The 55,846-nt window shown below is 43.5% G+C and carries 38 protein-coding genes and 1 pseudogene; 7 read left to right on the forward strand and 32 right to left on the reverse strand.

The genetic code is table 11. The features are described from left to right. From EJP82_RS24165 to EJP82_RS24200, 8 genes are all read right to left on the reverse strand, one after another. A partial coding sequence (locus tag EJP82_RS24165; RefSeq protein WP_148125756.1) for a condensation domain-containing protein occupies nucleotides 1-3,817 on the reverse strand: 3,817 nt, incomplete at its 3' end. Then, entirely contained in the window at nucleotides 3,814-4,524 is a 711-nt protein-coding gene (locus EJP82_RS24170; RefSeq protein ID WP_127194634.1) for a thioesterase II family protein, read from the reverse strand. The genes EJP82_RS24170 and EJP82_RS24165, both read right to left, overlap by 4 nt. An 18-nt stretch (nucleotides 4,525-4,542) precedes the next feature. Further along, the gene (locus tag EJP82_RS24175; protein WP_127194635.1) at nucleotides 4,543-5,811 is read right to left on the reverse strand and encodes an MFS transporter; all 1,269 of its coding nucleotides are present in this window, start codon (nucleotides 5,809-5,811) and stop codon (nucleotides 4,543-4,545) included. Continuing rightward, a complete protein-coding gene (locus EJP82_RS24180) occupies nucleotides 5,808-6,071 on the reverse strand; it encodes a hypothetical protein (protein WP_127194636.1) in 264 nt (87 codons plus the stop codon). Before EJP82_RS24180 ends, EJP82_RS24175 begins: the two co-directional genes overlap by 4 nt. Before the next feature lie 510 nt (nucleotides 6,072-6,581). Continuing rightward, nucleotides 6,582-7,538, reverse strand: a complete 957-nt coding sequence (locus EJP82_RS24185; protein ID WP_127194637.1) for a 3'-5' exoribonuclease YhaM family protein — start codon at nucleotides 7,536-7,538, stop codon at nucleotides 6,582-6,584. A gap of 165 nt (nucleotides 7,539-7,703) precedes the next feature. Next, nucleotides 7,704-8,642, reverse strand: coding sequence for a carbohydrate kinase family protein (locus EJP82_RS24190; protein WP_127194638.1), 939 nt, complete (start codon nucleotides 8,640-8,642; stop codon nucleotides 7,704-7,706). 28 nt (nucleotides 8,643-8,670) lie between these two features. Beyond that, complete coding sequence (gene ybaK / locus EJP82_RS24195) at nucleotides 8,671-9,153, reverse strand: Cys-tRNA(Pro) deacylase (protein WP_127194639.1); 483 nt, start codon at nucleotides 9,151-9,153, stop codon at nucleotides 8,671-8,673. Nucleotides 9,154-9,248: 95 nt separating this feature from the next. Continuing rightward, entirely contained in the window at nucleotides 9,249-10,922 is a 1,674-nt protein-coding gene (locus EJP82_RS24200) for a hypothetical protein (protein ID WP_127194640.1), read from the reverse strand. Nucleotides 10,923-11,165: 243 nt separating this feature from the next. On the opposite strand from EJP82_RS24200, the gene kduI reads away from it, so the two are divergent. The 4 genes from kduI to EJP82_RS24220 all read left to right on the forward strand — a co-directional run bounded on the left by kduI (nucleotide 11,166) and on the right by EJP82_RS24220 (nucleotide 16,631). Further along, nucleotides 11,166-11,999 (forward strand): 5-dehydro-4-deoxy-D-glucuronate isomerase, encoded by an 834-nt coding sequence (kduI, locus tag EJP82_RS24205; RefSeq protein WP_127194641.1) that lies wholly within the window; start codon nucleotides 11,166-11,168, stop codon nucleotides 11,997-11,999. Between the two features lie 33 nt (nucleotides 12,000-12,032). Then, a complete protein-coding gene (locus tag EJP82_RS24210) occupies nucleotides 12,033-12,785 on the forward strand; it encodes a DeoR/GlpR family DNA-binding transcription regulator (protein ID WP_127194642.1) in 753 nt (250 codons plus the stop codon). 45 nt (nucleotides 12,786-12,830) lie between these two features. After that, nucleotides 12,831-13,586, forward strand: a complete 756-nt coding sequence (gene kduD / locus EJP82_RS24215; RefSeq protein WP_127194643.1) for a 2-dehydro-3-deoxy-D-gluconate 5-dehydrogenase KduD — start codon at nucleotides 12,831-12,833, stop codon at nucleotides 13,584-13,586. Between the two features lie 129 nt (nucleotides 13,587-13,715). Beyond that, a complete protein-coding gene (locus EJP82_RS24220; RefSeq protein ID WP_127194644.1) occupies nucleotides 13,716-16,631 on the forward strand; it encodes a DEAD/DEAH box helicase in 2,916 nt (971 codons plus the stop codon). Nucleotides 16,632-17,238: 607 nt separating this feature from the next. Here EJP82_RS24220 and hemH read toward each other — a convergent pair. The 7 genes from hemH to EJP82_RS24265 all read right to left on the reverse strand — a co-directional run bounded on the left by hemH (nucleotide 17,239) and on the right by EJP82_RS24265 (nucleotide 29,218). Next, nucleotides 17,239-18,252: a ferrochelatase gene (hemH, locus tag EJP82_RS24230; RefSeq protein WP_127194645.1), complete on the reverse strand. Its 1,014-nt coding sequence runs from the start codon at nucleotides 18,250-18,252 to the stop codon at nucleotides 17,239-17,241. An 88-nt stretch (nucleotides 18,253-18,340) separates the two neighbouring features. Further along, entirely contained in the window at nucleotides 18,341-20,557 is a 2,217-nt protein-coding gene (locus EJP82_RS24235; protein WP_127194646.1) for an FMN-binding protein, read from the reverse strand. 351 nt (nucleotides 20,558-20,908) lie between these two features. After that, nucleotides 20,909-21,406: a GNAT family N-acetyltransferase gene (locus EJP82_RS24240; RefSeq protein WP_127194647.1), complete on the reverse strand. Its 498-nt coding sequence runs from the start codon at nucleotides 21,404-21,406 to the stop codon at nucleotides 20,909-20,911. Nucleotides 21,407-21,566: 160 nt separating this feature from the next. After that, nucleotides 21,567-23,327, reverse strand: a complete 1,761-nt coding sequence (locus EJP82_RS24245; RefSeq protein ID WP_127194648.1) for a WIAG-tail domain — start codon at nucleotides 23,325-23,327, stop codon at nucleotides 21,567-21,569. Between the two features lie 3,872 nt (nucleotides 23,328-27,199). Next, nucleotides 27,200-27,637 (reverse strand): disulfide oxidoreductase, encoded by a 438-nt coding sequence (locus EJP82_RS24255; RefSeq protein WP_127194650.1) that lies wholly within the window; start codon nucleotides 27,635-27,637, stop codon nucleotides 27,200-27,202. Nucleotides 27,638-27,655: 18 nt separating this feature from the next. Then, entirely contained in the window at nucleotides 27,656-28,396 is a 741-nt protein-coding gene (locus EJP82_RS24260; protein ID WP_127194651.1) for a DsbA family protein, read from the reverse strand. A 198-nt stretch (nucleotides 28,397-28,594) separates the two neighbouring features. Then, the gene (locus tag EJP82_RS24265; RefSeq protein WP_127194652.1) at nucleotides 28,595-29,218 is read right to left on the reverse strand and encodes a 50S ribosomal protein L25; all 624 of its coding nucleotides are present in this window, start codon (nucleotides 29,216-29,218) and stop codon (nucleotides 28,595-28,597) included. Between the two features lie 221 nt (nucleotides 29,219-29,439). Here EJP82_RS24265 and ppk1 point away from each other — a divergent pair, with 221 nt between their 5' ends. Further along, complete coding sequence (gene ppk1, locus EJP82_RS24270) at nucleotides 29,440-31,530, forward strand: polyphosphate kinase 1 (protein WP_127194653.1); 2,091 nt, start codon at nucleotides 29,440-29,442, stop codon at nucleotides 31,528-31,530. Here ppk1 and EJP82_RS24275 read toward each other — a convergent pair. From EJP82_RS24275 to EJP82_RS24325, 11 genes are all read right to left on the reverse strand, one after another. Next, nucleotides 31,493-33,031, reverse strand: coding sequence for a Ppx/GppA phosphatase family protein (locus EJP82_RS24275; protein WP_127194654.1), 1,539 nt, complete (start codon nucleotides 33,029-33,031; stop codon nucleotides 31,493-31,495). The genes ppk1 and EJP82_RS24275 overlap by 38 nt on opposite strands. Nucleotides 33,032-33,227: 196 nt before the next feature. Then, the gene (ptsP, locus tag EJP82_RS24280) at nucleotides 33,228-34,940 is read right to left on the reverse strand and encodes a phosphoenolpyruvate--protein phosphotransferase (RefSeq protein WP_127194655.1); all 1,713 of its coding nucleotides are present in this window, start codon (nucleotides 34,938-34,940) and stop codon (nucleotides 33,228-33,230) included. Next, the gene (locus tag EJP82_RS24285) at nucleotides 34,933-35,208 is read right to left on the reverse strand and encodes an HPr family phosphocarrier protein (RefSeq protein WP_127194656.1); all 276 of its coding nucleotides are present in this window, start codon (nucleotides 35,206-35,208) and stop codon (nucleotides 34,933-34,935) included. The genes ptsP and EJP82_RS24285 overlap by 8 nt, the downstream gene beginning before the upstream one ends. A gap of 126 nt (nucleotides 35,209-35,334) precedes the next feature. Further along, nucleotides 35,335-37,395, reverse strand: a complete 2,061-nt coding sequence (gene ptsG / locus EJP82_RS24290) for a glucose-specific PTS transporter subunit IIBC (protein WP_127194657.1) — start codon at nucleotides 37,393-37,395, stop codon at nucleotides 35,335-35,337. Nucleotides 37,396-37,626: 231 nt separating this feature from the next. Continuing rightward, nucleotides 37,627-38,472 (reverse strand): glucose PTS transporter transcription antiterminator GlcT, encoded by an 846-nt coding sequence (gene glcT / locus EJP82_RS24295; RefSeq protein WP_127194658.1) that lies wholly within the window; start codon nucleotides 38,470-38,472, stop codon nucleotides 37,627-37,629. A gap of 208 nt (nucleotides 38,473-38,680) precedes the next feature. After that, entirely contained in the window at nucleotides 38,681-40,162 is a 1,482-nt protein-coding gene (locus EJP82_RS24300) for a flotillin lipid rafts scaffold protein FloT (RefSeq protein ID WP_246054413.1), read from the reverse strand. Between the two features lie 66 nt (nucleotides 40,163-40,228). Then, nucleotides 40,229-40,771 carry an NfeD family membrane protein gene (locus EJP82_RS24305; RefSeq protein WP_127194659.1) on the reverse strand — a complete coding sequence of 181 codons (543 nt, stop codon included), beginning with the start codon at nucleotides 40,769-40,771 and terminating at the stop codon, nucleotides 40,229-40,231. A gap of 210 nt (nucleotides 40,772-40,981) precedes the next feature. Then, nucleotides 40,982-42,145, reverse strand: a complete 1,164-nt coding sequence (locus tag EJP82_RS24310; RefSeq protein ID WP_127194660.1) for an iron-containing alcohol dehydrogenase — start codon at nucleotides 42,143-42,145, stop codon at nucleotides 40,982-40,984. Nucleotides 42,146-42,427: 282 nt separating this feature from the next. Next, nucleotides 42,428-43,999 carry a UDP-glucose--hexose-1-phosphate uridylyltransferase gene (locus tag EJP82_RS24315; protein ID WP_127194661.1) on the reverse strand — a complete coding sequence of 524 codons (1,572 nt, stop codon included), beginning with the start codon at nucleotides 43,997-43,999 and terminating at the stop codon, nucleotides 42,428-42,430. Nucleotides 44,000-44,013: 14 nt separating this feature from the next. Beyond that, on the reverse strand, nucleotides 44,014-45,003 hold the full coding sequence (gene galE / locus EJP82_RS24320; protein ID WP_127194662.1) for a UDP-glucose 4-epimerase GalE: 990 nt from the start codon (nucleotides 45,001-45,003) through the stop codon (nucleotides 44,014-44,016). 2 nt (nucleotides 45,004-45,005) lie between these two features. Further along, nucleotides 45,006-46,184 (reverse strand): galactokinase, encoded by a 1,179-nt coding sequence (locus EJP82_RS24325; protein ID WP_127194663.1) that lies wholly within the window; start codon nucleotides 46,182-46,184, stop codon nucleotides 45,006-45,008. Nucleotides 46,185-46,352: 168 nt separating this feature from the next. On the opposite strand from EJP82_RS24325, the gene EJP82_RS24330 reads away from it, so the two are divergent. Further along, on the forward strand, nucleotides 46,353-47,243 hold the full coding sequence (locus EJP82_RS24330; RefSeq protein ID WP_127194664.1) for an AraC family transcriptional regulator: 891 nt from the start codon (nucleotides 46,353-46,355) through the stop codon (nucleotides 47,241-47,243). A gap of 47 nt (nucleotides 47,244-47,290) precedes the next feature. Here EJP82_RS24330 and mgrA read toward each other — a convergent pair whose 3' ends face one another. From mgrA to EJP82_RS24345, 3 genes are all read right to left on the reverse strand, one after another. Next, nucleotides 47,291-48,295 (reverse strand): L-glyceraldehyde 3-phosphate reductase, encoded by a 1,005-nt coding sequence (gene mgrA, locus EJP82_RS24335; RefSeq protein WP_127194665.1) that lies wholly within the window; start codon nucleotides 48,293-48,295, stop codon nucleotides 47,291-47,293. Nucleotides 48,296-48,383: 88 nt separating this feature from the next. Next, nucleotides 48,384-49,133, reverse strand: coding sequence for an NAD-dependent protein deacylase (locus EJP82_RS24340; RefSeq protein ID WP_127194669.1), 750 nt, complete (start codon nucleotides 49,131-49,133; stop codon nucleotides 48,384-48,386). 60 nt (nucleotides 49,134-49,193) lie between these two features. Further along, the gene (locus EJP82_RS24345) at nucleotides 49,194-49,961 is read right to left on the reverse strand and encodes an HAD family hydrolase (protein WP_127194666.1); all 768 of its coding nucleotides are present in this window, start codon (nucleotides 49,959-49,961) and stop codon (nucleotides 49,194-49,196) included. A 233-nt stretch (nucleotides 49,962-50,194) separates the two neighbouring features. On the opposite strand from EJP82_RS24345, the gene ilvD reads away from it, so the two are divergent. Next, nucleotides 50,195-51,880: a dihydroxy-acid dehydratase gene (gene ilvD, locus EJP82_RS24350; protein WP_211350278.1), complete on the forward strand. Its 1,686-nt coding sequence runs from the start codon at nucleotides 50,195-50,197 to the stop codon at nucleotides 51,878-51,880. 106 nt (nucleotides 51,881-51,986) lie between these two features. Here the strand turns inward: ilvD and EJP82_RS24355 are convergent, their stop codons facing one another. The 3 genes and pseudogenes from EJP82_RS24355 to EJP82_RS24365 all read right to left on the reverse strand — a co-directional run. Further along, the gene (locus tag EJP82_RS24355; protein WP_127194667.1) at nucleotides 51,987-53,441 is read right to left on the reverse strand and encodes a polysaccharide deacetylase family protein; all 1,455 of its coding nucleotides are present in this window, start codon (nucleotides 53,439-53,441) and stop codon (nucleotides 51,987-51,989) included. 176 nt (nucleotides 53,442-53,617) lie between these two features. Beyond that, nucleotides 53,618-55,405, reverse strand: a complete 1,788-nt coding sequence (locus EJP82_RS24360; RefSeq protein ID WP_211350280.1) for a peptidoglycan D,D-transpeptidase FtsI family protein — start codon at nucleotides 55,403-55,405, stop codon at nucleotides 53,618-53,620. A 174-nt stretch (nucleotides 55,406-55,579) separates the two neighbouring features. Next, nucleotides 55,580-55,846, reverse strand: a pseudogene (locus tag EJP82_RS24365) (methyl-accepting chemotaxis protein); the annotation flags it as partial.

A 55,846-nucleotide genomic window follows, 5' to 3' on the forward strand; every position in this document is an offset into this window, starting at 1 on the left:
CAGTTGATCCGGATGTATAAATCACATAAGCTAGCTGACGCGAATCGCCGAGCGGCTCCAGATTGTCCACTTGCTCCGCTCCGTACCCGCTCTTCTCCGATACATTCATCCACTCGCCATGCCATGAACCAAGTTTCTCCCGTAGCTCACTGAGTGACTTATCTTGTGTCAGCACGATCGTTGCTCCGCTATCTTGCAGCATGTATCCCATACGCTCCGCCGGGAAGTCTGGCGCGATTGGTAGGTAAGCGCCGCCTGCTTTGAGCACAGCAAGTAGCGAGACCATCATCTCCGCCGAGCGCTCCATTACAATCGCTACGATCACATCCGCCCTAACACCTTTTTGTCGAAGTCGCCGCGCTAGCTGATTTGCTCTCTCGTTCAGTTCTTTGAAGGTCAACGTGCTGGAATCCATCCGCCAAGCGACCTTCTCAGGTTGCTGGTATGTCTGTTCTTCGAACAGTCCATGCAACGTTGCCTCGCGGCGATATTCCGCAGCTGTGTCGTTGAATCCGCGAAGCAATTGCTCCTTCTCCTCCAAACTCATCATCTCCAGCTTCTCCATCGTCCGTTCTGGGTGCGTCGCTACTTCTTCCACAAGCTGGACAAACCGCTCGGCGAACCGCTCCATTGTCTCTCTTCGAAACAAGTTGGTGTTATATTCCAGCACACAATCCAATTGTCCGGCGGTACCCGGAAATACATCCCATTTCATATCGAGCTTAGAGGTTGTGCAGGGTATGTCCAATTGACTGAATCGAACTCCCCCCCCTTCAAAATCCACTTTCCTATCCATTTGATTATGAAAAATAAGCATGGTATCGAACAAAGGATTACGAGAACGGTCTTGCACGAGTCTACAATTCGCAACAATTTCTTCAAACGGCATTTTCTGATGATCGTACGCGTCCAGAAGCGTATCGTTCGTCTTGTGCAATAAATCGATGAATGGCTGTTCCGTATGCACTTCTTGACGAATCGGCAAGAAATTGTTGAACATGCCGACGGTCTTGCTCGTTTCTGTGTGAAGCCTTCCAGCCATTAACGCTCCGATGATGATATCCGTTTGCGATGTATATTTGTGCAGCAGCAATGTATAAATGGATAATAATACCGCGTATTCTGTGACCCCGTAGACACTTGATAGCTTATTAAGCCGACGAACGGTTCGGACCGGGATCGACAATCTTATCTGATCTCCCTCGAAGGTCCGTTCTGTTGGACGAATGTGATCAAGGATCATCTCCAGAACTGGGATCGGTCTTTCGAGACGCTTCTTCCAGTAACTATGATGCCGTTCCATCCTTTCCATGCTTTGTTCACGGATAGACCACAATGCATAATCTTTATACTGTATCGGGACTGCTCCTAACGTTTCCCCTTTGTAAAGTATTATGAATTCCTCAATCAGTACATTCAGCGAGATACCATCGCATACCATGTGGTGTGTGTCCAGAAGCAGGACATGACGGTCCTCCACCACCCGGATGGCTTGGGCGCGGAATATTGGCGCCTTCGACAGTTCGAAAGGTCGAACGAATCGTTCTACTAATTCGGGGAGCTCTTGTTCATTCCCATTTACCACATCAAGTGCAAACGATACTTGATCTTCAATTTTTTGCACCACTTCGCCATTTAAGTTGTGAAACGAAGTGTGTAGCGACTCATGCCTGCTGACCAGCGTTCGAAGCGCTTGTCCCACGCGATCTAGATCGATAGATCCCGATACGCTCAGTGCAACTGGAATATTGTATGTGGTGACGATACCCCCCAACTGCTCTTGCATATAAACCCGGCTCTGTGAGCTCGTTATTGGATAATAAGGGAGATACTCGGCCTTGCCGATTACGCTCTTACTCTCTGTCTCAGATGTCCGCACTAGGTTGGCCAGTTCGCGTATCGTAGGAGCAGAATAGATCTGTCTGATTGAAAATTGAATACCGAATCTCTCCGTTACTGCGGATACAAGCATCATCGCTTTCAAAGAATTGATGCCAATGTCCAGTAAAGAATCGTCCACATTCAAGGGTCCTGTATTCAATACATCCGAGCAAATACATTGCAGGACTTGCTCGGTCTCATCCTCCGACCACTCAGCCTCGCACTGCTGCACTGCATCATGCTTGATTTGACGAAGCGCTTCCTTTTCCTGCTCAAATTGCCCACTCTGGTACTGCTCTGCAAGAATATATCGCTGCAATTTACCGCTAGTGGTCTTCGGCAGTTGTTTAACAGGCAGCACCCAACCAACCTCGTGGCCCGCACGTTCGCGAATGCACCTCTCCACTGTTTCCGCCAGAGGTGCGAATGACTGTATGCTGCCGCGATAAATGGCAAATACGATGATTTCATCAGTTTGTAATTGTTCGTTAAAAGCACCACATACTGCGACTCTTCGTAATTTCCCTCCCTCCATCTCTTCGATGAGTTGCTCCAAATCATGCGGATACACATTTTGTCCATTTACGAACAGAATGTCCTTCTTTCTGCCTGTTACGACTAGACGTCCATTCCGCATAAATCCGAGATCACCTGTCTTTAGCCAACCATCCACTGTAATCGTCTTATCCGTGGAGATTGGATCGCGATAATATCCGCTTGTCACATTCGGACCCTTGATTTGAATTTCTCCTATAGTTTTTTCTGGCAACAGGTTCCCGCCATCATCGCATATCTGGATTTGGCAATCGTTCACCGGCATACCGACATCGACAAACGACAAAGCGGCAAGTTCACTTGATTCTTCAAATATTTCCTTGACCAGTTCTCCGATTGCGGTCTCACGGTCGATTCGAACCTCTAGAAGCGGTTCATCAACGGGAGGAAACATAACCGCAAGACTTGCCTCCGCCATTCCGTAAACCGGGAATGCAGCGTTAGACCGCAAACCGTAGGAGCCCATCTCTTCCATGAACTGTTGGCTCAGCCTGGCCGATATCGGTTCGGCGCCATTGAATATCAAGCGTACTGCCGACAGATCCCAACCTACTGCTTGATTCTTCTTATAGTAGTTCAAAAAATGATTGTACCCGAAATTCGGTGATGCTAATGTCGTAATACGGTGGTCGCTAGCCTTCTGAAACCACATTGTTGGATGCTGAATAAATAAAGCTGTAGACATCAAATACTGATCCATATTGGCTAGTAGGGGTGTCAAATGAAATCCGATCAAACCCATATCATGCGTGAGCGGCATCCAACTGAGCGAGGAATCGTTATTGGTCGCTTCGGAGCAAGCCACAATCGCCTTCATATTCGTAAGCAGGTTGGAATGTGTTAGCATGACGCCTTTCGGATCTCCAGTCGATCCTGAGGAGAATTGGATGAACGCCAAATCATCTTGTTGGGGTCTGTGAATTTCGCCAGGGGGACCTTCGCACAAATCATCTTTTCCCGTGACCCAAGTCATTTCTCGTAGCTTGGTAAAGAACTCAACTTGCTCTTCCGATTGCTTCTCATCACTCCATTGTCCGAGGAACCTCTCATCCTCGATGACCAGATAGGGCGAGCTAAGCTTTTGAAAGACTTTGATTAGCTTTCGTTTATTTTCTTCGCTAGCACTGGCCGATAACGGGACCGGGATCATACCTCCGAGCTGACAAGCCCAGAACCAGGTCAGAAACAACTCCTGATCCTCCAGCAGGAATACAATTTCACAACCCCTCTGAAGTCCCTTATCCTGTATACGTCTTAACAACGCTGACGAACGCTGTAACAGTTCTCCATACGATAGGGTTTCTTCCTTCCCTCCGCGAATAAAGATTATCCCTTTGGCGCTGTCTCTTCGGATCAGTAAGAGCTCGACTAAACTTGTCATTCCGCTATTCCTCCTCGTTGTAACAGTCGTGAATGAATTTTTCCTACTAAATGCTCTGCATGTTCGTGAAGGAAAAAGTGCCCCCCTTCGTAATTAAAGGCTTCGCATCTGTTTGTCGTATGCTCGCTCCATTGCAACGGATCATAATCCCCGTCCTGTAAACCCGAGAAAACAGTAATACCGCAAGACAATCGTTGGCGTCTCTCATTAAACCGATAATTTTCAGACGCTTTATAATCCGATTTCAAAATCGGCAAGAACAAAGATAACAGCTGTTCATTCTCAAAAAACTGCGGCGGTGTTCCCCCCAATGCTTGAATCTTTGCTAGAAACTGATCGTCTGGCAATTGGTGTATATTCTTATCTTCTAACACATGTGGAGCTGATCTCCCTGATACAAAGAGATGGGCTGGCTGTGGATACCCCATACTGTCCAGCTTGTGGCTCATCTCATAGGCGATAATACTGCCCAAACTATGCCCGAACAGTGCATATGGACCGCAGTCGAGATGCGGAATTAGCAAATGCTGAACATTCTCCACCATCTCTTCGACGGAGGTCAGCAACGGTTCGCCGAAGCGCCTTCCTCTTCCCGGAAGTTCGACAGTGACAAGCCGAATTGAAGAAGGAAGTAAGCTTGTCCACCTTTCGTAAACCGATGCGGAAGCTCCTGCGTATGGAAAGAAAAATAGATTTAATCTCGTCATACTCCCGCCCCCCCTTTATTAATCGTACTTACGTAATTCTTTCAAAAAATACACACAAATCGCTGCTACTAGCGTTAATCCTAATCCATTAAGCATCAATACGAGGTCAGCGCCGTATAGGTCGGAGAACACGCCGGATAAAATGATTCCCACTGGTGTGGCGAGGCTAGAAAGTGATCCAATGGTCCCGAACACACGGCCCTGATATTCGGCATTCACTTCTGTTCGCAACATTACCGTTACGATGACGGTGCCGATTGCCAGAATAAATCCAATGAGAAAGACAAACGGGATTGATAAATAAACATGGTGTATAGAAGCAAGCAACATCAAATTCGGTCCAGCCAGCAAGATCGCTAGACTCACCCACAGTCCGCGCTTTACAAGCTTACTGCCCATGAATGCGATAAGCCCCGCTCCCGATGCATATCCAATTGGAATGATTGCCTCCAACATACCGAATTGCCACGGAGTCGCCTGCCAAACTGTTACAGCGAGCACTTGGAATACCATCATCGAAGCGACAAAAAACACCATAATCGATGGTAAGAGGATAGAAACTGAGCGTGCAATGGAGTGTGTACGGATATAAGAAAGGCCGTGCTTGAAATCCGCCCAGAAACCCATCTTTTCCTCATCCAGCCGCTCATGTTTTGGAAAAGAACCGGACATACTCACACAACAAGCAGAGATGATGAATGCAACGCTAACACCGATAACCGATGCAGGTCCTCCAAAAATGGCGACTGCTGCCCCTCCGAGCGACAACCCAGCCAGTCGTGCCAGCGTATCCGTAATTTGCATCAGACTCGTTGCCCGCTGAATTTGATCTTTTCCCACAATATAAATCAGCGATGAGGCAAACGCAGGATTATGGAATTGCGAAGCCGCGCTGATCAACGCCAGCAGTGCGATCAACCACCACCATGCATTGCCTTCCCCAAAGGTAAAGACCGCGGCTACTCCCGCAATTAGTAACGCCCGGAGAATATCCATACTAAGCATGATCATCCGGCGATTATAGCGATCAGCGAGTGTTCCTGCTATACTTCCCAGGACGAGGCCACTTATCATCTGAATCAGCATGATCGTCATCATCGCCTTCGCGCTACCCGTTGTCGTTAGCACCCAGTAACCAATTACAATGGAGTGGAATCCTTCGCCAGTAATTGATAAAGTACTTCCCGCATAAATCCACAAAAATGTTCGATTATACAGAAGCGACTTCGGCTGAGAATGCAAGACTGTTTCCTGCGATTGAGTAGCTACTAAAGCGTCAGAGTTCATTGGACACACTCTCCTTCGGCATCGACAATGTGCTGGAACTCTTCTAGGAACATATTCGTAAGTTGATATATGTTAGCCACCGAATATTGTGAGGCATTGAACAAGTGTGCAGCATGTGCGAGAGGGTAGTAACTAAGCATTGGGTTTATATTAAAACCGTTGGTCTGTACTTGGATGGATGGAAGGACAGGGAGGATAAGTAGGATAACTTCATGATCGATGAATTTGTGAACCATGTATTGAAAAATAATATTATTCATTCATGTCCCCCTAACATTAATTATTTGAATACATGGACTCGCTAAAACAAAGAGAAAGCGCTAACAAATCTTTTGTCAGAGGATACTTAAAATTATTATGCAAACGTTCGCGCAAACAGACCTGGATGTTCATACAAATAATTACTTTAAAATCAAGTATTACTAATTTCATTATATTTTGGCTTAATGATCTAGTCAACGATCATTTTTCCAAAAAAAGAATGTCACTTTATCTCCCTGACTTAAACACATAAAGTTGGATATTAAGTGGGAGAATGCCTATCTATGTATAGCGGGAAAACAGAAGCCTTAGCTTCTAAAATCGACAAAAAAATACAGCATTCAGCCGTAGAGTCGACAAATTGAATGCTGCATTTTATTCCATTTAAACTGTGACTCGAGAAATGGTCACTTTGAAAAAGCGACCATTTCTCGAGTCATTTTTCGTTAATAGTCGTAGTACATGAATAGACATTACCTATATGCATTACGAGCATGGGCAATATTGGTTTATACTTTCAATCTATATATCGCCTTGTTCTCCAACCCTCGGATAAATGGCGTCCACTCCTCCGTAACCGGAGTCGTAGCAAGAGCATCCTCCACCATCTGCATTTTAGCATCAAGCGAATCGATATGATGCAGGGCAACAGCCTCGGCTGTCTGCGGCTGAACAGGACTCCCCCATTCACCCAAGTTGTGGTGCGACAACACTAGATGTTGCAAACCGAGCACCTTATGCGAATCTAGATCGTAACCTAAGCGGATCGCCGCCTCCGTAATCCAATTTGAGGCCATCGAGATATGACCAACTAATTTACCTTTAACACTATATTCAGACACAATACCGAGCTGGGCAACCATTTCTTCTGGTTTGGCAATATCATGTAGAATGATTCCCGCCTTCAAGAAATCTGAATTCAGAAACGGTCGTTGCTTGCATAGAAAATCTCCGATTTCTAGCATACGTACCATATGATAAGCGAGTCCCGCAAAATAATCATGATGATGCATTTTGGCTGCTGGATAATGCATCAATTTCTCTTCCACTTTATCCACACAGAAGGATACGATTGCCGCAATCTCCTCATCGGAAATACTGGCGATTGCTCCCTGGATCGTATGAATCAGATCGATAGGCCTGATTGGCGCAGATCGAACGAAATCAGTCAACGATACCCCATCCGCTTCAGTAGCAGGCCGGATTTTCGTAATTTTAACCTGTAGTCTCTCCCGATAGGTGTGAGCAACACCTTGTATCTTTACCAGCCCCATTGGAAAAAAGGTCTCTTTATCGGTAGCCGAAGCATCCCAATATTTCGCCGATATCTGCCCACTGGAATCACATAACATGATATCAAAATAATCCTTAGGTGGCGTACTATTTGTCTGTTTAATTTCGAGTTCCTTCAATAAATAAAATCCAACAATCTCGTCTTGACTGCTAAGCTGGTTGATCAATGTCACGTATATTCCTCCCAGAAATGATAGGTTCATTATATAACTTTCAAATGAAATTAAACCTGCATCAAAACAATAAATCCCCCTTACTGGCGGGATTTAAGTTATATTCTGTATTGTACCACAAATCTGAGAGTTGCCCGATGACAAGCGCTTATAAGACGGCTCTAGTTAATCTCGAACTGCATGTGTATTCTGAAATATCTCAACTTCCTCTAATGATGATACCTGCTGAGCCCCGCCTACACGTTGCGTAGATAATGCCCCACATGCATTGGCAAAGAGTAGCAACTCTTGCCCACGTTTTCCATTTAGATATCCATGAATTAGTCCGGCATTAAAGGAGTCGCCCGCACCCGTTGTATCGATTGGTGTGATCTTATAGGAATTAACTTCAACAAGCTGTTTATCCTCACCATAGAGCGTTGCACCAGTAGATCCTCTTTTTACCGCAACTCCATGATGTCCTTCGGGTAGTAAAGGCCAAACTTCGTCTAGTGTAGACACTCCATAGATATGAAGCAGTTCCTCTTCACTAGGGATAAAGAGATCTGTCTCTCCTAGCAGAGAATGAATCCCTACCCTAACCCATTGATTACGAACATCCCAACCTGTATCAAAGGAAGTGGTGGCTCCATTTTTCCGAACCCGATCAAATATCCCCTGCCAATGATCCCTCATCCCGTCTTGTAAGAAGTAGGAACCAAAATGAACATGGTCTGCCTCTTCAAACAGAGATTCCGGCATATCTCTAGGTGCAAGATCAGAGATACTTCCCATAAAGGTAAGTAAACCCCTGTCTTGAGGAGTAGAGAGGGATAATGTAACTCCCGTCTTCGCGGTCTCTTTCTTAATAATCCCGTCCGTGTTTACACCCTTACTTTGCAACTGCTCGATACAATAATTCCCGAATTCATCATTTCCAACAACACTTACGAAGCGTACATCCATTCCTAGACCCGCAAGTGCACACGCAGTTATCGCAGATGAAGATCCAAGAACGATATCGAACGAGTCCACTAATTTCTCTCGGTTCCACTCTGGGATCACATCGGTTCCAGTTACGATCATATCCACATTCAATTCACCAAGCACGTATACCGTCTTCATCAGATATCCCTAACCTTTCTAAACTACACTAATTCAGTTCTTTAACCAACTCAGTAAACTTTGCTCTAACAATGTCAGCAAGAATCGCGGGTTCAAGCTCCATCTGTAGGCCAATCTTTCCGGCGCTAACAGCCATCAACGCCAGTCGCTCTGCACTGTTATCAATAAAGGTTGGATAAAGTTTCTTCATCCCCACCGGGGAGCAACCGCCGCGAATATACCCTGTCCATTTCAATAAATCCTTGACCGGGAGCATTTCGATTTTCTTCTCTCCTGCTGCCTTAGCTGCCTTCTTTAAATCAAGTTCACTAGCTACCGGTATGACAAATACGTAAAGGTTGGGTCCGCTATGTGCTACAAGTGTTTTAAATACACCCTCGGGTGCTCTGCCAATTTTCTCAGCTACCGCTGTTCCATGGATCAATCCATCCTCATTGTCATAAGAAATGACTTCATATGATATCTTCTTCGCATCAAGCATTCGCATAGCATTCGTTTTCGTTACTTGCATAATCAATCTACCTTTCTGGTTTCCTATTCATAGGACTTGTTTGTCTGCTTAAATCACTGATTCTAGCCTACTGAATAAGAAATCGAAAAGCAATATTATACAGAATATTTATCGAACGATATCGGATTTCCGTTTATAGTAGCTGCCCTCTTACCACCTGTATGAAGTTGTAGCCGATCTCCTCTTAAGCTTGTATAATCAGCCTGAAGTGGGTTTGTTTCACCTACACTGAATTTCGGTGGTTGTCCAATCATCTTGTTGGCAAACTCCTCGAATCGGATGATTCCAAGCTCTGCAGCATCCTTCACACTTACGGCTTCTACTACGATTCCACCCGGTAGCCCTTCGGCTGAAACCTCAATGAATCCACCTCGGTCTATCAGCTCATATGGATGGGATAAGTAGGCGGCAAAGTAGCAATTACCCACCTTTCCAAACAGTGCCCGTTGTTTCTGTAGCCATTCTCCCTTTGGCAGTACGCCAATCAATTGGTTTGGTTCTCCGAACGGAACCGGATAAAGCTCCATAACAACACTCTGATGGAATAAAACTTCTCCATAGCGGCTTTGATGGCGGAGATCACCTTCGTTATAACCTTGACCCGGGTTGAAAAAATAAAGTTGGTTCGTACCATCCAACCCGCTCAGCGGTAGAGAATACGTCCAGCGAAGCTGCTCATTATCGAATTCCTCTACCCGCTCCCACATCCCACCCACTGCATATTCCTCTGTAATATAGGCGTAAGAATGTAACAACGGCTGAGATTCGGGAACAGTTGGAATAACTTTCTGTGTCACTTTGGCTACTTCCACCGGAATGTTGCGATCCAGCGCCACCTTACGTGCATTCGCTGGCGCCTCATAGAACAGAAACCCCGCATACTCTGTACGCGGCATAACTTCAGGCAACTGGAAATCGCCGAATTGTACATAATCATGAAGGACATTGGCATCACCCGGAACATCATGTGGCCATCCCCTGGAATGTGCCCCGACCCATGAACCCTGAAGATAAAATTGCGCCCGTTCACTCCACAAGTGATCTAGCATTTCCTTTAATCTAGTGTGGAGATCACTATCTTCCGCATCTGCGAACTCCAACGCACAGGTAAAAGCCTGCACCCAATGCCAGAACCAAGGTAGACAACCATACTCCGGCATTCCTTTTGCCCGAATATAGGTGAGCGTTTCCTCAAGACTTCGTCTGCCATCCTCCACTAGCTCAACGTCGTTAAACAATGTACCAAATATGATTTTTGCCGCTGTATACTTGGCTTCGTGATGCCCATAAGTTATAACCGGTTTACGGAAGAAGTCACTGTTGTAAATATGTATAAATGCGGTTTGAAATTCAATTTGCAGATCGGTGCTCAGCCGTTCTCCATACTCTCTGAAGAAGTAAGCCATTAGACCACCCATGATTTCAACAGGCAGTTCATGCGGCGGCGCCTCTCTAGGAACTGGATGTAGTCCAAGCGGCCAATGACCATATAACTCAGTACCGGGTTGCCGATTTTGCAACATTAAAACTTCTAACAGTACTGCTTCCGCTTTATTCTTGGCTACCTTCCGGTCGAAAGAAACCTCTGCTTGAATATCTACTGCAGCAGCAAACAAATAAGAAGCATAATAAAAATTGTTGCGTACATCGTTATGAAACCATAAGCTACTCTCCAGCAACGGGTTATGATACGCCGCCTCTGCAATTTTGTGAATGAGCTCAGTCTGTCTTTTCTTATACGGGTTTTGAGCCTTGTGAAGTTCCTCCATGAATGAACACCTCTCCAATTTATATAACATATCCTCTGTTAGTTCAGATCTTCCTTACCCATGAAACTTTAAGTCAGTTTAGCTTCTATTGTGCATACTTATGTTCCATTTTGCAACCATACGAACCACTAAATAAACCTAAATAAACATATAACTAGAATATGAACTTGCAAAATGAACTTAAATGGAGTAAATTGTACTTATACGCACAACAAATATATCTGACAGGAGATTGAATATCTAATGGAAAGACGTTATGCTTCACACCCAAATGAGGTCAAAAAGTTTGATACCGAGCGGCTCCGCGAGGAGTTTCACATCCCTACTATATTTGCTCCCGATGAGCTGAAACTCGTACTAACCCACGAAGACCGAATGATTGTCGGTGGCGCACAGCCAGTTACGAAAGAAGTTATTCTTACAACAGACATGAAGGAACTAGGAGTAACCTACTTCTTAGAACGCCGTGAGATGGGAATCATCAATATAGGTGGCAAAGGTACTGTGGTCGTAGACGGAACAGAATATGAAATAGATACAAAAGAATGTCTATATGTAGGCCAAGGATCCAAAGATGTCATATTTAAAAGCGTGGATGCTGCTAAACCAGCGAAATTCTATCTGAACTCAGCTCCTGCACACCAATCCTTTCCTACAACCAAGACAACGTTAGCTGAATCTGAATCTGGAGAACTTGGTGATATCAAGAATTCGAATGAGCGTACGATTCATCGCCTTATTCATGCCAATGGCGTACAAAGTGCACAACTCGTCATGGGTATGACTCAACTGAAACCAGGAAACATGTGGAACACGATGCCTGCACATACACATCCTAGACGTATGGAAGCTTACATGTACTTTGATCTTCCAGATGATTCTGTTGTAATCCATCTCATGGGTGAGCCGAGCGAAACTCGTCACATTGTGATGCGTAATGAGCAAGCCGTAATCTCCCCTAGCTGGTCGATCCACAGCGGTGTTGGAACAAGCAATTATACATTTATCTGGAGCATGGCCGGAGATAACAAAAGATATGATGATATGGACCCTGTCTCCATAAAAGAACTACAATAGAGATAAATTACTTATGGAAAGAAGAGGCAGGTTATGAACCCTATACGACGATACGAAATGATTATGGAAGTTCTGCTAAATAAAAAGGATGTAACGGTGAATGAGCTGAGCGATCGACTCCAGGTAACGGGGAAAACGATCCGCGAGGATTTAAGCAAGCTTGAGGAGCAGGGTTTGATCGTGCGTGTGCATGGCGGAGCTGTGCTGGCGCAGAGCGACCAATTTGGTATTCTACCCTCTAAGAAACCTCTCGATAAATATTCCGAGGAAAAAACGGAGATTGCGCTGCGCGCACTTGCTCATATTGAAGAGGACGACATTGTGGCTCTGGACGGCGGAAGTACGACACTTGAAATTGCCCGTCGGCTTGACAATATACCTCTGACCGTTGTCACCAATGATGTGTACATCATTAGCGAACTTGCTCCAAAAGATAATATTCGTTTAGTCGTACCCGGTGGTTATCGTGTCCGCAATATGCTGGCAGGACCTGAAGCCGTCTCTTACGTGCAAAAGCTTAATATTAAAAAAGCATTTCTCTCGGCCACAGCCGTTCATATCGAGAATGGACTTTCCATTTTCACAGGAGATTTAATTGAATTCAAACAGGCTCTCGTATCCACATCGCGCGAAGTATTCGCCGTTGTAAATCATCATAAATTTGGACACACTGCACTGCGCACGTTCGCTTCCCTACAGGAGGTCGACGCCATTCTTACGGATAAAGGCCTCTCTTCTGAGACGGCAGAGCAATTCCGTAGTGCAGGGGTAACGATCGAATGCTAATGGAGCAGGCTTTCTAATTCAGCAATTAAAGGGGCGACTAATATTATGTCATCATTATTCAGCTTATCAGGAAAAACAGCACTCGTAACAGGAGCAGCTAGTGGGCTCGGACAAGGTATTGCATTAGCATTTGCTGAGGCAGGCGCAGATATCGTATCTGCTTCACTTACTTCAAGTGATGATACTGTGAAGGCTGCGGAAGCCTTTGGCGTAAAAGCACTTGGAATTGAAGCTGACCTTGGAGACCACAGCACACTTCAAGCTACCTTTGATGAAGCTCTAAAACTTACCGGCCATATTGATATTCTTGTAAACAATGCGGGTATCATCCGTCGTACGCCTGCCAAAGATCACAGTGAGAAAGATTGGTTCGACGTGATTAATTTGAACCTAAACACCGTATTCCTCTTATCGCAGATTGCTGGTCGTCACTATCTAGAAAGAAAATCCGGTAAAATCATCAACATTTGCTCTATGCTCTCCTACCAAGGTGGTATCAACGTACCTGGTTACACTGCTAGTAAGCACGGTGTAGCTGGTCTGACCAAAGCATTCGCCAATGAGTGGGCAGGATCTGGCATTAACATTAACGCTATTGCTCCAGGGTACATGGCGACTGACAATACAGCTCAAATTCGTGCCGATGAGAACCGTTCTAATTCTATTCTTGAGCGTATTCCTGCTGCACGTTGGGGTACTCCTGAAGATGTTAAAGGCCCTGCAGTCTTCCTTGCATCCGCTGCTTCCGATTACCTTAATGGTCATGTACTAGCTGTTGATGGTGGATGGTTGGCTAGATAATCTACTCCAAATCATGAATTAGCAACCCCGGTACCTTATGGTGCCGGGGTTGCCTGTGTCTTCTACTTTTATTTATACTCTTATTCCTTTACTATGTAGGGATAAGGCTTGAAAGTGAGGATTCATACTATGAGACCACCGTTAACCCAAGGGGTTATTAAATTGTTCGACGATATAAAGCCACGTCCAAGCGGTTCCCGGCCTCTTTTCGATTCAAGGGAGCAACTTCATGTAGAGTTTACCTGCCATCCTTTTCCTTACGGATATCATAAATATATGTTTGGCATTGAGATGAAGGTCGGTACTAAACGGATGTATGTTGTACAGAGAATAAGAGAATTTCTCAACCAACTAGAACGCGGTGAACCCTATACATTTACCAAAAATTTCACTTATGTCCCTGAACTGCACGGTTTTCAACAAGAGAATGATAAGGTTATTAAGCAATTAATTAATGTTTATCATCAAGAAGTCATGTACCGTGAAACATTCAGTACTTATTCTGGGATTAGCAACAATATATGTGGAGATCAGATGCTTCTGATCCCTCCTCATCTTTGGGAACCGCTTGTTCTCTTGCTTAGCGCAGCTCCCATGACCAAACTTATACAAGATGAGCTTTCATTTGATCGAATCGCACTATCCGATGAACGGCTCCCACTTCAATTCGAATTTGATCAAGCCCAGGATACAGGTTACCAATTGGAAGTCCAAGGCTTAGAACAAATGATTGTCATGGAATCCTATGGATTAGTTCTTGCAGAAGGAAAGTTGATAAAGCTGCCAGAGCATCAATGCAAACGTCTATCTGAGCTGAAACAACTACTGAATTCCTCTCATAGACATCAAGTTGAAATCGAACCGGAACAAATGGAACCTTTTATGGAGAAAGTCATACCAGGTCTAATGAAACTAGGAAGTGTCCATATTTCAGCTGCCATATCCGATCGCATTGTGCAAACTCCCCTAAAGGCCAAACTTTATTTGGACCGTGTAAGGGACCGTCTACTTGCCGGATTGGAATTTCAATATGGAGATATGATCATCAATCCACTTGAAGAACACTCCACAAGACGAGGAACTAATATAATCCTCATGAGAGATGGAGAACAGGAAAGACGAATTCTCGAGCTTATGGAGCTAAGCTCTTTTGCACGTACAGAGAGTGGCTATTTCATGAATGACGAGGACGGAGAATATGACTTTCTGTACCACATCGTTCCTCAACTAGAGAAGTTGTTAACTATATACGCTACATCAGCTGTAAAGGCAAAACTACACACGGGTCTGACCCCGCCCAAAGTGACGGTTGATGTGGATGAACGAACCGATTGGCTAGAACTCCGATTTGAGATGGATGGCATATCAGAAACGGAAATTCGTAATTTACTCAAATCTCTTCAGGATAAACTCAAGTACCATCGCCTTCCAAATGGAGCGTTGTTGCCACTGGAAAGTGCAGAGTTCCAAGAGATAATCTCTTTAATGAACGAAATGGGCGTTCATAAACGCGATTTGACAGGACCCGAAATCCGTCTTCCTGTTATTCGTGGGCTTCACCTGATCGACTCTCACGATAAACGAAATGCTGTAAAGTTAAGCAAGTCGTTCCGCCAACTGCTTGAAAATATGAGATTTCCTGACAATATGGATTTTCCGGTTCCGAGCTCCCTTGAACATGTACTGCGGGACTATCAGAAATATGGATTCCAGTGGTTAAAGACACTTGCCAATTATCGTTTTGGTGGTATTCTGGCAGATGATATGGGTCTTGGCAAGACATTGCAGAGCATTGCATTCCTTGTCTCTGTACTCCCTGAGATTAGACAGCTGGGGTTACCAGCGTTAATACTCTGCCCTTCCTCGCTTATGTATAACTGGAACAACGAGTTGAAGAAATTTGCCCCAGAAATTGTAGCTGTAATTGCCGATGGTAGCCGTAGTGAACGAGAAATGACCCTCCGAAGTATCTCCGGGGTAGATGTCGTCATTGCTTCCTACCCACTATTGCGCAGAGATATGAAATTGTACGCTAGTCAAAATTTCCATACGCTTATTTTAGATGAAGCACAAGCTTTCAAGAACTATACAACTCAGACTGCACAAGCAGTAAAAGTGATCCAATCGCGTTATCGATTTGCACTTACCGGGACTCCTATAGAGAATAAATTAGAGGAATTATGGTCGATTTTTGACGCTGTTTTTCCGGAGTTATTCCCTGGTAGAAAGGCCTTCAACGATCTATCGCAAGATATCATTGCTAGACGAATCGCACCATTTCTACTACGCCGCTTAAAGACCGACGTACTCAAAGAGCTACCTGAGAAGATCGAAACACTACAAGCCTCAGAACTACTGCCGGAACAGAAAAAGTTATATATCGCCTACTTGGCCAAGCTACAACAGGAAACATTAAAACATTTGGATCAACAGAATTTTCAGCAGAATCGTATCAAGATCCTTGCTGGTTTGACTAGACTTCGCCAGCTTTGTTGCCATCCAGCTTTATTCGTGGATGAGTACACTGGAAGTTCAGCTAAATTTGAACAACTTATGGAAATCATTGAGGAATGTCGAAGTGCTGGCAAGAGAGTGCTCATATTCTCTCAATTCACCCAGATGCTTGGTATTATCCGTAAAGAGTTAGGAGACCAAGGTGTACCCTTGTTCTATCTAGATGGCAGCACTCCTGCCTCTGAACGTGTAGAGTTATGCAACAGGTTCAATGGAGGTGAGCGGGAGCTGTTCCTCGCTTCGTTAAAAGCTGGGGGTACCGGATTAAACCTAACCGGAGCGGATACTGTAATCCTCTATGACCTATGGTGGAATCCTGCTGTAGAGCAGCAAGCAGCCGATCGTGCCCATCGAATCGGGCAAAGAAATGTAGTTCAAGTCATCCGCCTTATCACTCAAGATACGGTTGAGGAGAAAATGTACGAGCTGCAACAGCGAAAAAAAGACCTCATTGATGAAATCATTCAACCAGGTCATGAGGCCTTATCCACACTAACAGAGGAAGACATCCGCGAAATTCTGATGATTTGATATTAGTATATTAAGAAGGACCTGACCGATAGTCAGGTCCTTCTTTGGTTTTGGTTACTGTTATGTTTATGGCTACTGCTTGCGATTACAATTACGATTACGGTTATTGGTTACGATTACTTATTTCGTATTTCTTGTTTCTTGTTTCTTGTTTCTTGTTTCTTGTTTCTTGTTTCTTGTTTCGTGTATCGTGTTTGGTGTTTGGTTTCTGTTTTAAGGTTTCTGACTGCAGTTGTGATCGGTTGCGGACATAGGATCCTCTATTTGCTGAAATTATGCCTATTCCGGGGTACTTGCGGACCTCAGGTTCGTTATTTGCATCAAATACCTCAAAAATGATCCTTGCAAGGAATAATAACGGATCTCAGGTCCGCGAACATCCAAAAGTGGCCATAAAAAGCATGAATAGCGGAACCAGTGTCCGTAGTTGTATGTTCTCATTAAAGCTCTTGCATGCTACCCTGGAATCAAATATCGTACAATTTCGTACAAATCGTTTGATTGTTCTGTTCACAGCGAACTTTTTGCTAGCGCATGTCACTCAGTTCACTTCCAGAAATGAGGATCAAGAGTAGTAACGACCTCTCGATTCTGAAATAGCAATGGATTAAACCCAGCCTTGGGCATTATTTAATACATATGCAGTTAGGAAATCCAGCCAGGAGTCATGATCATTTAGACAAGGCGCCATGGTGTAACTATCCCCTGAGCCGCCTGCTTTTTCAAACAACTCACGGCCTTCAATTCCAAGCTCATGGAGCGTTTCCAGACAATCGGCCGCAAACCCAGGCGCAAATAAGAACGGACGTTTCACGCCCTGCCTTGCTAGATCAGCTAGTACATCAAATGTAGCTGGTTCAATCCACGGCTCTCTTCCAAACCTGGACTGGAAGACGATCTCCCACTGTTTACGATCCCATCCCATCGCCTCTGCGAGTAGATTTGAACTCTCTAAACAATGTTCACGGTAAGGATCACCTGTATCAGCATACCGCTGTGGGATACCATGGAAGGTAAGAATAAACTTATCAGGTGGAGTTTGTAATAACTGTAATTGCTGATCCAAATGTCGCTTCATTGCAGCAATATAACCAGGATGATTGTAGTAAGCATCCACGAAACGTAATGTTGGCACAAACCGTTTAGCTGTCGAACCGGAAGCATGACGACGTCCCAAAGCAGCAAAGCAGACTTCATCATATACTGAGGCTGTTGTTGTAGAAGAATACTGCGGAAACAGCGGCAGCACAATAACTCGCGAAATGCCATCATCTTCAAGAGCTCTCATCGCTTGCTCGATGCTTGGCTCACTGTATGCCATTCCTACTTCTACCCGAAATCCATCTCCTAACCGCTCTTGTATTCCTGCTTGCTGACTGTTCAAATGAATTCGCAGCGGTGACCCTTGCTCTGTCCAAATTTCTTCGTACAGCTTAGCTGAACGTTTAGGACGAACGGTAAGAATTATACCTTGCAGCAGCGGCTGCCACAGAAGAGGATGATAATCAACAATACGGCGATCCGATAGAAACTTTTTTAAATAAGGACGAACTGCCTTTGCTGTAGGTGCACTTGGAGTACCAATCTGAGCTAATAAAACCCCAATCTTGTCTTGCTTCATGTTGACCTCCTAAACGTTCAGAACCCCCTCAGAATTTAACTCTGAAGGGGTTCTACTGTATTAATAAATCCTTATTCTATTATACCTATTATCTTCCAGCTTCTTCAAGTGCTGCTTTTACTGCTTCAATTACCTTACCAGAAACCGCCTTAACCGCATCTGTATCACCAAATGCTGCCGGACGATAACCGTATTTATGCATGGTATCTTTTTCAGTCATCGGAGTTTCGATTTCAGCTTTCACTGCCTTCTCATCAGCTGATAATTTATCTTCCGTCTTAATCTTGCCTGCCTTATCTAGATAGTTAACGACCATACTAATAGGTACGTTCTTATCAACTGTTACTACGACGTTTACTGATTTATCTGCATTCACACCCGCATAAATCCCATTCAGATAGGCTGCTTTGTATGGCTCAGAAATCTCAGCCTTCTTATAAGCACGGTCAATCGCTAATTTAAATTCATTACTACTGCTTGTAGCGCCTGAAATCGCATCAACGGTTTGTGCTTGTTGTCTAGTTGCGGCAGCAAGGAAATCTTTCTTTAATTGAGGAATAGCTGTTACAACATCAGCGTAAGCTGTTTCTCCTCTATCAACCAAGTTAGCACCCACGCGGAAAAGGTTAATATCAACAATCACACCATTACGTATAGTAAGGTCGACTTTGTTAGAGCCGTTGTTAGTTGCATTTCCGTATGCTGTGAAAAGACCATCCTTATAGTTACTTTGCTTAGTAGATGCATTCAGCAAAGCGTCAGCGAATGCAGCTTTTGCAGCCATCGACACTACTTCCTGCCCCATAACTATTTCTGTCTTCGCACCATCTTTAGTCAAACCTTCACTAAGCTTAGCAACTGCGGCTTTTTGTCCCTCAGTCAAGTTTTCATCCTTAATGATCTTGCCATCTTCCCCGAAGAGATAAATAACTGTTTTTGTAACCTTATCAGCACTAATATCAACCAAGACAAGTACTCTCGATCTGTTGTCTACACCTGCAGCATTACCATCAAAATACTTGTTACCATTAGGGACTTTTAGAGCTTTCTCAAAAGCTCTTTCTACTGCCAGATTCCAACTATGACTGCTCTCAGTAGCTCCCGATATCGCATCAACACTTTCATCAAAGTTAGCAATATAAGATCCATTAGCAAGCAACTTTTCAACCATAGGTGCATTGCCTTTCACTACATCAGCATAAGCGGATGCGCCTCTATCGATTAAGTTGGCACCTAATCTGTAGAGCTTAACATCAACTAATTTACCGTTTCTGATGACGACATCTGCTCTTTCTACACCTTTATCTCTAGCAGATCCGTAAGCAGAATAAACACCATCAACATACTCTACAGTATTATTCACTTTCGCATTTAACTCTGCATCACGGAATGCATTAACAGCTGCTTTTGTCTCAGCTTCATAACCATTCAGAGCTACAGCATTAGTTCCTCTGTAGAGCAACTCACCTGCAAGGGTATACACCATCTTCGCTTGCTCTGCACTCATACTCGCTTCGGCAATGGCTTCACCTTTGTCATTCAGTGGGTATACCTTTACACCTAAACGTTTGGTTTTGTCATAGTTAACAAAGACCATAAATTTACCTGCAGGGTCAACACCCATATGCTCGCCTTCAAAATACACCTGATCTGCTGGTTTCTCCACAAGAGCTCTAGAGAAAGCTCTATCCACAGACAACTTCCAGCCTTCACTTGAGCGAGTTGCTCCAGATACAACATCTACCTGAGCAGCTTCCGCTCTCGTAGTTCCAACAAATCTTGACTCCATTATTTCATATGCTTGCCATAGACTGCTATAGTTGAACCGAGCGTCCCGATCAATCAACTTAGGACTTGTTCTCATCAGCTCAATTGCGGCTATCTTGCCATCCTTAATTGTAACCTTTGCACCCTCAGTTCCTTTGGAGTATGCAGTTCCGTAAGTCACATATACTCCATCTGCATAAGTAGCTTCAGTCACTGTAGCCGGAGCTACTTCTGTTGCTTCCTTTGTTACTTCTGTCGTTGGGGTTGTTGATTTTGTAGTTTCTTTAGTTGTTGTTTGGGTTGGTGTTGTTGTCTTGGTTGGTGTTGTTGTTTTGGTTGGTGTTGTTGTTTTGGTTGGTGTTGTCGTCTTAGTTGGTGTTGTTGTTTTGGTTGGTGCCTTTACCTCTTCCTTAACCGCTTCCGAAGCGGCAGATACTACATCAATCGTCGAAAATTTCGAGTCTGAGACATCCGCTGCAAGAAGAATGGATGAAAGCACGAATGTAGCACATAAAGTTAATGAAATTAGTCTTTTCACTTAATAACCCTCTCCCTTTGTTCATATGAGTTCTTCAAAAATGCTAGTTACGGTTCCTATGTTGCCTCTACAACCGAACTCAATAAGTAGTTTTCATCCCTCCTTGACCCATCACCGTGCACAATCGTGAATTCTTTCACATAATAGGTGAAATAAATCACTTTTGAAAATGCGCAAAAAAATATATGTATGTAAGTGATTTGGATCCATCATATTCAATCCGTAGCACTATTTTCTGTATACAAAATCACATGTTCCAATTTTTATGTATTATTTACAAAGAAATCGATAAACTTAATGCTTAACTAGCTTTTTGCACATTTATTAAATCCATGTAAAAAGATCCCGCGACTACATCATCCTTTTTTCTAATCTGTAAGTTTCTTGATCCAAATCTCCGGGATTTAGAATGTCAATTAGCTTAAAACCACATTTGTCTATATAGAAGTGATGATTTCTCTTAGAAGAGCCAGGCGTATCTGTTCTCCATACCCGTGCATCAGGATACTTGGACTCTATCATTGCCCATATCTTCGTCCCAATCCCCTTATTTTGAACCAAAGGATCAAGACAAATATTGCCCAAATAATAACCACCATCCTGTTCAATAAACACGATAACTGATCCAATCAACTGCCCATCCATCCATATTGTGAAAGCATCACTATCCGCGAGTATCCCATATTTCATCAAAAGTTCGCCATTATCATATCCAGGCGGACCGTCTCTATGTCCTTCACCCAAGTGGATTCTAGCATCCTCATCAAATGCCCTAGTCATAATTGATGTTAAAGGTGCAATATCCTCTTTTGTAAGCGGGATAAACACGATGTTACCCTGATCTCCCATTCTATCATTCCTCCAATTGAAAAGTTGTCACTGTAATCCCTTCATTATAACGATTCATTTTTTAAAGGGAACGTCTTTTTTTCTTAATCAGATTACAAAACACAAACAACCTCAAAAGCCACATGCTGATCCGTGACTTTTGAAGGTTGTTTGTCAAAATTCAATTTATATTGCCAATGCTAATCCACGTAATAAATCCGTAATTTCTATCGCTTTCCTTCAATCTGGATATCTCCAGAACAGCCGAATCAGGGAATTGTTCCTTTAATGTGACATAGTACGCAGGATGATTTGACATCGCCACAATGACATAATGAGAATTAGGAAATGGCTCATCGAACTGTACCGTGATCTCTGTGAAATCCTCATGACGTTGCAGGAGGAATGCTGCCATTCCAAATTGCTGTAAAGCTCGCTCTCCTGGTACCCCTTGAATTGGATTCAATGCCAAATGATCTAGCCCAACCGATCCTAGTTCCAAGTGACGGGAACTCACCGATCCCTCTGCCAAATGTTGATTTTGTACAGTTCCCTCACTCAAATGTTGGCTTTGTATCGTGAGTGGCTTCAGATGGGTCGATCCTACTGATTCTTTCTGAAGCACATTTTCGTCTACGGCATCCGCCTGCAAATGAATTCGAGAGATGGACTCTGGATTGATGTCTTTTCCGTTCACACCTGCTTGTGGTAATAAACCACCTCGCTGTAACTCTGCTGACAATTGCGTTACTGTAATGACCCCAGAGCCGATATGACGGGTTTCTATCACGGTGTCACCAAGATGATTGCCATCGATACTACCCGCCGCTAAGTGATCTGATCCCACAGACCCTAGTGTTAAATGCTGACTTTGCACTGCTCCCTCAGCCAAATGTTGGCTTTGTACTGATAGAGGCTTAATGTGAGTCGATCCCACTGAATCTTCCTGCAGCACATCTTCGTCTACGGCATCCGCCTGTAAATGAATTCGAGAGATGGACTCAGGTTTGATGTCTTCTCCGTCCACACCTGCTTGTGGTAATAAACCACCCTGCTGGAGTTCCGACGATAATTGTGTAACTGTAATGACCCCAGAGCCGATATGACGGGTTTCTATCACGGTATCACCAAGATGATTGCCATCGATACTACCCGCCGCCAAGTGATTCGATCCCACAGATCCTGCTGTTAAATGCTGACTTTGTACAGCTCCCTGAGCCAAATGTTGGCTTTGTACCGATAGGGGCTTAATATGAGTCGATCCCACTGAATCTTCCTGCAGCACATTTTCATCTACGGCGTCCGCCTGTAAATGAATTCGAGTGATGGACTCAGGTTTGATGTCTTCTCCATCTACACCTGCTTGTGGTAATAAACCACCCTGCTGGAGTTCCGACGATAATTGCCTAACTGTAATGGCCCCAGCTCCAATATGGCGGGTTTCTATCACAGAATCACCAAGATGGTTAGCTTCAACACAGCCCGCCGCCAAGTGATTCGATCCCACAGACCCTACTGTTAAATGCTGACTTTGAACAGCTCCCTGAGCCAAATGCTGGCTTTGTACCGACAGCCACTTCAGATGCTCCGTTCCCACTGAATCTTCCTGCAGCACATCTTCGTCTACGGCATCTGCCTGCAAATGAACTCGAGTTATTGACTCAGGTTTGATGTTTTCTCCATCCACACCATCCAGTGGCAACAAACCACCTTGCTGTATTTCCGACGATAACTGCGTAACTGTAATGGCCCCAGCTCCAACATGGCGGGTTTCTATCACAGAATCACCAAGATGGTTAGCTTCAACACAGCCCGCCGCCAAGTGATTCGATCCCACAGATCCCGCAGTTAAATGCTGACTTTGCACTACACCCTCATTCAAATGTTGGCTTTGTACCGACAGCGACTTCAGATGGGCCGATCCTACTGAATCTTCCTGCAACACNTCCCGCAGTTAAATGCTGACTTTGCACTACACCCTCATTCAAATGTTGGCTTTGTACCGACAGCGACTTCAGATGGGCCGATCCTACTGAATCTTCCTGCAACACATCTTCGTCTACAGAATCTGCCTGCAAATGAACACGGGTGATAGACTCAGGTTTGATGTCTTCTCCTTTCACACCATCCAGTGGCAACAAACCACCTTGCTGTATTTCCGCTGATAAGTGTGTAAACCTAATGGCTTGTTTCTCAATATGCCTTGTTCCTACTTCTGCTGCACGAATATGATGACCTTCTACACTGCCCACTGCCAAGTGCTGAGATCCAACTGTTCCTTCTGCCAAATGCTGACTTTGTATAACCGCCTCACCCACATGCTGACTCTGCACAGACAAAGGCTTAAGGTGAGTGGATCCTACTGAATCTTCACGCAGAACCTCTTCGTCTACGGCAGCTGCCTGCAACTGAATACGGGAGATGGATTGAGGTTTAATATCATCCCCATTTACACCCCCCTGTGGTAGAAATCCGCTTTGCTGGAGTTCAGCCGAGAAGTGTGTAAATATAATGGCATGATTACCAATATGGCGAGATTCCACAACCTCGTCCCCAATATGATGACCTTCTATACTGTTTCCTGCAATATGTTGTGCTCCCACGGATCGCTCCGCCAAGTTTTGGCTATGCACTGCCTGCTCACCCAAATGCTGGTTCTGTACAGACAACGGCTTAAGGTGAGCAGATCCTACGGAGTCTTCCCGTAGCACATCCTCATCTACGGCATCCGCCTGCAACTGAACACGGGAGATGGTCTCGGGTTTGATATCTTCTCCATCTACCCCATCTAGTGGCAACAAACCACCCTGCTGGAGCTCTGCTGACAAGTGCGTAAACCTAATGACTTGTTTACCGATATGGCGGGTTCCTACTTCTGCTTCACCGATATGTTGGCCTTTAATACTGCCTCCTGCGAGGTGCTGTGATCCAACAATTCCCTCACCCAGGTGCCCACTTTGCACGGCACCCTCGCTCAAGTGCTGGCTTTGCACAGACGTCAGCTTAAGATGGTTAGGCCCTACCGAATCTTCCTGCAAAACCTCTTCATCCACAGAATCGGCCTGCAACTGAACACGGGAGATCGACTGTGGTTTAATATCTTCTCCATCCACACCATCCTGTGGTAGCAAACCACCTTGTTGTAATTCCGCTGACAGATGCGTAAACTTAACAGTTTGATCCCCAATGTGACGACTTTCTATTACGGCTTCCCCAATATGAAGTCCTTCTACACTACCCTCTACCAAATGATGTGATCCCACAGAGTCTGCTGTTAAATGCTGACTTTGTACAGCACCCTCACTCAAATGCTGGCTTTGTATCGATAGGGACTTAAGGTGAGTTGATCCCACTGAATCTTCCTGCAGCACATCTGCATCAACGGCATCAGCCTGTAGCTGAACACGGGAGATAGTCTGAGGTATAATGTCTTCTCCATTCACACCGTCCTGTGGTAACAAACCACCTTGCTGTAATTCGGTTGATAAATGGGTAAACTTAACCACTTGGTTTCCAATATGCCGGGTTCCTACTACCTCTTCACCGATATGGCTGCCATCTACACAACCTTTGACCAAATGGTAAGAATGTACAGTACCCTCCGCCAACTTTTCACGAGTAATGGACTCATTTTGTAATGCTCTTTCTGATACGGACTGAGCGCCATAATGTCGCTCTTCTAACGTATTTGAACGCACATTTACGGAGGTGACACTATCTATAGCTAGATGTTCTGACAATACGACTCCAGCCGCTAAGCCTTCTGATTTAACAGCTCCTATAGTCAAATGCTCAGACTGGATAGCGCGAGGCAATATTTTAGAAGATGTAATACTACCTTCGGCCAACTTAGAACTTGTAACTGCCAGATCGTTGATTTTATCGCTAGTTACACTCTCTGGTGACAATTTCAAAGACGTTACAGCATGGTCCTGTAAATGAGGTGAGAATACAACCCCTTCACCCAAATGTTCTTCTCTAACAACTCCTGCTTGCAAAGCACTCTGTCCGACACAATTATTGGCCAGATGCCACTCGTTAATTGCATGAGGCAGAATATGCTGAGAAGCTATCTGTTCTGCACCTACAGCCTCGCCCGTGACGGCTCCATTTGCAATTTTACTTCTTGTTACGCTACCCTCTGCCAACTTTTCAGTCGTTACGATACCCTTTTTCAAGTGCTTTGACGCTACAGCAGCATCCGCTAGATGAACTTCATCGACTGCTCCGTCTTCTATCTTGTCGCCCCTGACGCTTTGGGGTCCAATATGCCACTCTTGAATCGCTTCAGCTTCAATATGATCGCCTTGAACAGCGCCATTGGATAAATGAAACGAAGTAATACTTAACGGAGCTAATTGAGCTCCTTGTACGGCTGATCTACCCAGATGACGAGTATGAACTGCTTCATCCGCAATCTTATGAGGTAGAATACTCTGATCGGCAATCTTAGAAGAAGTAACCGCTTGTTCAATGATTTGCGCTGTTCCCACTGCCTGATCAGCCAACTTTGTGGAGGGGATACTACGGTCGGCGATATGACGCCCCTTAATTTCACCAGTAGCTATTTGATCCTGACCAATGCTTCCCGGTTTAAAATGAATATTCTCAATCGAACCGGGAGTAATATGCCGAGCTTCAATTGCTTGATCACGAATATGGTAGGAAGCAATAATTCCTTCTTCTAATTGATCTGTACCCACGCTAGGAATGGCAAGTTGCTCTTTACCAATCAGACCTGGAGCCAGGTTTCTGGCTGAAATAGCATTCTCCGCAAGATGGCGACTCTCAATCGTTCCTTCTTGTAGTTTGGCACCGGTAATCGACCCATCACGGAGTTTAGCTGCCGTTACCGATTGATCGCTCAATTTGGAGCTGTCCACGGCGCCATTTGCCAAATTAAACGACTGGATACTCCCACTTCGGATTTTATCAGCAGTGACCGACTGGTCTTGCAGTAGATCAGTCGTAACAATCCATTCCTTGAGGTGGCGACTTTCGATCGAACTACTCGCAATTTTATCTCCTTGAATAATCCCATCTGCCAACTTACTAGAGGTTACACTTCCATCCTCCAACTTATCTCCACTGATTGATCGACTTCTGATCGTTCTCCCTTCGATGGAGCCATCAACCAAGTGATTCCCCACAATGGAATTAGGGGCGATTTTGGAAGATGTTATAGATCCTTCTGCAATTTTAATACTTTGCACTGCAAAATCAGCCAACCATGCGGTACCAATCGTCCCATACTTTAATTTTGTCGAATCAATCGTGTAAGGAGCAATTTTCTCTCCGGTTACAACCTCATCCGTCAAATCATCTGTGTATATAATACCTTCATCAATACGGGACACTTTCTTTTCTTCCAAACTGATCTCCAGCATAGCTTTGCGTGATTCATCTAACTGGATCTCCTCGGTTAATTTCTCCGCCAATACTTCCCCTGGTGCCGACAAGAGATGAAGAGAATGAAGGTTAAGTTCTTCCTGTTCTTCCAAAGTAACCTTCTTACCATCCTCCAGCATCTTCAATTCATTGATTTCCGGATTATCCACGTAGTAGAGCTGCTTTCTTGCTCTGCCAGATTTGGGAGTTCTAATTTTCTTCAGGGCTGCTCTCTCCTTTACCAAAAGTTGTTCGTCTTCGGCATCATATGCGGAGAATTAGGCACTTGTCACAATCATTCAATTGTCTTCACCTATACATTAGGAAGAAAAATAACTTTTTGATGTAACAAAAAAAAGGAACCTTCTAAATAGAAGATTCCTTGCTCGATTTAGGGCTCAACACCAAATAAAGTTTATGGAACTATCATGCTTCATCTATAACATCAGATACTCTTTTGTTAGCTGCTAACAACAACGCAATAATCATGATGAACGCAACTAACGCAAGGAAGGGTATTGTAACGAATCCCCACCAGTTAAGATAATCAATGTTACATGGAACACCTGTCCTGCATGGGGTCAATTTAGCTAATGCAGGAAGTTTTTGTTCAGCGTAATGATATAGAGAAATAGTTCCTCCAATGAAGCTAAGTGGAAGGACATACCTGATGATTACACGGTCATTACGGAAGGCCGCCATACCAAGTAGAAACACCTGAGGATACATAAAGATCCGTTGGAACCAGCACAACTTACACGGTTCATAATGTAATATTTCGCTTAAATACAAACTCCCTGCGGTAGCAACTAACGAAACCAGCCAAGCGAGATAAATTCCATAGTCCTTGAAGAATGATCGCATGGGTCCCCATCCCTTCGATTACTTAGATTGCTCTTGTGCAGCAAGATCAATAGCTTGCTTCATGGCATCGTAATCTCCATAGTTCTCGCTAGTATATTCTTTACCATTGATGAATAATGTTGGTGTTCCCCCAAGCTTAAGCTCATCTGCTTTAGCGTTATGCGCATCTACTTCACTCTTATAAGTCATTTCTTCAATATCTTTTTTCAACAAATCATAATCAATAGAGAGATTCTCCTGTTTCGCAACATTTACGAGAAAGTCAGCGGTGGCCCACTCTTCCTGCTCATCACCCTGATTCTTAAAAATCGCATCCAGATAAGTCCAGAATAAATCATTATCCTGATGATATACAGATTGGGCCGCAAGGGCTGCCGTATAAGAATCCGGACCAATGAAAGAAAGGTTCATAAAATAAAAGGCTACCTTCCCCTGATCAATATAGTCACTTTGTAGCTGTGGTTTTATGGTTTCATTAAAAGTTTTACAGCTCGGACATTTGAAATCTCCAAATTCAACGATTTTTACGGGTGCATCGGGATTACCCAGCACGGGAAGATTCGCATAATCAAATGTCTCTACTTTCGCAGTTGATTTTGAGGTCGTTGTAGATTGAATAGCAAGCGCCACAATAACAAGAATAAGTACAACTCCAACCGTTCCAAACCAGATCAGACGTCTCTTTTTTTGCTGCTGCTTTAGCTTTATTGCCTCTGCTTTTCGCTGAGCCATGACCTCACTCTTTTTCTTTGGTGGCATACGACCCCTACTTTCCTTATAAAATGATAAGTCTTATTACACTGTAACTATTCTAGTTACAAAAACAACCTTAGTCAAGTTACTATAGTCTCGCAAACTGAGTAAATCCACAAAACAACCAAACAAAAGACGACCTTCCGGTCGCCTTGGTTATGCTTCGATTATGATATCCGCACTAAGATCTTAACATGTTGTGATTTACTCTTGGAGTGGTTCTTCCGCAGAATCCTCAGGAGCTTCAGCTTCTTCGGTCGTATCCGCACCTGATCCCCTCGTCGTAATAACAGAAGCCAATAATTCTTCTCCTGAAGATACTAATGTCACACCTTCTGGAAGCGACACTTCAGCTGCAGTCAACTTATCCCCAACCCCAAGTGGTGTCACATCAATATCCAGTCCAGCTGGTAGTGCATCAGGCAGTCCTTCCACTTCAAGCTCCGTAGACTGTACCTGCAGTATCGCATCTCCCTTAGTGCCTTCTGCCGTACCGTTGTAATGCAAAGGGATTTTGACACGAATAGGCTTATTCTTGGATACCTGTAGAAAATCAACATGCACCCATCTTCCACCCCGCTGCTGAATATCTTTGATTAGCGCTGGAAAGCTACCTCCATCGTCTAATTTCAACTCGAAGAATTCGGACCGTCCTGTACGTGAGACCTTCCTAAGTTCCTTTTCATCCACATGAATCGCAAGATTGGTATTTACTCCATACACGACAGCTGGAATCTGCCCGTTTTCTCTTAATTCGCGAAGCGAAGCGTTAGTAAACTTCGTTCTCTTTGAAGCATTAAGATGCAAAGTTTGATGATCTGTACCCATATGAAAGAACCCCCTTGTTAAGTTACCATGGCCAATGCCATATTATTATCTTACCCAAATATACGCATATCCTAACGGGAGTTAACAACTATTCATTTGATTTTACATCAATTTTACATTACGTTAACAATAATCGCCATTTTCCATGATAAGAAAGGAGTAAAATAAAAGAGATCATTAATAGTATACAATTTCTGATCGATAATCGGAGGTCATAAAGAATGACGTTAACGGAAATGAACGGTTCTCGATATTTGAATCGCGATTTAAGCTGGGTTGAGTTTAATAGACGTGTACTACAAGAAGCCAAAGATCCAAGCACACCACTACTTGAACGAGCCAAATTTTTATCGATTGTATCTAGTAACCTAGATGAATTTATAAGCGTTCGTTTGGCAGGTATTCAGGATCAAATTCGGGCTGGGTATTCCAAGAAAGACTTCACAGGTTATACACCCGCTGGATTGTACAAGCGTCTCAATTCCCGAATCTCCGGAATAGTTGCCGAGCAGTATCGAACGTTTCGAGATCTCTCTAGACAACTCAACAAAGAAAATATTATGTTTCTGAATTATGAAGATCTTAATGTTACACAACGAAAGTCGATGGAAGTTTACTATCATGATATTATCTTCCCAGTCCTAACCCCTATGGCTGTAGACCAGAGTCGTCCATTTCCGCTTGTCCATAACGGATTCGTGTATCTTTCAGTTGTATTAAAGAGAGCTGTACTTACACCCGAGAAGGACGAGCCTTATTTCGCAATCGTACAAATTCCATCAAACTTATCACGATTCATTCCATTGCCTCAGCATACCAACAGCAAGAAGCAATCTTTTATTCTCATCGAAGAAGTGATTCGTCATCATATTCAAACTTTATTTAGCGGATACACTCCACTGGCTGTAGACGAATTCCGACTAACACGTAATGCCGATCTAACCATTGATGAAGATGGAGCCGAGGATCTATTAGAAGAAATCGAGAAGGAACTACGCAAACGCCGCTGGGGAGCACCTGTGCGACTGGAGATTCAAAAGGGAATTCACCCGTATGCGCTGGAGATGTTGGAGGAAGAATTCGAAGTTACGAATTCCGTCTTTGAAATAGAAGGGCCGCTAGATTTAAGCTTTCTGGGCAAACTTTCGTCAGCTGTCAAAGGAAACCCCAAGCTAAGATATCCACAAATTGAACCGGTTTATCCGATTGAATTTGAAGAAGACGATAACTTTTTTAAAGTATTAAAAGAAAAGGATGTCCTTGTCTATCATCCGTATGAAAGCTTTGATGCAGTCACTGACTTCATTCTTCAGGCTGCTGAGGACCCTATGGTCATGGCAATTAAAATGACGTTATACCGAGTTAGTGGTAATTCACCGCTTATTAAAGCGCTGGCTAGTGCTGCCGAATCAGGTAAACAAGTGACTGTAGTCGTAGAGCTTAAAGCCCGTTTTGACGAAGAGAGGAATATTGCGTGGGCTCGGACGTTAGAGAAAGCAGGATGCCATGTCGTATATGGCTTGATTGGACTAAAAACTCATGCCAAGATTCTGCTCGTTGTCCGTCAGGAAGGGCGTGATTTGAAGCGATACGTCCATATTGGAACAGGTAATTACAACGACACTACTGCAAGACTGTATACAGATATTGGTTTGTTCACCACAGATACCGCTATCGGAGAGGACGCATCTGAACTGTTCAACCTCATTACTGGTTATTCTTCGGCAGATCGCTGGCAGGCGGTTACACCAGCACCAACCGATATGAAGGATAAACTATTCTCACTCATTCGCCGTGAAGCCGAACATGCCGCTGCAGGTCGACCAGCTAAGATTATCGCTAAAATGAATTCCCTCTCGAATCAGGAAATGATTGATGAATTATATGATGCATCACAAGCTGGAGTCAATATTGAACTAATCATCCGTGGTGTTTGCTGCCTCAGACCTGGAGTTAAAGGCATGAGCGAATTGATCACGGTACGAAGTATTATTGACCGGTTTTTAGAGCATTCTCGAATATATTATTTCGAGAACGGTGGAAAGCCTGAGGTATGGATATCGAGTGCAGATTGGATGACTCGAAATTTAACGCGTCGTCTCGAACTCATGTGTCCCGTGTACAAAGAAGATACACGCGACACAATCGTTCAAATTTTATTGTTGTCGTTAGCTGATAATGTGAAAGCGAAGCGTTTGATCCAGAATGGCAAGTATGAAGCTATTACTAACGATCATCAGCCTTGCCGAAGTCAGTTTGCAGCATCGGATATTACTATGTGGAAGAACTATCCATCGTCCATACTAAATTAATTTTCCACACTTTTTTGAAACTCCTCGCCGCAGCTTCAAGCCCTCTAATCTCTAGAGGAGCTTGACTGCGACATTGCAATCTAAGCAAGATAGTCTCTTCACTAAGCTCTGCCTTGATCTCCTCTACGACCTGTGTTTCACTAGTATCCAACGCTATAGCAACCTCAATTAACGAACCTAATTTCCCAATTAATTCAGCATCCGAGGGCTCAAGTAAACTTCGATAATCTCCAACATTAATACCTTTTCCATTACCGGATAAGCGGCCCGCAATAAAGGCACATAGTACAATTTCACGATGTGTTAGTCCTGCAATTGGAGCATGAGTCAACCAATATAACGTATGCTTATCGTACTGGTGGTAGCGGACTCCACTTCCGATTTTGTATAACATCGAAGATACATAAATCAGCTTCCTAACCTGTGACTCATCGTCATAATCCTCCATAATAGCGTCATACAGTATTTCTGCAAATCTATGAACATGTTCAAGATGAGCGGATTGAACCGTTGAATGGAAAGCAAGCAATGAATTCACCTGACGAGGTATGACCTCTGATGCAGAAGGAAGCTCCAGGTTAAGAGTTTCAAGCAACAAGCCTTCTCTAAGACCTGTTCCGCTTACTAGGCACACAGCAGCCTCAGTATATTGCAGAATTGCATGTAAAATAATCACACCTGGGACGATAATATCTGCTCGTGCTTTAGAAAGACCCTCCATACGTTTACGCTTAGCTAGCGATAAAGAGGGAAGTAACTGCGCAAAATGCTCAATATTTTCTCTTTCTAACATATAATGATGTGCGATCGGCAATGGATATTTAGATCTTCGCTGATCTAATTTCCCAAGTGCACGGATGCTCCCACCTAGTCCGATCAAAGGTAGCCCAGGTTGAGTGGTAATCCATGAATGCTCTGAAAGTAAGTCATATATTTCGTTCTGTAGCGAAGTAATATTCTCATCCAACCAGGACTCGGAATCTCCTCCGTACTTCCTTTGGGAGTTTACTGCTCCAATTGGCAAAGATACACTCGAGATCCATTCACGATTACGGAAGAGTGTAATTTCCGTGCTTCCGCCCCCGATATCAATGATAAATCCGTCCTGAACATTAATTCCGTCTACAACTCCAAGAAAGCCGTAATAAGCCTCTTGATCTCCAGACAAAATATCAACTTTCAGCCCCGTATACTGAAATAACATATCGACGATTTCTTCCGAGTTGGTGGCGTTACGGATGGCCGCTGTAGCCGCTACTCGAATTTCTCGACATTTATATTGGCTACAAATATCATTAAATTGACTGAGAATTGGGACAATCTCAAGAATACCGTCTAATTCTAACCTTCCGTCTTGCTTTATTTTTTCGCTCAAGCGCGCAGATTCCTTATTCTCATTAATTAAACGATATTCCCTTTGTGATGTTACTTCGTAAATGGCCAACCTTATGGAGTTGGACCCAATATCCATAATTCCTATTGTCGTACGGCTATTATCCACATTAAGACTCCCTTGTCGTCTAAGATTGTAATACCATCACTTTATCCCACTTAATGCAAAAAATAAACCCTTTATACACCACCAACACGTCGATTTGTGGCCTATCACACAAAAAACCGGCACCCTAAGGCGCCGGTTAACAAAATATTTCTTGGTAAAAGATGATTTGGTCTCGTAAAGACGACCTCCAATAAAATTAGGCTTTAATATTACGAACCAATTGAACAACTTCCTCAGCCGTCCCAAGTTGTAATGCTTCCGCCGCTAACTTCTGCATATCCGCTTTGGATAGTTTAGCTATTTGTGAACGAGCTGGGAGAATCGATGTTGCACTCATACTAAACTCATCTAGACCTAGACCAAGCAGAAGAGGAATAGCTGTGGCATCGCCTGCCATTTCACCGCACATTCCCACCCAACGTCCTTCTTTGTGAGCGGCATCTATCACCATTTTTACAAGCCGTAGAATCGCTGGATTATACGGTTGATACAAATAGGATACACGTTCGTTCATTCGGTCAGCAGCCATCGTATATTGAATAAGGTCATTCGTTCCAATGCTGAAGAAATCAACTTCCTTAGCAAATTGATCTGCTAATACAGCCGTTGAAGGAATTTCGACCATGATACCAAGTTGAATCGTATCAGAAATGGTTACGCCTTCGCTTTCCAGATTTGCTTTCTCTTCTAAGAGTAAAGCTTTTGCTTGCCGGAATTCATCAAGCGTAGCGATCATCGGGAACATAATACGTAGGTTACCATATACACTCGCTCTTAGTAATGCACGCAGTTGTGTACGGAAAATATCCTGACGCTCCAAGCAAAGACGAATGGCTCGGAAACCTAGAAACGGATTCATTTCTTTTGGCATATCCAGATAAGGTAGTTCTTTATCGCCACCAATGTCAAGAGTCCGTACTACAACAGGTTTTCCTTCCATTTTTTCTAATACGGTTTTGTAAGCATTAAATTGAACTTCCTCCGAAGGCAGCTCAGTACGTCCCATATATAAAAATTCCGAGCGGTACAGACCTACACCTTCGCCACCATTCTCCACAACACCTGTTACATCATTTGGAGTTCCAATGTTAGCTGCCAGTTCGACATGCACACCATCGGCTGAAGTAGTAGCTACTCCTCGAAGTTGTTTCCATTCTTCAATTTGTTGCAAGTGTTTATCCCGTTTTTCCTTATACTCTTCCACCAAGTCTGAAGTAGGATTAATAATGACTTTGCCATCCAGTCCATCAACGATGATTAAATCGCCATTTTTCACTTGACCTAATACTTCCTTTGTACCCACAACAGCAGGAATTTCAAGGGATCTGGCCATGATGGCTGAATGTGAGGTTCTACCTCCAACATTCGCTGCAAAACCTTTTACATATTTACGATTAAGTTGCGCCGTATCCGAAGGTGTTAAGTCCTCGGCAATGACGATAACTTCCTTATCGATCTCCATTGGATTAACATAAGTTAACCCTAGCAGATGAATTAATACCCGTTTAGTAATATCGCGCATGTCTACAGCGCGTTCACGGAGATATGCACTCTTCATGTTCTCAAACATAGCAATAAACTCTTGCGCAGTTACATTCATGGCATATTCGGCACTGACTTTCTCCGTAGTGATTCTATCACGTACTGTAGTAATTAAATCGGGATCGTTGAGGATTAGCAAATGTGATTCGAAAATCTCAGCCTTCTTCTCGCCAAGTTCTTGAAGCGTACGTTCTTTGATATTCTCGAGCTCCTGCTGTGATTTACTTAGAGCCTCATCTAACCGAATAAGCTCGGCTTCTGGGTCCGAGACTTCACGGTGATGTACCGTGAAGTCTGGATTCTCCAATATGAAAGCAGGCGCAATGGCTACACCTGGAGATGCAGCAATTCCGTCTATTTTAAGCATCTACTTCGCCTAACCCTTCTTTAACCATCACATCCGTAAGTGCTTGAAGAGCCTCTGCTGCATTCTCTCCTTGGACAGACAGTGTAATGTAATCACCTTTTTCCAAACCTAGAGATAGAACTCCCAAGATTGATTTTAAAGTCACCTTCTTACCATTTGCTTCTGCAAAGGATTCGGCCCCTTTAAATTTGTTAGCTGTGTTCACAAGTGCTGTAGCTGGACGTGCATGTATACCATCTTCATCTGAAATTCTGAATTTTGTTTCCATTTAAATTCAACTCACTTTCTATATTTTTGTTTGACTGATTCTCAAATCTTGTAGATACCGAAATTGACAATCGTCATTTTTCATTCGACATCTTCAACTTCTAAGATATTTATTTCCAATTCTCTCTTAGGATATCGTGATGATATCCCCTTCACCACTCTTTAATAGCCCTGTTTTGTTTAACTTTACAACAGAACCTTCCGGGAGGTTAGAGAAAATAATTGGTGATATTATAGACGGTGCATGCTCTTTCACATAGTCAAGATCTACTTCCATGATCGGTTGACCAGCTGCGATGAGATCTCCCTCTTTGACTAGAACAGTAAAGCCTTGTCCTTTCAATTTTACCGTATTAACACCGATATGCACTAGCACTTCCTTGCCGCCATCAGACATTATGCCGATCGCATGCTTGCTAGGAAATACGTTAAACACCTTACCATAGACTGGAGAACAGATAACCCCATCATGTGGCAGAATAGCAAATCCGTCTCCGGTCATTTTTTCTGAAAATACCGGGTCAGGAACTTTGGTAATATCCATGATTTCACCATTTACCGGCATGACAATATCCTCATGGATAATAGCATCTCCATCTTGTGCCGCCTGTTGTTCCACAATTGCAGCTTTCTCCACGGTTGGTACCGGAGCTGCTGCTGGTGTATTACCGTTCATTATATCAGCAATTTGCGATTTAATCGTATCCGATCGGGTACCAAATATCGCTTGGATATTGTTACCGACTTCAAGAACACCTGAAGCACCTAGTTTCTTAAGTCGATCCTTGCTGACATTTCCTTTATCCTTCACTTCTACCCGAAGGCGAGTGATACAGGCATCTAGATGTGCTATGTTGTCTTTCCCGCCAAGTGCGTCCAAAATATTATGTGGCAACTCATCTTTAGTAACTCCTGCGCCTTGTTGTGAACTCTCTTCTTCCGTACTTGGTTCTTCTCGACCTGGTGTCCTTAAGTTAAACTTGCGGATAACAAATCGGAAACCGAAGTAGTAAATCACGGCGAGAATCAGCCCAACAATGATGACATTCCACCAAGGCGTTCGATTCGGGATAACACCAAAAATCAAGTAATCGATCAAACCTCCAGAGAAAGTCATACCAATCTTGACGTCTAAGATATGCATCATCATAAAGGACAAACCTGCAAATACACAATGTACTGCAAATAGTAGTGGCGCCACAAACAAGAAGGAAAATTCTAGCGGCTCTGTGATCCCAGTTAAGAATGAGGTCAATGCTGCTGAACCCATAATACCCGCCACATACTTCTTATGTTCAGGTCTTGCTTCATGGTAAATGGCCAATGCCGCTGCCGGCAACCCGAACATCATAAATGGGAACTTACCCGTCATGAACGTACCGGCTGAAAAAGGAACACCGTCACGGAGTTGGGCCATAAAGATCTGCTGATCTCCACGTACGATTTCCCCCGCCTTGTTCACATATTCTCCGAACTCAAACCAAAACGGTGAGTAGAAAATATGATGAAGACCAAATGGAATCAGAGCACGTTCCACCATTCCAAATACGAGCGCCGTCAATGTCCGGTTCTGCTCTAGCATGAAATGAGAAGCCGTATTTAGTCCCGATTGTATCGGTGGCCAAATGAGGACCATTAGCAAACCAAGCAAAACGGAGGTTGCTGCAGTCATAATCGGTACAAACCGTTTTCCTGCAAAGAAACCTAAATAGGACGGCAATTCAATTTTGAAGAAGCGATTGTACATGCTCGCCGCCAATATCCCGACAATAATACCACCAAACACACCAGTTGCAAGTGTCGGAATACCAAGGACGTTTGCATAAGCTGGATCCGTACCAATCATGTCCGGCGTGACATTGATTACGGTTCCCATAGTTACATTCATAACAAGGTACCCGATAATAGCAGCCAATCCGGCGGCTCCATCGCCTCCTGCTAAGCCTAACGCAACACCAACAGCAAATAGTAATGCGAGGTTTGTAAATACGATTTGTCCTGCATTCATCATGACAGTAGCAACTAGTGAGACAGTGCTATTATCCAGTACAGGAACCAAATCTAGAAACTCTGGACTGACCAACATGTTGCCTATTCCCAGTAACAAACCGGCTGCGGGTAACAATGCGACAGGCAACATTAGCGCTTTTCCGACTCTTTGTAAAACACCAAAAAAACGTTTAAACATAGTATCCCCCTGTGTCGAATCTAAGAAGTAACAACAAAAAAAGCATAAGTCAAAAAATATTTTTTGATGTATACTCCTTGCCTACAGTTATAATACCCAGTAAACGGATCATACACTCAAAATACTTTTATCAACTCATGCCTGATCGAATCAGTCACACATTGTGATTGTTTTTTTGTTGTTTAATGTCTCAGATTATAGCAAACCTGCTAATCAAGCGCAAGTAAGTTATTATACATTTGTGTGAGCTACGCGATGTAAATGCATCGTTAAATAGCTGACTTCAGCAGGGTACACAGTTTTTTTTAATCGCTGTTCCATAACCTGTGTCAATTTCTTGGCAACATCGTACAAGGTAGGATACTCCTGTTTAAGTAGACCTTCCAGCTTGTGAATTTCGCCAACTCTCTCTCCACGCCGGATCCTTTCAATTGCAAATCTCAAGTGAGTAAGGAGCCTTGAATAATCTAGGGAATTACGTTGGATAACCACGTCAAGCTCCTGTTCAACAATACAAACCAAGTCGGCGATAAGTTCGGCTTGCCCTCTTACCTCGCTGATATGGCGATTGGTCATCGCACTGTTAATATATAGTGCAACAAAGCCAATCTCATCATCCCCCAAATCCACCCCCATCTTTCTGCGGATTAGGTCAATAGCATACTCGGCTAATTCAAATTCAACTGGATAGATTTCTTTGGTCTCATATAGAAATGGGTTGTGTATAGCAATGTCCTGTTCAGCCCTCTTCAAAGCAAATGCAAGGTGATCAGTAAGCGCTATGTGGATATGCTCATTAAGCTCAGTCTGAGTTTTCTTGGATATATACATGATGACTTCTCCAATAACCTCAATTAACTTCTCATCTACCTGACGGACGAGTTGCTTATACTGTTCTTGTTCTTGCTGATTTTTCAGAATGAACATCTTCTCAACCAATTCTAGAGGAACAAAATCGTTGGACTTACGATTAAACCCAATACCTTTTCCAATGACTACTACCTCGTCATGCTGGGGATGATTTGCAATGATAACGTTGTTGTTCAGCACCTTTGCGACTTGCAAGCTATTGCTCATAATTGCACCCTTTCTACCTGCAAAGTCCAATTCTTCTGGATCACTTATACTAATTATAAATGACCTTATTATCCTTACCAGTCGTTTATAACCGTAGAATACGAGCGCTAATCACCTAATCGGTGAGATGCTTAGCTTAGCAACGTAATCATATCAGAATTTACAGGGAAAGGGAGTTAAAGTCAAGCTTCATATGAGAACAAGTTTATTAATTTTCCTCTTTGATCACATTATTGTCTAAGACGATAGGTTCAGGTGTAGCAGTCATCTGCGGAACTGGAGCTATTGGACTACTCTTACCTTTAGTCAAACCCGTAATGAGCTTTTCAAGATCGATGCCCGATACACTCTTCAGCATCTCAGGAGCTGTCGCCATAAGCTCTGTAACATAGTTACTCACCCGGGCTGCTCCTTCACCTTTACCCGTGTCTACTACAGTTAACTTGTCAATAGAAGCGAGCGGAGTTGCGATTTTCCCAGCCAATTCTGGTAGCATTTTGACAACAATATCGAGAATAGCTGCTTCGCCAAATTTTTGGAAAGCTTCGGCTAATTTTTCCTTTGCTTCTGCTTCCGCAAGACCTTTCAAACGAATAATTTCAGCATCCGCTGTACCTTTCGCTCGCTCCGCATCCGCGACAGCGTTCCCGTCCAATCTCTTCTGTTCAGCCGAAGCACGTGCCTGTGTTTCAATAGAGTACTGAACCGCATCCGCTTCCCGCATTTTACGTGCCTTATCCGCTTCTGCCGCCTGCTCTACTGCATAACGATCGGCATCCGCCTTCTTCTTCACTTCTGCATCATATTGTTTCTCACGTACCATAATCTCTTTGGCTTGCAAGTCTATCTCACGTTCCTTACGAACCAATTCGACCTTCATCTGTTCTTCGACCACGATTTGCTTAGCACGTGCTTCTTGAATATGATAAGCCTGATCCGCTTCTGCCTTCGCGGTATCTTGATCTTTCTTAAATGAGGCTACTTTAAGTTCTTTTTCTTTCTCTGCTTCCGCGATATTCGTATCACGAAGGAGTTCCGCCTTCTGCCCTAGCTCTTCGGCTAATGCCTTCTTAATCCGCGAATCCCTTAATGCATCCGCTTCAGCAATTTCAGCATCCCGTTTCACTGCTGCAATACGCGGTTTACCCAGTGCTTCCAAATAACCATGTTTGTCGCGTACATCTTTGATTGTAAATGAGACGATCTGCAGCCCCATTTTCTTCAAATCGCGCGCTGCTACGCCCTGTACTTCTTGAGCAAATTTGTCCCGATTACGGTACACTTCCTCAACAGTCATAGAACCTAGAATCGAGCGAAGGTGTCCTTCCAGTACTTCCTGCGCTTCTCCCTTAACCGATTCAATCGGTTTACCCATGTACTGCTCAGCTGCTGTGACAACATCTTCTGTAGACCCACCAACTTTAATAATGGCTACACCATCCGCCGATACAGGAACTCCTTGCTCCGTGTAGACCTCGGGGGTCATTACATCTAATTTATGCGATAGGAGTGACATAAACTCAGCTCTTTGGAAAATAGGCCATATAAAAGCACCACCACCGCGAACAATTTTGATTTTGCGACCTGACTCATCATCAGAAATATTCTTGTTACCAAGGAATGAACCCGTAACTATCATTGCTTCATCCGGACTAACCGTTTTATACCGAGCCCAGAATGCAAGACCCATAATGATAATAACTACAATGACAATAACAGGGATTAATACAAAATCAGGAATATCAGCAAACGACAATTACACCATCTCCTTATTCTGTTCATCTTCATAAAGTTCTGACACATGTACAACGCCTTCTTTAGCATCCACCACAACCACTAACGTACCCACAGGAATATCGCGTTGATCCCAGCTAGCAGCTATATGTAACGTATTACCTGACACCAGCTTAACCATAACTTCACCATAACCTTGACTAGGAATAGGTACGGTCACCTCACCGAGCTTACCTGGAAGCTCAGCAACGGAGTATCCTGTTGAGTTCTCACTGTTCGCCATCGGCTTAACATAAGCGAAGTAAATGGCAACCGACAGGAATAGTGCAATAACGATCGATAACGTAATCACCATGGCGGCAACAAGATTAGTGTAATGACTCAGTAGAATACCAGCCCCACCGAATGTCGTAATAGCGGAAGCAGTGATTATCGGCTTAAAGAAATCAACCGAGAACACGTCAAATATGCCGTCTATCCAACTCCCAATCAAATCACCCAACACTACGCTCACTAATGCGAACAGGCTACCTCCAACCAAACAGCCCCAGAACAATGCTTCCATAACCGTTTCCCCCTTTCGGGCTGCCTATCTATTTAATACGTAATATTTACCATTTAGTTTCGTATTCTTTAATTTTCTGGCTTTTAATCCTGAGTTTTAATAATCATTATCTTCCCTTGAAATAGAACAGATCATTCTATCAAAAAAAAGACCCAATGGATGTTATCCATTGAGTCGTTATGCTGAGCGATTACACTTGGATGCCTAAACTTAAAGGGAACTCCGATAAATTTCAAGTACATCTTGCTTATTCAGTTTGGCGAAATTGCCAAACGGGCCGAAGCGAACAGCCTTATCTGCCATGGCCTCCAGTTTACTATCATCGATTTCATAATCCGCTAACCGGCTTGGAGCACCAATTGAATCCCAGAATGCCCGCAACGCCGCAATTCCTTCTTCAGCAATTTCATGATCGGTTTTGCCATTTATCTCAACACCAAATACATTTATAGCTAGACGTTTGAATCGAGCCACGTCATGATGCAAATTATGTCTCATCCAGTTCGGGAACAAAATAGCTAGTCCTCCACCATGTGGAATGTCATAGACCGCCGAGACGGCATGCTCAATATTATGTGTTGCCCAATCACCGCTAAGTCCCATATTTAACATACCGTTTAAAGCAAACGTACCACTGAGTAGAATCGTCTCACGATATTCATAATTTTCAAGATCAGCAATTAACTTAGGTGCCGTTTCGATGACAGTACGAAGTATCGCCTCACAGAATTCGTCTTGTACTAATGTATTGCTCTCTTTGTGGAAATAATGCTCGAAGACATGTGACATGATATCAACCATACCATAAACCGTCTGATCTTTCGGAAGTGAAAATGTGTGCTCAGGATCTAGAATAGAGAAAGCTGGATAAGCTAAAATGCTGCCCCAACCTAGTTTTTCTTCTGTAGCTTCATTAGAAATAACTGAGTTTCCATTCATTTCAGATCCTGTAGCTGCCATTGTCAGCACAGTTCCAAGTGGGAGGGCATTTTGAGGGATCGCTTTACGTTCGGCGAAATCCCACATGTCACCGTCATACTTAGCCCCAACCGCAATGGCTTTCGAGCAGTCAAGTACACTTCCTCCACCTACCGCAAGCACCAATTCTATACCCTTGGATTTGCACAATTCTACCCCTTTGTGAACCGTAGATAGGCGTGGATTGGGTTCAACACCGGACAACTCTGTTACCTCTGTTCCGAGTTCTTGCAGGATTGAAATAACCTTATCGTATAGTCCGCTACGTTTGATGCTACCTCCCCCATAAACAAGGAGAACCTTACTTCCATAGTGTGGTACTTCCTTCTTCAACGCCTCTAGTTTACCCTTACCGAAGATCAGTTTCGTCGGATTAAAATATTCAAAATTATTCATTTTTAATTGCCTCCTGGCTGTATTATTCAACCTATAACTAAGTATTAGTCCTACTGTCATACTCCCCCCATTATACTGCGATCAGGTAAGTGAAAACAAACGAACTCTAGTATATAAAAATAGGATGTCCCAAAAGTTGGTTTTTTACAAATGAGACATTCTCATCTTCAACTGAAACTTCTTAAAGAAAAAAATAGCAAGCCTCCAATAAAACGGAGGCTTGCTATTTGACGTTGTATCACAGCGATTGTAGAAACGTTCCGTTCGTGGAGCGTCCGAATCCTATTCGTATCCAACTGACCGCAGAAACCGCCGGAATGCTTCCCTGCCTGTAGCATCCATTTTGAACACGCCTGCATGTCCTAAGATTTCTGCGAACTTAAGTCCCACTTCTCCACGAAGTAATTCTTCAGCATCTACAGTTGTGAGCGATGTACCAAAACGGTCCACCAATTCTTTGATCCAATCACCATGAACGGCCAAATGCGATCCAGCATTGGATATTACATCTTCATACAGCGCCTTATCTCCGCTTAGTATTCCAGCAATATCAGCCAATTCTTCCTTAAGACGTCCTGGTAAGATTGCTAGCCCCATCACTTCGATCAAGCCGATATTTTCTTTCTTGATATGATGCATCTCCCGGTGAGGATGATAGATCCCTTCTGGATGCTCATCATTACATCGATTGTTGCGCAGCACGATATCCATTTCATATCCACCATCAGCTGCCCGGCGCATAATTGGAGTAACCGTATTATGTGGAATGGACTCCCCATTTTCCTGCGTGAAGGCGAGCACATTAGCGTCAGGATCACTGTACATCTTCCACTTTTCATACAAATCATCAGCAGCATCAAGTACTACAGCTGGGTCATGTCCATTCAAACGCAACACAGTCATGGGCCATTTCACCATACTTACTGTAATACCTTCAAATTGCTTGTGTAGGAAGTTAGCCTCGATTGGCGCCTTCTCCAGTGGGAACGTGTGTCTTCCCCCCTGAAAATGATCATGTGTCAAAATAGACCCGCCAACGATCGGTAAATCTGCATTAGATCCGATAAAATAGTGCGGAAATTGTGTAGTAAAATCTATCAGCCGTTTGAACGTATCTCTCGTCAGCTTCATTGGAACGTGATCATGGTGGAACACGATACAATGCTCGTTGTAGTACACGTAGGGCGAATATTGGAATAACCAAGGTTCCGCATTTAATTCAAGCGGAATAACCCGCAAATTTTGACGTGCCGGATGGTTAATCCGCCCCGCGTAGCCAACATTCTCCCGGCATAATTGACATTTTGGGTACACTGGTGGCGGTAGTAATTTGGCCATTGCTATTTCTTTTGGACTCTTCTCCGGCTTAGAGAGGTTAATGGTAATTTCCATATCTCCATAAGCTGTAGGCTGTTTCCAATATATATTATTGGCAACACGATCCATCCGAATATAATTACTACTTACGGAGAGCTTACAGAATTCATCCGTCGCTGCTTGAATTCCTTTTTCGCTCGTCGTCTTTCGGAAGGATGCAATGACTTCCGAAGGTCGCGGAGTTAATAGACCCATAATCTTGGCATCTAGCAAATCCCGATACGTATCAGAGTTCTCTGGAATAAGTCCGATAGCAAACCCATAATTGATCAGCACTTCAAGAGGTTGCTGAGGACCAGTCAAAGGCTCAAGCTCTACAAACTCCCCTATAAAAGGTTCATCCGAACCAAATAACTCTAGCAAACGATTACGGGAATATTCAACGTCCCACCAATCAATTAAACCTTGTTCCAGTGCATAGTGAACGAGTCGCTCGATCGCTAGTAAAGCATCTTGTTTGTTACTCTCTGCTGTCACGTTCGTTCACTCCCTTATTTATCGTTATATCCGTTAGGATGATTATTATGCCATTCCCAAGCGCTGCGAATAATATCATCCAATTTATCCCGTTTAGGCAACCATCCTAGCACAGATCTAACCTTATCCGATGAAGCGATCAGCACAGCAGGATCGCCCGCACGTCGTGGACTAATGATCACAGGGAAATCTCTACCTGTCACATCGCGCACTTTGGAGATGACCTCTTTCACCGAGAATCCTTGCCCATTACCTAGATTGAACACATTACTATCTCCGCCGCCAATCAAATGTTCGACTGCTAGTAAGTGAGCATCTGCGAGATCACTTACATGAATATAATCGCGTACACAAGTACCATCCGGTGTTGGATAATCATCACCAAATACTTGAATAGATTCACGCTGGCCTAATGCAGCTTGTAGTATAAGAGGAATGAGATGAGACTCTGGCCGATGGTCTTCTCCGATGGCTCCACTTTCATGAGCCCCAGCAGCATTGAAATACCGTAATGCTACATATTTTATGCCAAGCACCTGATCGAACCAAGCCATCATCCGCTCCATGGTCAACTTCGTTTCACCGTATACATTTGTTGGATGAGTAGGATCTGTTTCTTCGATTGGCACTTTGTCTGGTTCACCATAAGTTGCTGCCGTTGAAGAGAAGACAATTTTACGTACATTTGCAGCATCCATCGCTTCTAGCAAGCAAAGCGTTCCATATACGTTGTTATCGTAATATTTAACTGGATTCTGCATGCTTTCACCTACTAGAGAGTTAGCGGCAAAGTGAATGACCGCTTCAATCTCATTCTCAGTAAATAACTTAGCAAGAAGTTCCTTATCCCGTAAATCTCCCTCATATAACTTACCGCCAAGTAAAGATTCCCGGTGTCCTGATTGCAAATTATCAATCACAACTACTTCTTTCCCCCGGTTTAATAGTTCCGCCACTGTATGGGAACCGATATAACCGGCTCCTCCTGTTACTAGAATCGCCATGGTCAATTCTCTCCTTTCATCTCATGAACTCCGTTACCAACGCCACATACATAGAACTCGCCTTCAAGCCCAGTACGGCTCTTATAAGCCTTACCTACATCTGAGACAAACTTATCGACTGAATCTTCATGTACAAGAGAAACGGTACAACCACCAAAACCAGCTCCAGTCATTCGAGCACCCAGTGTACCCTCGATCTTACGAGCCTCTTCAACCATGACATCCAGTTCCACACAGCTAACCTCATATAAATCACGTAATGAATCATGTGAAGCATTCATTAAACTTCCGAATTTCTGTAAATCGTTATCTCTCAAAGCTGCTACCGATTCCAATACTCTTGCATTTTCCTCTATAACATGTGTAGCACGTTTGAGTAGAATTTCATCCTTGAGATTACCCTTTAATTGTTCAAAGCGCTCTGGCTTCAGATGAGCTAAGTACCCAAGACCTTGTTCATGTTGCTTAAGGATCTCTAGTGCTGTATCACATTCTCCACGACGCTCATTATATTTAGAATCGACCAAACCTCTGCGTTTGTTCGTATTACCAATTACGATTTTGTATGCACCGGTACGGAATGGAACTAGCTCGTATTCTATCGTGTCACACATCAGTAGAATCGCGTGATCTTGTGCACCATTAGCTACAGCGAACTGATCCATAATCCCGCTGTTTACTCCAACATATTGATTCTCTGCTCTCTGTGATAGAAGGGCAATTTCAACTGTATCGCACTCTTTACCTTCCATAGACAGTAGCGCATACGCAGTTACTACTTCAAGAGATGCCGATGAAGACAGCCCAGCACCATTTGGTATTTCACCGTGAAAAAGTAGGTCATATCCTGAAGTCAAACTAACATCAAGTTTGTTCAGCTCTACAATGACTCCGATCGGATAATCTACCCATTCCTCGATTTTGTGAGAGCCGATCTCTTCCACATTAATTTCAGTCTGAAAAGGAAAATTTGTAGATGCAAACGTCACTTTACGGTCTGAACGTCTCCGAACTGCTAACGTTGTACCAAACTCTAGCGCTGCTGGTAGTACATAACCACCGTTATAATCAATATGCTCACCGATCAAATTGACCCGGCCTGGTGCATTAAAAATGCGTAATGATTCGTTAGTATCTCCGTAACGTGATATAAACAATTGTTCCATTTCCTGTTTCATCATGTAATTACACCTCGTCCTCAAGGAATCTTAACTTCTTGTTCTCAGTATAAATATTTTCCCTAGATTTGATAATGTATCTTTGCGAGTTCTATATGGATAAATGTGACTTGTCGAAGTACAATAGAAATGTGCTGTCCATTCAACCACATCCACTAGGAGACGATACCTATCATACAAGAATCATATAATGCAGCTGCCAACCCTCAAGTATATGAAGAAGGAGACTTACATGTCCTATTCGTCGGCGAGAGTCAAACCCCTGCTGAACACCGTCTAGGTCCCAAAGTGTACGATTATTTCCTGCTACATTTTGTGGAGAAAGGTAGGGGGCAATTTGTAAATGAATCCGCTGTCTATGATTTAAATAAAGGAGACTGCTTCCTCATTCATCCAGATCAACTCGTTAGCTATGCTTCCGATCCCATCGATCCCTGGCGTTATCGCTGGATTGCTTTTACGGGAAAAACTGCCACCGAACTCGTTATAAGCGCAGGATTCACACCACAGCTTCCGGTATTCCGTGCCGGCCAGTGTAGTCTGATCTCCGGACTTTTAGACGGCGTTCTTCAAGCTTTTAGAAATAACAAACCGAGTTCCCATCTGCTCTCACTTGGTTATCTGTATCAACTGATGGCGGAAGCCAAAGAAACATTGATCAAGGAATCCCCACTCCCTTCTGGTGATTCCGGTGTACAAAGGATCGTCAAGCAAATGATCCATTATATGTCCAGCCAATATGCGCATCCCGTTTCCATTGAGCAAATGTGTGCTAGCTTGGGATATAATCGCGCTTATTTATCTCGCATCTTTAAAAAAGAGACCGGTATTACTCCTGTGACATATCTGCTTAAGCTACGGATCGATAAATCACGGCACCTGCTACGCGGACGTCCGGAACTGTCCATTGAGCAGATTGCCTCATCTGTTGGTCTGACCGATCCCCTTTATTTCTCACGCCAATTTCACAGATTTTACGGCGAATCACCGAGTCAATATCGGAAGTCAGTTACGGGCCAATCACAGGTCCCTAAAGAAAGAAACCCCAATCCAAAACTATAGGATAGGGGTTTACTTCCCTAAATAGGTTTATAGGGGAAGTTGTATGTTCAGTTATCACCATGTGATCCTAGAATTGTCTCAACACGTGCTAATTCTTCATTGGTAAAGTCTAGATTTTCGAGCGCCTTCACATTCTCCTCGATTTGACTCACACGACTAGCCCCGATGAGAGCTGAAGTGACTTTGCCACCACGTAGTACCCAAGCAAGTGCGAACTGTGCCAAACTTTGCCCACGAGCCACTGCAATTTGGTTAAGTGCATGTACTTTACGTAATGTCTCTGGCGTAACATTCTCCTCATTAAGAAATACACTTGAACTCTTCGCACGGGAATCATCGGGAATACCATGCAAATATTTATTAGTAAGTAAACCTTGAGCCAATGGGCAAAAGGCGATACTGCCAACCCCGCTATCATCCAATACATCCTGCAATCCACCCTCAATCCAGCGATTCAACAAAGAATAACTCGGTTGGTGGATAAGCATTGGTGTACCAAGAGCTTTAAGAATCGAGACCGCCTCAGCCGTCTGCTCAGCGGTATAGTTAGAAACTCCAACATATAATGCTTTACCCGAACGTACGAGATGGTCTAGAGCCATCATCGTTTCTTCCAGCGGTGTTTCAGGATCAAAACGGTGGGAGTAGAAAATATCAACATAATCTAAACCTAATCGTTTCAAGCTTTGGTCCGCACTGGAGATCAAATATTTGCGTGAGCCCCACTCACCGTAAGGGCCAGGCCACATTTGGTAACCAGCCTTGGAGGAAATAATCAATTCATCGCGATAAGGCGATAGATCGTTCTTTAATACTTTTCCAAACATTTCCTCAGCAGACCCTGCAGGTGGTCCATAGTTATTCGCTAGATCAAAGTGAGTAATCCCAAGGTCAAAAGCTTTAGTTATCATTTCACGACCGTTCTCATATTGATTCACACCGCCAAAATTATGCCACAATCCAAGTGAAATAGCTGGAAGCTTCAATCCTGAACGACCCACACGGTTATATTTCATCGATTCGTAACGTGCTTCATTTGCGTTATATACCATATTTTCGCCTACTTTCCTCAGTTCTTCTACCTCTCAAAATATCATAGCCTCTTCTTATTTCTTTAGCAAGAAACCGTTTTCTATATGACTAGTTTGATCCCTGTAACAACTTATGAACCTGTCCCAGAACAGATCCGATAGGTTCTGTAATGTGTAGATCGGCGCGATCGTCATAAGAAGTTGTTGAAGCATTCAATAATACGGTTCGTTCACCTTTAAAATAAGTTACAAGATGGGCCGCAGGCTGAACTGTGAGTGAAGTTCCTCCGATCAATAGCAAATCCGCTTCCCTAATAGCGTTGACGGCATCCTCAATTACCTGGTCATTGAGGTTTTCCCCATATAGAACAACATCGGGTTTAACAACCCCACCACAACCAAGGCACTTTGGAACCATTTCGATGCTAGTCATGATCTCATCTAAACTATGAAATTGGCCACAATTCATACAGAAATTCCGATGAATCGAGCCGTGTAACTCTAGTACATTTTGATTGCCAGCTAACTCATGCAAGCCATCTATATTCTGTGTAATAATTGCGTTTAACTTCCCATCCTTCTCTAATTGCGCTAGAAAATGATGAGCCGCATTCGGACGAGCTTGTGGATGAATCATCTTTGATTTGTAGAAATCAAAAAACACTTCAGGATGCCGACCAAAAAAACGCCGACTCAAGATTTCCTCAGGTGCATAGGGTGACTCTTTCTCCTTCTTATATATACCTGCCGCTGAGCGAAAGTCAGGAATTCCACTCTCAGTTGAGATACCTGCACCGCCAAAAAACGCGATCTTATGACTGTTCCTTATCCAGGATACCAATACTTCAGTCTTTGTCAAAGTCAACCTTATACTCCTCCTTTATGGATCAACATCAGCTACAGAATTCCATAATTAATCCTATTCTACCGTGATGCTTGTATAATCTTGAATAATCAAATCGGCATCATGCAGATAGGGTGATCTGCCTTCCTCAATACCGAGACCGATCGTCATCATAACCCCAGCTGCTTTGCCCATCCTCATATCTACATTGCTATCACCAATAACAACAACCTCATTGGGCGAAACTCCAAGTTCTCGGCAAGCCAGAATTACCATTTCAGGATCCGGTTTCCCGTGAGTCACGCGATCACGCCCGACCATACTTTTGAAATATGAGGATAGCTCTACCCATCCTAAGTGTTCTACAGCTTCGCTGGTTCGATCAGAAGTAACCACACCAAGCAATATACCAGAGTTACGACAAGCTTCTAACAACTCACAAATTCCAACTATAGGTTTTGCAGGACGTAATTTCTTAACTTCAACCATAGCAGTAGAACTAAACTGTGCGACCAACTTCAATCCTTCGTCCCAAGGAACTCCCACCTCGTAAAGTTGCCAGGCAAGCAAAGCGGTAATCTCCTCTTCGGTTCCCATCGCAAGGGGTCCTGTTCTATCATAATCAATCATTAAACCCTGTTCATCATATTTAATCCCAAGCAAACTAGGCAGTGATGTCATTTTCTTCTCTATGTCTATGCTATACAAATATCCTTCCATTAAACTCAGCAGTATCTCCACCCATTTTCCCCATAATTGCATGAAGTCTAGTAAAGTACCATCTTTATCGAACAAAATGGCTCTACATGGGATAGGTCTGCCCTTTATTCTAAGGACTGTCATTACAGCGCCTCCACATCAAATGATTTCTATTCTTAGCTCCATCTTATCCTTGTCCCATTGTAACTCTAAATTGCAGCTTGTTACAAAGACATAAGCTATTGGGCATTACATGTAATTACTATAGACTTAAATGATCGATTGCTAGAAAAAGCGGAGTACATATGATAGAATTTAAGGAAGACTTTAGCGTTCTAAAGTTAGAAAACACAATATATGTAGGGGGAATAGAGATCATGGCACCTAAAAAAATGCGTTCAGATATGATCAAAAAAGGCTTTGACCGTGCACCTCACCGTAGCTTATTACGTGCAGCTGGTGTCAAAGAGGAAGATTTCGGTAAGCCTTTTATAGCAGTATGCAATTCATACATTGATATCGTTCCCGGACACGTACATTTACAGGAATTTGGTAAGATTGTTAAAGAAGCTATTCGCGAAGCTGGCGGAGTTCCGTTTGAGTTTAATACCATCGGAGTTGACGACGGAATTGCTATGGGTCATATCGGGATGCGCTACTCTTTGCCAAGTCGGGAGATTATCGCGGATTCATTAGAAACCGTCGTATCCGCTCACTGGTTTGACGGCATGGTCTGTATTCCAAACTGCGATAAGATTACACCTGGTATGATGATGGGTGCACTTCGCGTAAATATTCCTACGATATTCGTCAGCGGCGGCCCAATGAAAGCCGGAGTTGATAGTAAAGGTAACCGACTTTCATTAACATCCGTCTTTGAAGGTGTCGGCGCTCACCAAGCAGGAAAAATTAACGATGCTGAACTACTAGAATTAGAGCAATACGGTTGTCCAACGTGCGGCTCTTGCTCCGGTATGTTTACCGCCAATTCCATGAACTGCCTCGCAGAAGCACTGGGTATTGCGCTTCCAGGTAATGGTACGATTCTGGCTGTTGCAGAAGAACGCCGTGATTTTGTTAGACAATCAGCTACTCAACTTATGAAACTAATCGAAATGGACCTTAAACCACGCGATATCGTAACAAAAGAAGCACTAGATAACGCTTTTGCTTTAGATATGGCGATGGGTGGTTCTACAAATACAGTACTGCATACTCTAGCTTTGGCTCAAGAAGCTGAAATTGATTATCCAATAGAACGTATCAATGAAGTAGCTAATCGTGTACCGCATATCTCCAAATTAGCTCCAGCTTCCAATTATTTCATTGAAGACGTTCATAAGGCTGGTGGCGTTAGCGCCGTACTCCATGAACTACTCAAGAAACCAGGAGCCATTCATGGGGATTGTATCACGGTTTCAGGCAAGACAATTGCTGAGAACGTCGCTGGATGCGAAATCCAAGATTTGAACGTTATTCATGCTATCGACAATCCGTATTCTGAGAAGGGCGGCCTTGCAATTCTATACGGAAACCTAGCTCCTGAAGGCTCTGTTATCAAAGTTGGTGCCGTAGATCCTTCCGTCGGCGGCTATCATAAAGGCCCAGCCATCTGCTTTGATTCGCAAGATCAAGCATTGGAAGGCATTGCAAATGGTAAAGTGAAGGAAGGTCATGTCGTTGTCATTCGTTATGAAGGGCCTAAGGGTGGTCCTGGGATGCCTGAAATGCTGGCACCTACTGCGCAAATCTCCGGTATGGGTCTGGGCGCTAAGGTCGGCCTAATCACAGACGGACGCTTCTCTGGAGCATCCCGCGGGATCAGTATCGGACATATCTCACCTGAAGCTGCTGAAGGTGGACCAATCGCCTTTGTTGAGGACGGCGATATCATCGAACTTGATTTGAATAATCGTATTATCCAGTTGCATGTTGATGATGCAGAATTTGAACGTCGTCGCGCTAATTGGAAAGGGTTTGAGCCGAAAGTGAAAACTGGATATTTGGCTCGTTACTCGAAATTAGTTACCAATGCCAGCACCGGCGGTGTCTTGAAAATTTAATATACTGAAGCAGGAAAAAATAAGGGGTGTCCCACAAGATAACTTGTGAGACACCCCTTATTTATTAATTATATGATAATTCATAATAAGACCAAGTAGCATTATCTTATGTCAGAGAAGTGCTGAAAACGGCCTCTGTCTCTTGTACTTCCGTTATTTCGCTAGTTCCTTCTTGTTGTTTACGCCGGTCATCTTTCAATTTCCGATGAGAACCACCATCAGAATATCTCTCGAGTAATAGTTCAATCGGCATTACGAGTAGTTTCGGAACAAGTTCTTTTGGAGAAGATTGCTTCAGTCTCGCTCCACCTGAAGGATGAATGACACTCATCAGGAATTTAAGATATATTTTGCTGGTTTTGGCAAACAAACTATTGGGTAGATCCATCACAGTGAACCCTAATTGTTCTGGTCCACGATTAATCATCGTAACACCATAAAGTGCTTTGACATCATGTAATTCCGGATGTTCTATTACATATTGCGCTAATTCAGGTAACGTCTTCTCTACTCCCCGAATCATTTGAATGGCGAGATGAATTGAACTTCTGGATCGTGTACCGATTTGAAAAAGTTTTTTGTTATCGAAGTGTAATTCTAAAACCCGATCTCCACTTACAAGTGGAATATCGCCCACCATCGTAACCGTCTCTCCATGATAAGGCCTAGGGCGGAAATAAAATATGGGGTCTTCTTGATTCGTTGTCTTTAATTGGAATAAGAAGTGAAATATTCTCTCCCATAACAACCACAATGAAACGATGAATTTTTTGGTTCGTGTTAGTGCAGGTTTTGCTCGATGCTGAGATTTCTCACCTACTGGGGATGAAGAGGCAAACGCCCCTTTCTTCTTGGTCGCATGGCTGATTTCAATCATTTCGTCAATCCGAATACTTTGGAGTCCACGTTGCTGTGCTTCTTGTAGCACACGTTCCAAAGCTATGAGCATTTGCACCGGTGCGTCAGAATTTGCACCTAATGTAGTACCACAATCATGAAGTAAAAATACTTCTCCACCACGAAGCTTTTTCATCATTCGTTTGGTTAAACGATCTGCACCAATACGTTGCCGCCAATCACCAAACATCGCAGACCACAAAACAATTTGGGTCTCGTTTCTCTTAGCAAAATCAAACAAATTTACAATTCCCCACGGGGGACGATAATAATGAGTTGTAACACCGGTAATGTCATGAATAATCTTGGTAGTTTTTTGAATCTGCTTCTTCACCGTTGCGGGCGCCATAAGCCAATTCGTCTTATGAACATAATTATGAATCCCAATGAGATGACCTTCTTCATGCATTCGCTGAACTAATTCAGGATATTTCTCCGCATTGGATCCCACAACAAAAAAAGTTGCCTTAGCACCATAAAGCTCCAATAAATCCAACAACTTTGGAGTATATATTGGATCAGGACCATCATCAAATGTAAGGGCAAAGTTATCTTTACTTACACCGTGTCGAAAAACACGGAATCCAAATAAACGCGTAATTACGCCGGGTATGAAGGCATACAATGTTGATATGTAAAACAACCCCAGCAGCAAAGTCTCCATGTCGCTTTCCCCACTTTTCTATGATTCAATGACTTTGACATGCCATTCAATTAGCATATCCTTTATTTTATCATACACGCACAATAATTAGCGCATTATTTTGGAAAAGAACATGAAGTTTCAATGATGAACTTAATTAAAAATTCATGTATTATTTACTTGGTAATTTCGGTCTTTCATTCCTGTGAAGCCAGCAGATTCATCGTGCGCCGGAATAACGCTGCGGCTTGATGAAGGGAACCTGGACGACGATTTTGCACAAGTACGGCAACAGCATACCGCGGTTCCTCAATTGGCCCATAACCAATAAACCATTGATTATTGGACGCCTTCCCGTCTTTCAACACCTCTGCAGTGCCGGATTTACCTGCAAGATTCCAACTAGCACCTTGGAGCGAAATCCCTGTCCCATCCGTAACAACTTCTCTCATCCACGAGAGCAACAGTTTAGCTGTACGTGGTGAAATTTGCCCGAACGGTGATGTAATTGTTTGAACTGGAAAGTTAACCATTGTCGCTCCGTCTTTGAAGTTTACCTCGCTCACCAAACGTGGAGAAATCACTTTACCACTATGTAACAACGTTACAATCATATTGGCCGCTTGAAGTGGTGACATCATAACATCACGTTGACCTAATGCTGTCTGCGCTCGAACGCCACCATCCGCAGTTGTCGTTTTACCAAATACAATACCAGCCTCTTCTTGATCTATTTGGGAGAAGACTTCTCCATCTAGAAATGAGGATTCATTCCACCCAATCTTTTGTGCCAATCCGAGCTTAGATGCCGTTATCGCAATGCTTGATGCTTTTAGCCGCTCGCCAAGTGTTGCAAAAACAATATTACATGATTTTGCGAACCCCTCTTCTAGTGTGATATCACCGTGACCTCCTTCTTTCCAGCATGAAAGTCCGTACTTACCATAATGGCCTGTGCAATGAAACACTTCTGAGGGTGAAGTTAACCTTTCTTCCAATGCGGCGGCGGCAATGACTGTTTTAAAAATCGAACCTGGCACAGCCGCTTTTACTGTATGGTTACTCCAACTCCCCCCCTTCAAATCAATATGCTGTGGATTGTAGAATGGTCTAGAAACCATGGAGACCACATCACCTGAATTAACATCCAGTACGACAATGGCCCCTTCCTCCATATTCGCCTGCTCGGTAAGTGCCTCGATCTCTTGTTGAATACGATAATCAACTGTAGTCCTAACCTGGAGCGGATAATAACGATTGTCCATACCCTTTACTCGAGTCCCAATTCCGATAAGCGGACGCTTCTTACCATCAACAGTATAGAATGCTCTAGTTGATCCTATTCCTCTTAAAAAATTATCAAACGTTCTCTCAAGCCCTGAGGCGCCTACTAACATGGTCAGCGGAACCGAACGATTCTGTTTGCTCTCTGCTTGGACTTTCCTAATAACGTCCGGGCGTTGGGCTACATATCCTAGCCATTGACTTCCTGAAACCGCTCCCTTGTACCGTGAAACACGGGGAAGTACTTCGAAACCATCCACTTTGTCCCATTGTTCAGCATCTACTTGACTCAACTTAATAGGTGTCCCTTCTTTACCGACCAATTCTGACCAGACATAGGGCTTTTTTAAAGTAGTCCATTTATGCTCTAACTGATCTGATGTGGTGTGTAAAAGTTCAGCTAGCCTTTGAAGTTCATCAGCTTCTGGAAGTTTCCTTACGGGAAAAAGAACAGGTGACCAAATGACGTCTCCGGTTAATGGCATTCCATTACGATCTATGAAATGTCCCCTTCCCGAATCCAGTTCAATTCCTTCTTCTCTCTGCCGGACTGCCATTTCATTCATAGTTCTACCACCCACTGTAACTTCCCTGAAGGCAGAACGGTATTGTATCCAGAGTATCCGAACAGAGAACAATATAAATATAGATATAAAGATCATCAGAATATAGAATATGCGTTTTTTACGTAGTAATGACAAGATATCCCCTCCCTTTCATTCACTATTATTTCCTGGAAGAGACTTCTGCACACCCGGAATTAGGAGATTGCTTTCCCCTCCCGCCATATTTCATATTCAATAACCAAAACAAAGCGGCCTTCCCGACTAAGGGACGACCGCTTTGTTTTGTTATTGAAAGCATAATTCGAATAATTAAATAGTGAATCTGGATAACGATTCCTTTAATCCACTGGATACTTTCTCTAACTTACCCGATAGTTGAACCAACTGCTCACCAACGACCTGCTGCTCGCTACTGAGTGAAGCAACCTCTTGAGAGGTAGCAGAAGATTGCTCTGCTACTGCACTGACATTACTCATCGCATCGGTCATCACATTCTGGGATTGGTTTAATTCATCAATCGATACAGTAACTGCATCTAGATAGTGAACGAAACCTTCCATTTGTTGTTGCACGGA

This window comes from Paenibacillus anaericanus (genome assembly GCF_003994475.1).
Taxonomy (GTDB): Bacteria; Bacillota; Bacilli; order Paenibacillales; family Paenibacillaceae; genus Fontibacillus; species Fontibacillus anaericanus.

Excerpts from the sequence above, each read along its gene's own strand:
- EJP82_RS24170 (WP_127194634.1), bottom strand. The coding sequence starts at position 4,524 with ATGACGAGATTAAATCTATTTTTCTTTCCATACGCAGGAGCTTCCGCA.
- EJP82_RS24175 (WP_127194635.1), bottom strand. The coding sequence starts at position 5,811 with ATGAACTCTGACGCTTTAGTAGCTACTCAATCGCAGGAAACAGTCTTG.
- EJP82_RS24180 (WP_127194636.1), bottom strand. The coding sequence starts at position 6,071 with ATGAATAATATTATTTTTCAATACATGGTTCACAAATTCATCGATCAT.
- EJP82_RS24190 (WP_127194638.1), bottom strand. The coding sequence starts at position 8,642 with ATGAAGACGGTATACGTGCTTGGTGAATTGAATGTGGATATGATCGTA.
- ybaK (WP_127194639.1), bottom strand. The coding sequence starts at position 9,153 with ATGCAAGTAACGAAAACGAATGCTATGCGAATGCTTGATGCGAAGAAG.
- EJP82_RS24200 (WP_127194640.1), bottom strand. The coding sequence starts at position 10,922 with ATGGAGGAACTTCACAAGGCTCAAAACCCGTATAAGAAAAGACAGACT.
- kduI (WP_127194641.1), top strand. The coding sequence starts at position 11,166 with ATGGAAAGACGTTATGCTTCACACCCAAATGAGGTCAAAAAGTTTGAT.
- EJP82_RS24210 (WP_127194642.1), top strand. The coding sequence starts at position 12,033 with ATGAACCCTATACGACGATACGAAATGATTATGGAAGTTCTGCTAAAT.
- kduD (WP_127194643.1), top strand. The coding sequence starts at position 12,831 with ATGTCATCATTATTCAGCTTATCAGGAAAAACAGCACTCGTAACAGGA.
- EJP82_RS24220 (WP_127194644.1), top strand. The coding sequence starts at position 13,716 with ATGAGACCACCGTTAACCCAAGGGGTTATTAAATTGTTCGACGATATA.
- hemH (WP_127194645.1), bottom strand. The coding sequence starts at position 18,252 with ATGAAGCAAGACAAGATTGGGGTTTTATTAGCTCAGATTGGTACTCCA.
- EJP82_RS24240 (WP_127194647.1), bottom strand. The coding sequence starts at position 21,406 with ATGGGAGATCAGGGTAACATCGTGTTTATCCCGCTTACAAAAGAGGAT.
- EJP82_RS24255 (WP_127194650.1), bottom strand. The coding sequence starts at position 27,637 with ATGCGATCATTCTTCAAGGACTATGGAATTTATCTCGCTTGGCTGGTT.
- EJP82_RS24260 (WP_127194651.1), bottom strand. The coding sequence starts at position 28,396 with ATGCCACCAAAGAAAAAGAGTGAGGTCATGGCTCAGCGAAAAGCAGAG.
- EJP82_RS24265 (WP_127194652.1), bottom strand. The coding sequence starts at position 29,218 with ATGGGTACAGATCATCAAACTTTGCATCTTAATGCTTCAAAGAGAACG.
- ppk1 (WP_127194653.1), top strand. The coding sequence starts at position 29,440 with ATGACGTTAACGGAAATGAACGGTTCTCGATATTTGAATCGCGATTTA.
- ptsP (WP_127194655.1), bottom strand. The coding sequence starts at position 34,940 with ATGCTTAAAATAGACGGAATTGCTGCATCTCCAGGTGTAGCCATTGCG.
- EJP82_RS24285 (WP_127194656.1), bottom strand. The coding sequence starts at position 35,208 with ATGGAAACAAAATTCAGAATTTCAGATGAAGATGGTATACATGCACGT.
- ptsG (WP_127194657.1), bottom strand. The coding sequence starts at position 37,395 with ATGTTTAAACGTTTTTTTGGTGTTTTACAAAGAGTCGGAAAAGCGCTA.
- glcT (WP_127194658.1), bottom strand. The coding sequence starts at position 38,472 with ATGAGCAATAGCTTGCAAGTCGCAAAGGTGCTGAACAACAACGTTATC.
- EJP82_RS24300 (WP_246054413.1), bottom strand. The coding sequence starts at position 40,162 with ATGGGTCTTGCATTCTGGGCTCGGTATAAAACGGTTAGTCCGGATGAA.
- EJP82_RS24305 (WP_127194659.1), bottom strand. The coding sequence starts at position 40,771 with ATGGAAGCATTGTTCTGGGGCTGTTTGGTTGGAGGTAGCCTGTTCGCA.
- EJP82_RS24310 (WP_127194660.1), bottom strand. The coding sequence starts at position 42,145 with ATGAATAATTTTGAATATTTTAATCCGACGAAACTGATCTTCGGTAAG.
- galE (WP_127194662.1), bottom strand. The coding sequence starts at position 45,003 with ATGGCGATTCTAGTAACAGGAGGAGCCGGTTATATCGGTTCCCATACA.
- EJP82_RS24325 (WP_127194663.1), bottom strand. The coding sequence starts at position 46,184 with ATGATGAAACAGGAAATGGAACAATTGTTTATATCACGTTACGGAGAT.
- mgrA (WP_127194665.1), bottom strand. The coding sequence starts at position 48,295 with ATGGTATATAACGCAAATGAAGCACGTTACGAATCGATGAAATATAAC.
- EJP82_RS24345 (WP_127194666.1), bottom strand. The coding sequence starts at position 49,961 with ATGACAGTCCTTAGAATAAAGGGCAGACCTATCCCATGTAGAGCCATT.
- ilvD (WP_211350278.1), top strand. The coding sequence starts at position 50,195 with ATGGCACCTAAAAAAATGCGTTCAGATATGATCAAAAAAGGCTTTGAC.
- EJP82_RS24355 (WP_127194667.1), bottom strand. The coding sequence starts at position 53,441 with ATGGAGACTTTGCTGCTGGGGTTGTTTTACATATCAACATTGTATGCC.